The sequence below is a fragment of the Nocardiopsis sp. CC223A genome (genome assembly GCF_030766825.1).
Lineage (GTDB): Bacteria > Actinomycetota > Actinomycetes > Streptosporangiales > Streptosporangiaceae > Nocardiopsis.
The window spans coordinates 1-49,809 of record NZ_JASFDV010000051.1 but is presented as its reverse complement, the minus strand read 5'-3'; the positions used below and the strand labels follow the sequence as shown (position 1 = coordinate 49,809).

48 protein-coding genes, 2 tRNA genes and 1 riboswitch are annotated in these 49,809 nt (G+C 72.6%); of the genes, 29 read left to right on the top strand and 21 right to left on the bottom strand.

The features are described 5' to 3' along the window. Positions 1–49 precede the first annotated feature (49 nt). Complete coding sequence (locus tag QJS33_RS19775) at positions 50–574, bottom strand: hypothetical protein (protein ID WP_306369508.1); 525 nt, start codon at positions 572–574, stop codon at positions 50–52. 648 nt (positions 575–1,222) lie between these two features. Here QJS33_RS19775 and QJS33_RS31435 point away from each other — a divergent pair. After that, positions 1,223–2,011, top strand: coding sequence for a carboxymuconolactone decarboxylase family protein (locus QJS33_RS31435; RefSeq protein WP_372339687.1), 789 nt, complete (start codon positions 1,223–1,225; stop codon positions 2,009–2,011). A gap of 470 nt (positions 2,012–2,481) precedes the next feature. On the opposite strand, the gene QJS33_RS19770 is transcribed toward QJS33_RS31435, so the two are convergent. From QJS33_RS19770 to galU, 7 genes are all read right to left on the bottom strand, one after another. Beyond that, positions 2,482–2,555 (bottom strand) — tRNA-Ala (locus tag QJS33_RS19770). 69 nt (positions 2,556–2,624) lie between these two features. Then, positions 2,625–3,218, bottom strand: a complete 594-nt coding sequence (locus tag QJS33_RS19765; RefSeq protein WP_306369507.1) for a hypothetical protein — start codon at positions 3,216–3,218, stop codon at positions 2,625–2,627. 392 nt (positions 3,219–3,610) lie between these two features. After that, the gene (locus QJS33_RS19760; RefSeq protein ID WP_306369506.1) at positions 3,611–4,330 is read right to left on the bottom strand and encodes a GNAT family N-acetyltransferase; all 720 of its coding nucleotides are present in this window, start codon (positions 4,328–4,330) and stop codon (positions 3,611–3,613) included. A gap of 208 nt (positions 4,331–4,538) precedes the next feature. Continuing rightward, positions 4,539–5,051 (bottom strand): molybdenum cofactor biosynthesis protein B, encoded by a 513-nt coding sequence (locus QJS33_RS19755; protein WP_306369505.1) that lies wholly within the window; start codon positions 5,049–5,051, stop codon positions 4,539–4,541. After that, entirely contained in the window at positions 5,044–5,547 is a 504-nt protein-coding gene (moaC, locus tag QJS33_RS19750) for a cyclic pyranopterin monophosphate synthase MoaC (RefSeq protein WP_306369504.1), read from the bottom strand. The genes QJS33_RS19755 and moaC overlap by 8 nt, the downstream gene beginning before the upstream one ends. Positions 5,548–5,647: 100 nt before the next feature. After that, positions 5,648–6,874: a gephyrin-like molybdotransferase Glp gene (gene glp / locus QJS33_RS19745; RefSeq protein WP_306369503.1), complete on the bottom strand. Its 1,227-nt coding sequence runs from the start codon at positions 6,872–6,874 to the stop codon at positions 5,648–5,650. A gap of 123 nt (positions 6,875–6,997) precedes the next feature. After that, the gene (gene galU / locus QJS33_RS19740) at positions 6,998–7,951 is read right to left on the bottom strand and encodes a UTP--glucose-1-phosphate uridylyltransferase GalU (RefSeq protein ID WP_306369502.1); all 954 of its coding nucleotides are present in this window, start codon (positions 7,949–7,951) and stop codon (positions 6,998–7,000) included. Positions 7,952–8,089: 138 nt separating this feature from the next. On the opposite strand from galU, the gene QJS33_RS19735 reads away from it, so the two are divergent. The 4 genes from QJS33_RS19735 (at position 8,090) to QJS33_RS19720 (ending at position 10,659) form a co-directional block, all read left to right on the top strand. Beyond that, entirely contained in the window at positions 8,090–8,698 is a 609-nt protein-coding gene (locus QJS33_RS19735; RefSeq protein ID WP_306369501.1) for a 5-formyltetrahydrofolate cyclo-ligase, read from the top strand. Positions 8,699–8,891: 193 nt separating this feature from the next. Next, positions 8,892–9,236, top strand: coding sequence for an FmdB family zinc ribbon protein (locus QJS33_RS19730; protein ID WP_306369500.1), 345 nt, complete (start codon positions 8,892–8,894; stop codon positions 9,234–9,236). Between the two features lie 191 nt (positions 9,237–9,427). Next, positions 9,428–10,081 carry an SAF domain-containing protein gene (locus QJS33_RS19725; protein ID WP_306369499.1) on the top strand — a complete coding sequence of 218 codons (654 nt, stop codon included), beginning with the start codon at positions 9,428–9,430 and terminating at the stop codon, positions 10,079–10,081. Positions 10,082–10,251: 170 nt separating this feature from the next. Continuing rightward, on the top strand, positions 10,252–10,659 hold the full coding sequence (locus QJS33_RS19720) for an MscL family protein (RefSeq protein WP_306369498.1): 408 nt from the start codon (positions 10,252–10,254) through the stop codon (positions 10,657–10,659). A 72-nt stretch (positions 10,660–10,731) separates the two neighbouring features. Here the strand turns inward: QJS33_RS19720 and QJS33_RS19715 are convergent, their stop codons facing one another. After that, positions 10,732–11,844, bottom strand: coding sequence for a D-alanyl-D-alanine carboxypeptidase family protein (locus tag QJS33_RS19715; RefSeq protein ID WP_306369497.1), 1,113 nt, complete (start codon positions 11,842–11,844; stop codon positions 10,732–10,734). Positions 11,845–12,277: 433 nt separating this feature from the next. Between QJS33_RS19715 and QJS33_RS19710 the strand changes: the two genes are divergently transcribed. The 4 genes from QJS33_RS19710 (at position 12,278) to QJS33_RS19695 (ending at position 14,596) form a co-directional block, all read left to right on the top strand. Next, a tRNA-Arg gene (locus QJS33_RS19710) sits at positions 12,278–12,353 on the top strand. Positions 12,354–12,519: 166 nt separating this feature from the next. Further along, positions 12,520–13,074, top strand: a complete 555-nt coding sequence (locus QJS33_RS19705; protein ID WP_306369496.1) for a TetR/AcrR family transcriptional regulator — start codon at positions 12,520–12,522, stop codon at positions 13,072–13,074. Between the two features lie 78 nt (positions 13,075–13,152). Further along, on the top strand, positions 13,153–14,217 hold the full coding sequence (locus QJS33_RS19700; protein WP_306369495.1) for an SDR family oxidoreductase: 1,065 nt from the start codon (positions 13,153–13,155) through the stop codon (positions 14,215–14,217). Between the two features lie 148 nt (positions 14,218–14,365). Further along, complete coding sequence (locus QJS33_RS19695; protein WP_306369494.1) at positions 14,366–14,596, top strand: calcium-binding protein; 231 nt, start codon at positions 14,366–14,368, stop codon at positions 14,594–14,596. A 438-nt stretch (positions 14,597–15,034) separates the two neighbouring features. Here the strand turns inward: QJS33_RS19695 and QJS33_RS19690 are convergent, their stop codons facing one another. The 4 genes from QJS33_RS19690 to QJS33_RS19675 all read right to left on the bottom strand — a co-directional run bounded on the left by QJS33_RS19690 (position 15,035) and on the right by QJS33_RS19675 (position 18,692). After that, positions 15,035–15,802, bottom strand: a complete 768-nt coding sequence (locus tag QJS33_RS19690; RefSeq protein WP_306369493.1) for a class I SAM-dependent methyltransferase — start codon at positions 15,800–15,802, stop codon at positions 15,035–15,037. An 80-nt stretch (positions 15,803–15,882) separates the two neighbouring features. Then, the gene (locus tag QJS33_RS19685; RefSeq protein WP_306369492.1) at positions 15,883–17,118 is read right to left on the bottom strand and encodes a phosphatidylserine/phosphatidylglycerophosphate/cardiolipin synthase family protein; all 1,236 of its coding nucleotides are present in this window, start codon (positions 17,116–17,118) and stop codon (positions 15,883–15,885) included. 136 nt (positions 17,119–17,254) lie between these two features. Beyond that, positions 17,255–18,040, bottom strand: a complete 786-nt coding sequence (locus QJS33_RS19680) for a class I SAM-dependent methyltransferase (protein ID WP_306369491.1) — start codon at positions 18,038–18,040, stop codon at positions 17,255–17,257. Between the two features lie 64 nt (positions 18,041–18,104). Beyond that, complete coding sequence (locus QJS33_RS19675; RefSeq protein WP_306369490.1) at positions 18,105–18,692, bottom strand: class I SAM-dependent methyltransferase; 588 nt, start codon at positions 18,690–18,692, stop codon at positions 18,105–18,107. Positions 18,693–18,770: 78 nt separating this feature from the next. Here QJS33_RS19675 and QJS33_RS19670 point away from each other — a divergent pair, with 78 nt between their 5' ends. The 12 genes from QJS33_RS19670 (at position 18,771) to QJS33_RS19615 (ending at position 31,165) form a co-directional block, all read left to right on the top strand. Next, positions 18,771–19,283, top strand: a complete 513-nt coding sequence (locus tag QJS33_RS19670; RefSeq protein WP_306369489.1) for a MerR family transcriptional regulator — start codon at positions 18,771–18,773, stop codon at positions 19,281–19,283. 78 nt (positions 19,284–19,361) lie between these two features. Beyond that, on the top strand, positions 19,362–20,402 hold the full coding sequence (locus QJS33_RS19665) for an STM4015 family protein (protein ID WP_306369488.1): 1,041 nt from the start codon (positions 19,362–19,364) through the stop codon (positions 20,400–20,402). A 58-nt stretch (positions 20,403–20,460) separates the two neighbouring features. Further along, the gene (locus QJS33_RS19660; protein WP_306369487.1) at positions 20,461–21,483 is read left to right on the top strand and encodes an STM4015 family protein; all 1,023 of its coding nucleotides are present in this window, start codon (positions 20,461–20,463) and stop codon (positions 21,481–21,483) included. Between the two features lie 50 nt (positions 21,484–21,533). Continuing rightward, positions 21,534–22,526 carry an STM4015 family protein gene (locus tag QJS33_RS19655; protein WP_306369486.1) on the top strand — a complete coding sequence of 331 codons (993 nt, stop codon included), beginning with the start codon at positions 21,534–21,536 and terminating at the stop codon, positions 22,524–22,526. 164 nt (positions 22,527–22,690) lie between these two features. Beyond that, positions 22,691–23,809, top strand: a complete 1,119-nt coding sequence (locus tag QJS33_RS19650; protein ID WP_306369485.1) for a hypothetical protein — start codon at positions 22,691–22,693, stop codon at positions 23,807–23,809. 115 nt (positions 23,810–23,924) lie between these two features. Further along, on the top strand, positions 23,925–24,944 hold the full coding sequence (locus tag QJS33_RS19645; protein WP_306369484.1) for an STM4015 family protein: 1,020 nt from the start codon (positions 23,925–23,927) through the stop codon (positions 24,942–24,944). Between the two features lie 167 nt (positions 24,945–25,111). Further along, complete coding sequence (locus QJS33_RS19640) at positions 25,112–26,107, top strand: STM4015 family protein (RefSeq protein ID WP_306369483.1); 996 nt, start codon at positions 25,112–25,114, stop codon at positions 26,105–26,107. Continuing rightward, positions 26,104–27,225: an STM4014 family protein gene (locus QJS33_RS19635; RefSeq protein WP_306369482.1), complete on the top strand. Its 1,122-nt coding sequence runs from the start codon at positions 26,104–26,106 to the stop codon at positions 27,223–27,225. The genes QJS33_RS19640 and QJS33_RS19635 overlap by 4 nt, the downstream gene beginning before the upstream one ends. 8 nt (positions 27,226–27,233) lie before the next feature. After that, complete coding sequence (locus QJS33_RS19630) at positions 27,234–28,091, top strand: STM4013/SEN3800 family hydrolase (RefSeq protein WP_306369481.1); 858 nt, start codon at positions 27,234–27,236, stop codon at positions 28,089–28,091. Between the two features lie 5 nt (positions 28,092–28,096). After that, positions 28,097–29,422 (top strand): STM4012 family radical SAM protein, encoded by a 1,326-nt coding sequence (locus tag QJS33_RS19625; protein ID WP_306369511.1) that lies wholly within the window; start codon positions 28,097–28,099, stop codon positions 29,420–29,422. After that, the gene (locus QJS33_RS19620) at positions 29,422–30,318 is read left to right on the top strand and encodes an STM4011 family radical SAM protein (protein WP_306369480.1); all 897 of its coding nucleotides are present in this window, start codon (positions 29,422–29,424) and stop codon (positions 30,316–30,318) included. Before QJS33_RS19625 ends, QJS33_RS19620 begins: the two co-directional genes overlap by 1 nt. Positions 30,319–30,361: 43 nt before the next feature. Continuing rightward, complete coding sequence (locus QJS33_RS19615; RefSeq protein WP_306369479.1) at positions 30,362–31,165, top strand: HAD family hydrolase; 804 nt, start codon at positions 30,362–30,364, stop codon at positions 31,163–31,165. 1,898 nt (positions 31,166–33,063) lie between these two features. On the opposite strand, the gene QJS33_RS19610 is transcribed toward QJS33_RS19615, so the two are convergent. Further along, positions 33,064–33,378: a multidrug efflux SMR transporter gene (locus QJS33_RS19610; protein ID WP_306369478.1), complete on the bottom strand. Its 315-nt coding sequence runs from the start codon at positions 33,376–33,378 to the stop codon at positions 33,064–33,066. Positions 33,379–33,407: 29 nt separating this feature from the next. Continuing rightward, positions 33,408–33,470, bottom strand: a riboswitch (guanidine-III (ykkC-III) riboswitch). Between the two features lie 349 nt (positions 33,471–33,819). On the opposite strand from QJS33_RS19610, the gene QJS33_RS19605 reads away from it, so the two are divergent. The 7 genes from QJS33_RS19605 (at position 33,820) to QJS33_RS19575 (ending at position 41,052) form a co-directional block, all read left to right on the top strand. Further along, positions 33,820–34,203 (top strand): DUF485 domain-containing protein, encoded by a 384-nt coding sequence (locus tag QJS33_RS19605; RefSeq protein WP_306369477.1) that lies wholly within the window; start codon positions 33,820–33,822, stop codon positions 34,201–34,203. After that, on the top strand, positions 34,203–35,882 hold the full coding sequence (locus tag QJS33_RS19600; RefSeq protein ID WP_306369510.1) for a cation acetate symporter: 1,680 nt from the start codon (positions 34,203–34,205) through the stop codon (positions 35,880–35,882). Before QJS33_RS19605 ends, QJS33_RS19600 begins: the two co-directional genes overlap by 1 nt. A 417-nt stretch (positions 35,883–36,299) precedes the next feature. After that, positions 36,300–37,316 (top strand): sensor histidine kinase, encoded by a 1,017-nt coding sequence (locus tag QJS33_RS19595; RefSeq protein WP_306369476.1) that lies wholly within the window; start codon positions 36,300–36,302, stop codon positions 37,314–37,316. After that, complete coding sequence (locus QJS33_RS19590; RefSeq protein ID WP_306369475.1) at positions 37,313–38,134, top strand: LytTR family DNA-binding domain-containing protein; 822 nt, start codon at positions 37,313–37,315, stop codon at positions 38,132–38,134. Before QJS33_RS19595 ends, QJS33_RS19590 begins: the two co-directional genes overlap by 4 nt. Beyond that, entirely contained in the window at positions 38,131–38,547 is a 417-nt protein-coding gene (locus QJS33_RS19585) for a hypothetical protein (RefSeq protein ID WP_306369474.1), read from the top strand. The genes QJS33_RS19590 and QJS33_RS19585 overlap by 4 nt, the downstream gene beginning before the upstream one ends. Next, a complete protein-coding gene (locus QJS33_RS19580; protein WP_306369473.1) occupies positions 38,544–40,196 on the top strand; it encodes a cation acetate symporter in 1,653 nt (550 codons plus the stop codon). Before QJS33_RS19585 ends, QJS33_RS19580 begins: the two co-directional genes overlap by 4 nt. A gap of 124 nt (positions 40,197–40,320) precedes the next feature. Continuing rightward, entirely contained in the window at positions 40,321–41,052 is a 732-nt protein-coding gene (locus tag QJS33_RS19575; RefSeq protein ID WP_306369472.1) for a hypothetical protein, read from the top strand. 141 nt (positions 41,053–41,193) lie between these two features. Here QJS33_RS19575 and QJS33_RS19570 read toward each other — a convergent pair whose 3' ends face one another. The 3 genes from QJS33_RS19570 to QJS33_RS19560 form a co-directional block, all read right to left on the bottom strand. Beyond that, positions 41,194–41,979: a DUF4239 domain-containing protein gene (locus QJS33_RS19570; RefSeq protein WP_306369471.1), complete on the bottom strand. Its 786-nt coding sequence runs from the start codon at positions 41,977–41,979 to the stop codon at positions 41,194–41,196. Between the two features lie 186 nt (positions 41,980–42,165). Beyond that, positions 42,166–42,360, bottom strand: coding sequence for a ferredoxin (locus QJS33_RS19565; RefSeq protein WP_306369470.1), 195 nt, complete (start codon positions 42,358–42,360; stop codon positions 42,166–42,168). Positions 42,361–42,363: 3 nt separating this feature from the next. After that, positions 42,364–43,557 (bottom strand): cytochrome P450, encoded by a 1,194-nt coding sequence (locus QJS33_RS19560; protein ID WP_306369469.1) that lies wholly within the window; start codon positions 43,555–43,557, stop codon positions 42,364–42,366. Positions 43,558–43,806: 249 nt separating this feature from the next. On the opposite strand from QJS33_RS19560, the gene QJS33_RS19555 reads away from it, so the two are divergent. Next, entirely contained in the window at positions 43,807–44,610 is an 804-nt protein-coding gene (locus QJS33_RS19555) for a helix-turn-helix domain-containing protein (RefSeq protein ID WP_306369468.1), read from the top strand. Positions 44,611–44,885: 275 nt separating this feature from the next. On the opposite strand, the gene QJS33_RS19550 is transcribed toward QJS33_RS19555, so the two are convergent. From QJS33_RS19550 to QJS33_RS19535, 4 genes are all read right to left on the bottom strand, one after another. Then, complete coding sequence (locus tag QJS33_RS19550) at positions 44,886–46,682, bottom strand: phosphoenolpyruvate carboxykinase (GTP) (RefSeq protein WP_306369509.1); 1,797 nt, start codon at positions 46,680–46,682, stop codon at positions 44,886–44,888. A gap of 370 nt (positions 46,683–47,052) precedes the next feature. After that, positions 47,053–48,225 carry a DUF1996 domain-containing protein gene (locus QJS33_RS19545; RefSeq protein ID WP_306369467.1) on the bottom strand — a complete coding sequence of 391 codons (1,173 nt, stop codon included), beginning with the start codon at positions 48,223–48,225 and terminating at the stop codon, positions 47,053–47,055. Between the two features lie 67 nt (positions 48,226–48,292). Beyond that, entirely contained in the window at positions 48,293–48,925 is a 633-nt protein-coding gene (locus QJS33_RS19540; protein ID WP_306369466.1) for a DUF4142 domain-containing protein, read from the bottom strand. 44 nt (positions 48,926–48,969) lie between these two features. Then, positions 48,970–49,365, bottom strand: a complete 396-nt coding sequence (locus QJS33_RS19535) for a hypothetical protein (RefSeq protein ID WP_306369465.1) — start codon at positions 49,363–49,365, stop codon at positions 48,970–48,972. Positions 49,366–49,809: the final 444 nt, after the last annotated feature.

Sequence of the window (49,809 nt, the reverse complement as noted above, 5' to 3'; positions counted from 1 at the left end):
CAAGGACGCACCCGCGCGAAAGTCGCACCACTTCAGGGGACATGCCCCCTCAGCCGGCCAGCATCAGAACGAACAGCCCCAGCGCCAGCAGGATCAGCGAGCCCACGATGACGGCGGGCGAGCCGAAGGCCAGCACCAGCACTTCGGCAGCCAGTGCCCCGCCGATCGCGGCCGCCGCCCAGGGCCAGCGCGGTTCCGGTGACCAGCCGTTGCGGCGCTCGCGGGCGACGGTGACACCGAAGGCGAACGCGATGAGCGCCCAGAACAGCAGGTGGGCGACGGCCCGCACGGAGGGTTCGACGTAGTCGGCCATACCGCCGACGACCATCACGTACAGGACCGTCCCGGTGGCCAGGCGCCAGTACCCGCCGCCGCGTTCGGCGGGGATGTCGCGCAGCCGGGCCGGGGTGGTGCGGCGGAAGCGCTCGGCCGCCACGGGCCGCGGTTCGGGCTCGGGCGGCGGGGGCGGCTCGGGGCGGGGTCGGGGTGGTTCGGGCGGCGGCTCGTACCCTCCGACGGGCTCGGGGCCCTCCGGGTACTCGTGGCCACCGGGGTACTGGGGGGAGTCGGACACGGTCCGCCCCTTCAGGTCGGCGCTGTCCGGCCTGCGGCCGGGGAGTCTGGTCTCTCCCCTACCCGGAGCCCGCCGGTGTCAAATCCCCGCACATGAGAAGACCCGGCCGCCCGTGCGGGCCCCGCCGGGGGGACCACCGGGCGACCGGGTTCCGGGCTGATCGCACCTAGTTCCAGGACCAACCGCTGTCCTGGGTGTGCGAGGTCCGCTTGATCATGGCATGCACCTTTCGTGTGGTTTCAGCCCATCCCTGGACCACCTTGGCCCACCCGGCCGCCCCCGGCAAGACCCTCATCCGAACGTTCATCCTTTTATGACGCATTTGGACGCAAGGGGCATAAGGGTGACGAACCAACGAAGCGTGTACCACTGGAACCCCAGTTCAGCGGCACCGCGTTCGCGATCGCAGCTCACACCCTCGCCGACGACCTGCAAAAACGGGATCTGCCGCCGGCAAAATCACCGCATGCCACTGCACGGAGAGTAATCGAACGGGAATTGTTCCATTCCCATTCCGGGATACCGCCACGACCGCAACCCGGACACTTTTCCCTGAATGCCGGGCTCCTCCGATAAAGCCTTCGGGACACACCGACCTCACCAACAGGGAAGGTACACCGAACGCCACATACTCTCCGTGATCACCTTGTGGCAAAGGTTCTCGGACTCCAGGGGATCCCCCAGACTTCGGCCTCCCATTATGGACGCACTAAATCTCGGTATATCGCCTGTCACTTTCAGGGGAAAACCTCATGTCCCACCAACTCGGAAATCCCGCCCGAAGCAGGAGAGGCCCACCCGAATCCCCGGCGCACGGAGATCGAACGGGACACTGAGCCCCCGACCCCCCGCCTTGAGGGTTATCCTGGCTCCACACCGGCCCCCGCAGAGGGGATAGCCGCTTCGCCGGTGACACTCGGGGCTCCGGTCCGGAATCGACACCCCGCCCGAGGGGATATCCGACCCGCCCCACCGGGGGACCGTGCCGGGCACGGTCCCCCTTCGCACGCCCGGTCGGTCGGCGAACCGGGCCCGCGTATCCAGGCGCAGGGTTTCGACGAAGGCGGAGCCGCGTCCGAGAGCGTTTTCGCCGGGCGCACACCGGAGTCCGCCCGCGCGGCGGCCCGTCGGCCGCGGACTCGGGCGGTCGGGCCCCCTCGCCCAGACTGCTCTCTGAAGCCCAGCGGCCTCTTCGAGGCCACCACTCCGGCCCCGGTCACCCGGGAGGTCGTGATCATGGCCGTGGCGGCGCACCATGGATGCCACGTGTGCGTCGTGATGCACACCGCCGCCCTGGAGCGGACCGGTGCCGTCACAGCGTCCGTCGGCGGGCTGCGGGCGTTCACCCCGGCCGTGATCGCTTCCGCCGGGGCGGTGGACGACACCCGGCCTGCGGGACTTCCCGGACCGCGGGTACACCGCACAGAACGCGCTTGAGGTCGTCCTGGGCGTGGGCGTCGGCCTTCACCGACCGCCTCCCGCACCCCCCTGGGCCCAAGACGCCCTGGAACGCCCCCGAGCCGCAGGAGAGCCGGACGCCCCCACCACGACACAAGGGGACCACCCGCACACGGACCCGATGCATGCAGTCCTCACCGCAGGGGGTCACCCCGGAGGGTTCGGGGGGTCTCCCCCCGGCGGGCACGACAAAGACGACCCTGCGAGCGCGTCCAACGCGCGGGCAGGGTCGTCCTGGAGTCTTGTGGAGCTATGGGGATTTGAACCCCAGACCCCCTCGATGAACATCTACGCGGAGGTGTCCAGCAAGGAGAGCCGGGAAGCGCTCAAGCGCCTTGGGCGAACTCTCGGAGGAAAGGCCGGGGAAGACGCACCGTAGCTGTACTTCGCTGCTGTACGGCACGCAGAAGGCCCTGCTCCCGAATGGAAGCAGGGCCGCTGATCTGCTGTGGAGCTATGGGGATTTGAACCCCAGACCCCCTCGATGCGAACGAGGTGCGCTACCGGACTGCGCCATAGCCCCTTGAAGACGAGATAAGCCTAGCAGGGTTCCGGGGATGCTCCGAACCGGTTCCGGAGCACCCCCGGGCCGTCAGTCTCCGGCCGCCCGCAGGCGGGCGTCGGCGTACTGGTCGTAGACCTGGCTGCGGCGGTCGCGCAGGGCGATGATCTCGGCCTCGCGTTCGGCCTCGCGCTCCTGCTGCTCGGCCAGTCTGCGGGCACGCAGGGCCGCGCGGCGGCGGGCCCGGAGGACCGCGGCCCGGTGTTCGGCGTCGGCTTTGGCGGCCTCGCGCAGCAGCGCCAGGTGTCCTCCCAGCAGGAGCACCGGCGGCAGTGTCACCCACCAGGGCCCCAGCCCGAAGGCGACGGCGATCGCCGTGCCCGCGGTGAGCAGGACCAGCGCGGTGGTGCGCCGGCGCCGCCGGGCGATGACCCGGGAGCGGCGCTCGCGGGCCCGCACGGCGGGGACCGGCGCGGGCTCGGCGACGAATGTGTCCTCGTCGCCCCCCGTGTCCTCGTCGTCCTCGGCGTCGTGGATCTCGGCGTCCACCTCGGCCCCGGTGTCCTCGTCCTCACGCCGCTGCTCCTCGGGGACGGCGTCCACCGAGTCCTTCCGCAGCAGCATCGGGACGAGGACGATGAGCCATACGACCACGATGGCCAGGTACAGAGGAGAGCTGCTCATCACCCCTCCTCACGATGACGGCCATTGAACGTTGTCCGACACTTCGTCGACACCGCCCCGCGCGGTCCGTCCAGGGAAGGGTACGTCCGTCGCTGGGACGTGGTTCCCGACCCCGGACCTGTCCGGGAGGTCTCCCGGGCATATCCGCGCGCTGCCCGCATCGTCAATGCGTCTATGTTCCGCACGGTACGACCCCGTGTCCATAAATGCGCCACATTCTGACCGGAGTGTCGCAAGATTGTGGACCCTCAGTTTCGGTCGTCCGGGGCGGCTGAGCGTCGGTGCAGGTCAGAGGGTGATTGCACAGAGCAATGCCAATTCAACGCAAAGTAATTGATCAATGTCGCTAAAGAGAGGTTTAAGTTCCGGTCACATCCGTGATGGTGCCACGTTCAGTTCGGCCCGGGGCTCGGACTCGCCGGGTGACGGGGATCTCCGCCGCCGTTCGGGTCCTGTGGCCCCAATGGGGAACCGGGACCGGAATCGGACTCCGGCGGAGTCCCCGAGGCTCTGCCCAGGCGCCACCGGTGCAACAGCCCGTCCGGTACCTCCTCGGCCGTGAGCGCGTAGCAGATGTGGTCCCGCCAGGCCCCGTCGATGTGGAGCTGGCGTCTGCGCACGCCCTCGTCCCGGAAGCCGAGCTTGGTCGCGACGCGCCTGCTGGCCCGGTTCTCGGGGCGGATGTTGGCCTCGATCCGGTGCAGTCCGACCTTGAAGAAGGCGTGGTCGACGGCGAGCGCCACGGCCGTCGGGGTGATCCCGCGACCCGCGTGGGCGCTGTCGATCCAGTAGCCCACCTGCGCCGATCGCGCCGAACCCCAGACGATGCCGCCGACGGACAGCTGCCCGACGAAGCGGTTCTCGTAGTACACGGACCAGGGCATGGACAGGCCCTGGCGGGCCTCCCGCCGGATGGCCTGGATCATGGCGACGTAGGGGGACAGGCCGGTGCTGCGCAGCGGCATCTCCGGGTAGGTCGGCTCCCACGGCCGCAGCCATTCGGCGTTGCGGGCCCGGGTGTCACGCAGTGCGGTGGCGTCGCGGAGTCGGAGCGGCCGGAGTTCGACCGGCCCCTCCCCCAGGGTGACGGGCCACCCTTGTCTGCGATTCACGACCGTCCCTTCGCCGGCGCCCGCCGGGTTCCGGCTCCGACGGGGGACTCCAGTATTCCACTCCTCGGGCATGACGTGTCGGGGGTCACCCTGCACCCGAAAACGGATGGGCCCTAATGACGTTGGTTCCGCACCGGAAAGGGGTGCCAAGGTCAAGGAATTCTCTGTGGACGGAATGCCCGAGATGTGATTCCCGTCATTGTCCGGTTCATTCGGAGCGCGGGTGATCCGCGCCACGCAACTGGTCGAGGGCGTGGCCCAGGACCGGCTCCAGGACGTCCATTCCGTCGCTCGCCCCGCCCCGCGAGCCGGGCAGGTTCACCACCAGTACCCGCCGGTCACGGCGCACGATCACCCCGGCCAGGCCGCGCGAGAGGATCGCGGTGGGCACCCCCTTCTCCCGCCCCGCGGACCGGATCGCCTCGGCGATCCCGGGCACCTCGTAGGCGAGCAGGGAGCGGGTCACCTCGGGGGTGAGGTCCTGCGGGGTCACGCCGGTGCCGCCGGTGGTCAACACCGCGTCGGCCCCCTCGGCCACCGCGCGCTCCAGCGCCGCCGCGACCGGCGCGCCGTCCGGCACCACCCAGGGGCCCAGCGGCTCGAAGCCCAGGGCCCGCAACCGGTCGACGATCACCGGGCCGGAACGGTCGGGGTACACCCCCGCCGCCGCCCGGTTGGACGCCGTCACCACGGCCACGCGCCGCGCGGGGGTGTCACTCACCACGCCTCCAGTGGCCCTTCTTGCCGCCGGTCTTCTCCTCCACCCGGACCCGGGTGATCTCGGCCTCCGGGTCGACGGCCTTGACCATGTCCACCAGGCCCAGGGCGGCGGTCATGACGCTGGTCAGCGCCTCCATCTCCACCCCGGTGCGGTCGGCGGTGCGCACCGTCGCCCGGATGTCGACGCCCTCGTCGACGACGGCCAGTTCCACGTCCACGCCGTGCACGGCGATGGGGTGGCACAGCGGGACCAGGTCGGGGGTGCGCTTGGCGCCCTGGATCCCGGCGATCCGCGCCACCGCCAGGGCGTCGCCCTTGGGCACCCCGCCCCCGCGCAGCGCGGCGACGGCCTCGGCGCTGAGCAGCACGCGGCCGGTGGCGGTGGCGGTGCGGGCGCTCACGTCCTTGGCGGAGACGTCGACCATGCGCGCCGCCCCCGACGCGTCCAGGTGGGTGAGCCCGCCGGGGTTCCCGTCCGCCCGTGGGGTGTCGCTCATCGTCCGTCGGTCCTTCCGTGTCCGTGACCTGCCGGGCCCGTCGGACCCTCCACGAAGGTACGGCACACGGGCCCCGCCCGTCCCACGGACCCCGCCGGGGTCAGGCCGGGGCGGGCAGGACCAGGGTCTCGACCGACGCCCCCCGCGGCAGCTCCGTGACGTCCTCGGGCACGACGATCAGGGCGTTGGTGGTGGTGAGCGCGGTCAGCTGGTGCGACTCCTGCCGGGTCAGCGGCGCCACCGCGGCCTCCCGTCCCGGACCGGCGGGCGACAGCACGCCGCGCAGGTAGGAGCGGCGCCCGGGCGGCGAGGCGACCGGCGCGCTCAGCCTGGCGCCGACGCCCTCCAGCGAGGTCGGCGGCAGGCCGCGCAGGCGGCGCAGCACCGGCAGGACCAGCACCTGGAAGGAGACGAACGCGCTCACCGGGTTGCCCGGCAGAGTGATGATCGGGGTGCGGTCCGGGCCGATGACGCCGAACCCCTGGGGCTTGCCCGGCTGCATCGCCACCTGGGTGAACTCGACGGTGCCCTGGGCGCTGAGCACCTCCTTGACCACGTCGTAGGCGCCCATGCTCACCCCTCCGGTGGTGATGACCAGGTCGGCGCGGACCAGCAGCCCCTCCAGGGTGTCCAGGACCTCGGCCGGGTCGTCGCCGACGAACCCGTGGCGGTACACCTCGCAGCCCGCGTCCCGGGCGGCGGCCGCCACCATGAAGCTGTTGGACTCCCATATCTGGCCGGGGCCCAGCGGGCGGCCGGGCTCCACCAGTTCCTCACCGGTGGAGAGCACCACCACGCGCGGGCGGGGGAAGACCGGGACGGTGCGGCGGCCCACGGCGGCCAGCACTCCCATCTCCCCGGCGCCGATACGCGCACCGGGCTCCAGGACCACCGTTCCGGCCTCGATGTCGCCGCCCGCCCGGCGGATCGCGTTGCCCTCCCGGACCGGCCGGGAGAAGGCGGCCCGGGCGGCGTCGCCGTCGGTCCACTCCACCGGGACGACCGCGTCGGCCCCGACCGGCAGGGGCGCACCGGTCATGATGCGGGCGCACATGCCGGGGCGGATGGCCGCGGGCGACGGATCGCCCGCGGCGATGTCGGCGACCACCGGGAGCCGGACCGGGGTCTGGGGCGAGGCGTCCGCCAGGTCGGCGGCCTGCACGGCGTACCCGTCCATGGAGGAGTTGTCGAAGCCGGGCAGGGAGACCGGGGAGGCGACCGTCCCGGCCAGGACGGTGCCGTGCGCCTGGAACAGGTCGACCTCGACCGGCCGGGGGTCGTCCACCACGGCCAGCATGTCGGCGATGTGCTGTTCGACGCTCTTCACGGGGGCTCCTCCGATTCGCGGCCAGGGCGTGGGCGCCCGCGGGCGCCCACGCCCCATTGTGGCCGGGCACGGGTCGGCCGGCGGGCACCCGCCCCCGACCCGTGCGTCACGCCGCCGGGGCGCTCACTCCCCGGAGCCGCCCCCCGGCCCGCCCGTCGGGGCGTTCCGGTCGACGAACTCCCGCAGCCACGGCAGCAGCTCGTCGGCCAGATCCGGGCGGCGGCAGGCGAAGTCCACGACGGTGCGGATGTAGTCGGCCTTGTTGCCGGTGTCGTAGCGGTGGCCGCGGAACAGGACGCCGTGGACCGTGCCGCCCTCCTCGGGCTTGCGGCGGGCCAGCTCGCGCAGGGCGTCGGTGAGCTGGATCTCGCCGCCCCGGCCGGGCGGGGTCTCGTGCAGCACCGGGAAGACCGCCGGGTCGCAGATGTAGCGGCCGATGATCGCCCAGCGGCTGGGCGCCTGCTCCGGGGAGGGCTTCTCCACCAGGTCGGTCACCACGACGACGTCGTCCTCGTCGGTGGGCTCGATGCCCGCGCAACCGTAGAGGGAGACCTGCTCGGGCTCGACCTCCATGAGCGCGACCACGCTGCCGCCGCGCTTGTGGCGGACCTCGATCATGCGGCGCAGCAGGTCGGCGGACTCGATGAGGTCGTCGCCGAGCAGGACCGCGAACGGGCTGTCGCCCACGTGCGCCTCCGCGCACAGCACCGCGTGCCCCAGGCCGCGCGGCTCCCCCTGCCGGACGTAGTGGACCTGCGCCAGGTTGCTGGGCTCGCGGACCGAGCTCAGCCGTTCGACGTCGCCCTTGGACTCCAGCGCCTCTTCGAGCTCGTAGGCCCGGTCGAAGTGGTCCTCGATGGAGCGCTTGTTGCGGCCCGTGATCATCAGGACGTCGCGCAGGTCGGCGGCGACGGCCTCCTCCAGGACGTACTGGATCGCGGGCTTGTCCACGATCGGGAGCATTTCCTTGGGGGTGGCCTTGGTGGCCGGCAGGAAGCGGGTCCCGAGGCCGGCCGCGGGTACGACCGCCTTGGTCACGGGGGCGAGAGCGGGGTCTGGCTGGTCGCTGGCGTTCATGTCGGCACTCTAGGACAGTCTCCGACCGCCCACGATTCACCTTGGTGTTCCGGGTGTCGAGAAGTTCCGGTGGTTTCGGGTCCGAGTAGGACGAAAGCCATCCTCCGTTCACCGGGAGCGCACTGGCACACTGGCGGCATGAGCGAGACGACGCGGTCGGAGAAGCGGCGCATACGGCGGGACGTCCTGGCGGCGCGTCGGACGATGGACCCCGGGGAGCGCGAACGCGCCGGGTCGGCCGTGCGCGACACCCTCACCGCACTGCCGTGGCTGGCCATGAGCGGGACCGTGGCCTGCTACTACTCGGTGGGCACCGAGCCGGACACCCGCAAGCTCGTCGCGGCGCTGTGGAAGCGGGGCACGTACGTGCTGCTGCCGGTCTTCCTGCCCGACGGGAACCTGGACTGGGCGGCCTACGACGGCCCCCAGAGCCTGGAGCCCGCCGGGCACGGGCTGCTGGAGCCCACCGGCCGCCGCTACGGGGTCGGCGCCCTGGCCACCGCGGACGCCGTGGTGTGCCCCGCGCTGGCCGTGGACCGCTCCGGCGGTCGGCTGGGCCGGGGAGCCGGGTGCTACGACCGGGCGCTGGCACTGCGGGGGCCGAACTGTCCGGCGATCGCCGTGGTGTACGACGACGAGTTCGTGGACGCGGTGCCCGGCGAGGAGCACGACCTGCGGGTGGACGCGGTGGTGACCCCCGGCGGCCTGCACGTGTTCGGGTCCGGTGTGTGGCCGGACCGCGGGTAGCCGGACCGGGTGCCCGGCCGGGGTGCCGGAGCGGCGGGATTAAGCGGGCGCCGGAGGGCGTTGACAGGGAGGATCGCGCTCCGGTTCGACGACGACGCCCCCGACCGGTGTCCCCACTGTCACGGCCCCGGTCGTCGAGCGCGTACTATTTAGCAGTCAACGGGCGAGAGTGCCAGCAAGGAGGACCCGAACAGTGCCTACGTACCAGTACGCGTGCACCGAGTGCGGCGCCCAGATGGAGGTCGTGCAGAGCTTCAGTGACGACGCCCTGACCGTTTGCCCCGAGTGCGAGGGCCGACTGCGCAAGGTCTACTCGGCCGTGGGCATCGTCTTCAAGGGCTCCGGCTTCTACCGCACCGACAGCGGCAAGACCTCCAACAGCTCTTCCCTGACCGGCTCCGGCGCCACCACCGCCCCCGCCGCCACGGGCAAGACCGAGTCCACGGGCTCGGAGGCCACCTCGTCCTCCTCGTCCTCCTCCGCCAAGAGCGAGAGCACGAGCGGCACCGCCACCGCCACCGCCGCGACCGGCGGCTGAGGCCGCCGGCCGTTGACCGACTCCTCCGCGCCGCCGAGTCATCGGCGGCGCGCGGTGCGTCCGGGGTCCGGGGCCGCTCCGAGCCGCCCCGGCCGCCCCTGACCGGGGCCGCTGCGGGAAATCCCCGACGACCCGGAGGAGGGCCTGTGGACAACCCGTCCGGGCGGGGTCGGCGGCCTTAATTTGGGGGCATGACCGAGACCCCCCGTCCGCCCTACCGGCATCGCGGCGCGCTCACCCGCTTCGTGGACCGGCATCGCCGGACCCTCGCCGCCCTGCTGACCGCCGCCGCGCTGATCGCCGCCGTCCTGGCGGTGCGCCCGCCGCCGCCCGCCACCGTGGAGGTCCTGATCGCCGCCCGGGATCTGGACGCCTCCGAACCGCTGGCCGCCGGCGACCTCGCGCCCGCCTCCCTGCCCGCCGCCCTCGCCCCGCGGGGCGCCCTGGGCCCGGGCGCCGCGACCGCGGGCCGCTCCCTCAACGCCCCCGTCCGCCGCGGGGAGGTCATCACCGACGCCCGGTTGGCGGATCCGCCCGCCCTGCCCTACGGCGACGACCTGGTCGCCGTGCCGGTGCGGGTGGCCGACCCGGGGGCGGTGGCGCTGCTCTCCCCCGGCGACCGGGTGGACGTGCTGGCGGCGCAGGGCCGCGACGAGTTCGCGCCCGCCCGCGCCGGACCGGCCGCGGAAGTGGTCGGGGACCGTCCGGTGCTGGCCGTGCCGCCCGAGGCCGGCCACGGCGGCGAGGGCGGTGCGCTGATCCTCATCGCCGCCAGCCCGCAGGAGGCGCGGGAACTGGCCGGGCACGCCGTCGGCTCCCGGCTGTCCATCACCATTCGCGGTTGACCGCTGACCTTGCGTCCATCACCATCCGCAGTTGACCGCTGACCTTTTGTGGTGAAAGCTGGCCAGGCGCCCCACCCGCCTCGCCCCGTGCCCCCGGCACACGCGGGTACGGAACCCCCGGCGGGGGCGCGTTCCGCACAGCAAGACACGAGACACGTAGGGCTTTTGCCATGGATGGATTCAAGAAGTTCCTGCTCCAGGGGAACCTGGTGCAGCTCGCGGTGGCGGTCGTGATCGGCACGGTCTTCGCCAACCTGGTCACCGCGTTCACGGAAGGGTTCATCACCCCCCTGATCGGCATCTTCGGCGGCATCCCCACCTTCAGTGACCTCTACTTCGAGATCAACGGCAGCCGCTTCCTGTACGGCGCCTTCATCGACGCGGCGATCTCGTTCCTGCTCACCGCGTCGATCGTCTACTTCTTCGTGGTGCTGCCGGTCGCCAAGCTGATGGAGCGCTACGTCAAGGCGGAGGAGGCCACCATGCACGAGTGCCCGTACTGCTTCTCCCAGATCAACAAGAAGGCCGAGCGCTGCCCGGCCTGCACCAGCCAGGTCGTCCCGGAGACCGCCTCCTGACGCGCCTCGGGGGCGGCCCTGCGGGTCGCCCCCGAGGTACCCCGCCCGCCTCGAAGGCCCGCCGGGCGGGTTCTACCGGGTGTACTCCCAGTGCCAGGGCTCGAACGGGCTCGACTTGGCCCAGGCCGGGTGGATCCAGCCGTGGTCGGCGCCGTTGGTCTCCATCCAGTTCCATCTCTCCGAGCGGAAGTTCTGGATGCCGCAGCCCAGGTCGATGGCCTGGCCCAGGCCGTGGTTGCTGGTGCCCGGGACCGCGGCGAAGCCCGGGGGCTGCTCGGCGTAGACGCGGTGCTGGTTGGGCAGGTCGCGGTAGGCGCTGTTGATGCACATGTTCTCGCCGAAGCGCTCGATGTACTTCACGTTGAGTTCGAGGAAGTCCACGGCGGCGTCGGCGCGCAGGAACTTGTCGTCGTAGAGCTCGCACAGGGCCTCCGACGGCAGCAGGCCGTTGGGGTAGCCGTTGGCCAGCTCGGCCCTGCTCGGGTCGCAGTTGGCGGCGGCCATGTAGGAGTCGGGGTCGATGCCGCGCGCCTCCAGCTCATCGGTGAGCGCCTGGGTGCTCTCCTCCGAGCGCGTGCGCAGCCGCTCCACCTCGGCTCCCAGCGCGGCCTGCTCCAGCTGGGTGGTGGTCTGGAGCTCCTGGGCCTGCCCGGCCAGCTCCACCTGCTCGTCGCGCAGCTCGGTGGCGTCCTGGATGACCACCTCGTTGTTCTCCGAGAGCTTGGACGCGTAGGACTGGGTCTGTAGGTCCTCGTCGAGGTCCCCGGCGACCAGGATGCCCAGCGGGCCGGCGCTGGGCTGCTGGTAGAGGGTGCTGGCCAGCTGCGCCAGCGGCTCGCGCATCTCGCCCAGCTCCAGCTCGGTCTGTTGCAGCTCGTGGATGGTACCCACGAGTTCGCCCTGGGCCTCTTCCAGCGCCTCCTGCCGCTCGGTGTACTCGGCGGTGGCCTCCTCCAGCTCCTGGGCGGCCTGCTCGGCCTGCTCGCGCAGTTCTTCCAGGCTGGCGGCGGCCGGCGCGATCGCCACCGGCGGCGGCGGGACCACGATCAGCCCGGTGACCAGCAGCAGGGTGAGGGCCCGGGCGAGCCCGGCGTGCCGGACGCGGTGGGAGACCGCGAACGGCGCACCATCCGCCGGTTCCGATACGCGGGGTCCCCGCCGCGCCGAATCAGAGGTGAACGGCACGAATGCTCCTCCGGCTGCTTCTAATCCTCGAACGCCTACCCGTGGCCGCAAGGCAACGTACTACATGTCCACTTGCGGTCACACGGGAACGGCCGGCCGGTCCGCGTGAAATCCGGGAGGACACCACATCCCGTTCTCCGCGCACCACTCGGCCATCGATGTCGTCGCTGGTCATCGCAGTGCCACAGGTCACACGACCCGCCCGCGCCACGGTGCGCGGAGACGGATTCGGACTAAACCCGACAGTCCTCGTGAAAAACATCACACCGCCACCAGGACAACCAATCGTAGGTCAGAGTACTCCGCCATGCACGCAGAGTCCCCCACTCGGAGGGCCGTGACACTCTTCAACACCCCGAGCACGCCCATCCTGGGTTAGGCTTGGCCCGGTGGCGGGGCAACGCATACCTGCGTTCGCCGTCGGCCGACCCATGGCTCCATAGCTCAGGGGATAGAGCACCGCTCTCCTAAAGCGGGTGTCGCAGGTTCGAATCCTGCTGGGGCCGCCACCGCGACCTGCGGCTTCTCCTCCGGGAGGGGCCGCAGTCGGTTTTTTCGGCACCTTCACCGACACCTCTCCCGCCACGATCACGGCCCGCACCCCCTTGCCAAGAATATGACGATCGGTCTATTTTTTTGTCCGTGGGCATCAAAGGTGAAGAGACACGCGCTCGCATGGTCGCCGCCACGCGGGCCCTCATCGAGGCGCAGGGCTACTTCGGCACCGGGGTGAACCGCGTCCTGGCCGACAGCGGGGCGCCGCGGGGCTCCCTGTACTTCCACTTCCCCGAGGGCAAGGACCGGTTGGTCGCCGACGCACTGGAGGAGGGCGGCCGCGAGGTGGCCGGCCTGCTCGCCACCGCGGAGGCCGAGGGCCTGGACGCCGCCGCGATCATCCGGCGGCTGCTCGACACCCTGGCCGCCCGCATGGAGGCGTCCTCCTACGACAAGGGCTGCCCGGTGGCGACGGTGGCACTGGAGGTCTCCGGCACGCGGGAGCACGGCGGCAACGAGCGGCTGCGCGAGGTCTGCGAGCGGATCTACGCGGGGTGGGAACGGGCCCTGGCGGACCGGCTGGTGGTCGAGGGCCGGTCCCGCCCGGACGCGGAGGACACGGCCGAGGCGGTGCTCGCCCAGGTCGAGGGGGCCCTGCTGCTGGCCCGGGTGCGGCACGACCGCGCGCCGCTCGACCGGGCGGCGCGGACCGTCGCACTCCTCCTCGCCCGCTGAGCGGAGCCCGCACGGGAAGACCCGGGCGCGTCTTCGTCGCCCAAAAATATGCAGACCGGTCTACAAAAAGGAGAATCGATGACCGAGAACACGACACCCCGGAGCCTGGTCGTGGGCGCGACCGGGTTCGTCGGCCGCTGGCTGGTCCGCGCACTGCTCGACCGGGGCACCCCGGTCGCGGCGACCGCGCGCGGCGGACGCGGCGGGGAACTGCGGAGCTGGCTGCGCGCCCGGGGGACGGACGACACCGCGCTGTCCACGGTGGACGCCGACATCACCCGCCCCGGCCTGGGGCTCTCCCCCGAGGACCGGGGCGCGCTCGCCGGGGTCCGGGACGTGTTCAACGCGGCGGCGCTGTACCGGTTCGGCGCCTCGGTGCGGGAGGCCCGGGCGGTCAACACGACAGGGGCCGTGAACGTGCTCGACCTGGCGGGCTCCCTGTCCGGGCTGCGCCGCCTCGTGCACCTGTCCGGGTACCGCGTGGCCGGGCACCCCCTGCCGGAGTTCCCACTGCCCGCCGCGACCGCGCGGGACCTCTACCGCGGCCTCGGGGCCTATGAGGCCTCCAAGGTGGAGGGCGACACCGCGGTCCGCCTGCTCGCGGCCGAACGCGGGGTGCCGCTGACCACGGTGTGCCCGGGGACGGTGATCGGGCATTCGGAGACGGGCGAGGCCGGGCAGTACATCGGGCTGTCGGAGCTGGTGGAGCGGCTGTGGCGGGGGCGGCTGGCCGCGGTGCCGGGCAACCGGCGCACGTTCCTGCCGGTGGTGACCGTCGACCACCTGGCGGCGTTCACCGCCGCGGTCCCCGGGCACGACGACGGGCCGTTCCGGTCGCACACGGTCCTGGACGCCCGGACGCCCCCGCTGCCGGAGATGCTGGCGCTGGTCGCCGACCACCTGGGGGTGGCGCGCCCGCGCCTGACCGTCCCGGTGGCCCTGGTGCGCCGCCTGCCGCGGGCCCTGACCGGGGTCGACCCCGAGGGGCTGTCGTTCTTCTCCGAGGACCGCTACGACACCGCCTCCGCCGACCGCCTGGCGCGGGCGGCCGGCCTGGCGCACCCGCCGGTGGCGGACGCCCTGCGACGCTGGGCCGACCGACTCGTGGAGGAGGACTTCGGCCGGGCCGCCGCCCGGGCCTGACCCGCCGCGGCCCAGCCCCCGGCCCCGGTCCGCGGTTCACCAGGTGCCGACCCGGACTTCTCCCTGCAACGCCGTGTCGTGATGACAACACAGAGTGACCATCCGATGATGGCTGCGGCAGCAGCAACACCATCCGGGGAGCCACGGAATGAAGGATGCGGGCGGAGCGCGCCGCGACGACCACGACGACGAGCCGGGTTCGCAGACCCGGTCCCGGCAGCGCGGCGGCTCGCCCGCGGCCATCGCCGGGGCCCTGAACCGCACTCCGCACCCGGGTCCGCAGCACTGGGGCGGCCCGCGCCCGCGCAAGGCCGACCCGGACCCGTTCTTCTCCGGCAAGCTGGTCCCGCCCCCGGGCGAGCGCCGGCGCCGCCGCTGAGCGTCCGCACGGGCCCGGCGGCCGGGGCGCCGCGCAGGAGGCGATGGTGTCCCGCCGGGTGGTGTGACTCTTCCGGCCTCGTTCCCACGGATGCGCGCGTCGGCGCAGGCCGGATCGGTGCGCCGCCGCCTCCGGCGACGCTCCGGGCCACCGTGCCGACAGGGCGCGATGCCCCGCAAGGACGCACCCGCGCGAAAGCCACACCACTTCAGGGGACACGGCCCAGGAGGCCCCCGCAGCCGGCGCCCGGACCGTGTGCCGAACATCCGCACCGGCGGCCCCGCCCGCCCACGCCACCACCCGTGCACAACGGCCCCACCACACCGAACCGCGACAAACGAAAGACCGCACCGAACATCCGCACCGGCGACCCCGCCCGCCCACACCGCCACCCGTGCACAACGGCCCCACCACACCGGACCGCACCGAACGTCCGGGTCAGCGGCGGGGGCGCAGCACGTAGCCGACGTAGCCGTACTCGTCGCCGTGCGCCCGGTACAGCTCCGCCTCGCGGCGCACGTCCTCGGCGGCCGCGGCCGCGTGCGGATCGCCGGGGTCGGTCTGCGCGGCGCGGGCCTCCAACGGCGCGTAGTAGGCCTCCAGCCAGTCGGAGTCCGGCAGCAGGTAGGTCGCCCTCACCGTGTACCCGGCCTCCGTCGCCGCCGCCACGTTCTGCGCGGTGGTGCGCAGCGGGTACGCGGCGTCCCAGTACGCCCGGGTCTCGGCGGCGGGCTCGTCGGTGATCCACCCGCACTCGGTGACCACCAGGGCGCCTTCGGGTGAGAGCAGCCGCCGCCAGGAGCGCAGCGCCTCACCGAACCCGATGTTGTAGGCGGCGCCCTCGCTCCACACCAGGTCCACCGACCCGTCCGGCAGGTCGTCCAGCGACTCCATGGACCCCTCGCGGGTGGTGATCCGGTCGGCGGTGCCCGCCGCCGCGGCCGCCTCCTCCAGCCGTCGCAGGAACGGCGGGTAGATGTCCACCGCCGTGACCCGCGCCCCGGGCAGGCGCTCGGCGAGCACCAGGGAGGCCGCCCCCGTCCCGCAGCCCAGGTCCAGCACCCGCGGCCGCTCCGGGAGCGGGCCCGCCAGCGACAGCAGCAGCTCGGTGGTGGCCCGCGACCCGGGGCCCTGGCGCTCCTGGATCCCGTGCAGGGCCAGCGCGGCCTTCAGGGACGGGTCGTCGAAGTCGATCTCGAACGCCATGCTCGCGGGGCCCTTCCAGCCGGGTGCCGACGGGACCGAACCTACCAGCGCGAACACCCCCGAACGGTGCGGCCGGGGTCTCAGAGGAGGGGCCGCCAGGGGGCGAGGATGACCTCGCTGAACTTCGCGGCGATCGGCCGGCACCGCCATTCCTCCTCGGTGAGCTCCCGGGCGTTGGTGAGGTCGTTGGAGAAGACCTCCTCCAGGTGCCGGGCCACCCCCTCGTCGAAGATCTCGGCGTTGATCTCGTAGTTGCCGGTCAGGCTCAGCCGGTCGACGTTGGCGGTGCCGATGGTGCTCCACCGCCCGTCCACCGTCGCCGTCTTGGCGTGCACCATGGCGTCCTGGTACAGCCACAGCCGTACCCCGCCGCGCAGCAGCACGGAGTACTGGCCGCGGGCCATCCAGTCGGCCAGGACGTGGTTGGAGTTCTCCGGGATGAGGATGTTGACGTCGACGCCCCGCCCGGCCGCCTCCACCAGCGCCCGTTGCAGCTCCCGGTCCGGGATGAAGTAGGCCTGGGTGATGAGGATGCGGTCCTTGGCGCGGTCGATGGCCTCCAGGAACATCGCCCGGATCGGGTAGATGAGCTGCTCGGGCACGTTGCGGTGGACCCGGAACCGGGCGTCCCACTGCGGGTCGCCGAGCATCCCCAACTCGGGCAGGCGCGGCCCCCGGTTCGCGTTCCAGAAGTCGACGAACGCGTTCTCCAACTCCCACACCGCGGGGCCGTCCACCCGCAGGTGGGTGTCGCGCCACTCGGTGGCGTACAGGGAGCCCACGTTGTAGCCGCCGACGAATCCGACCTCCCCGTCGACGGTGAGGATCTTGCGGTGGTCGCGGCCGGACTTGCGGATGTTGAGCAGCAGCACCCCGGGCCGGAACGCCGGGTAGCGCAGCACGTGGACCTCGGGCGGGAAGGCGAAGAACGACCGGGGCACCACCAGGTTCGCGAACCCGTCGTAGATGACGTACACCTCGACGCCGCGCGCCGAGGCCTCGATGAGCGCCCGCTTGAAGTCGTTCCCGGCCCGGTCGTCCTTGACGATGTAGGACTCGAAGAGGATGCGGCGCCGGGCCCCCCGGATCGCCGCGAGCATGTCCTCGTACAGGTCCTCGCCGTAGGTGTACACCGTGGCGGTGGTGTCGCCGACGGGGAGCGCCTCCGGGGCGGTGCGCGGGAAGAACGCCCGGTGCGGGCGCACCTTCCGCCGCCAGTGGTTGATGCCCATGAGTGTCGCCGCCACCGCGATCTGGGCCGTCAGGAGGCCGAGCAGCCCCCATTTGACCGCGGACTTGATGGTGGAGCGTCGCACAGTCGCCTCCTGAGCAGGACGTCCGCCGTGTCGGGCGTCCGGTCCTCATGACCGCCGTTTCCGGCACAAGGTGGACCACCACCGTAACCCGCGTTCACCCGACCGGGGCGGCACACCCCGTCGTGTCCGGCGCGTGTCAGCCGCGCCGGCGGCAGATCAGCAGCTCGGTGGTGGGGCTCTCCCTGCGTCCGCGCACCAGGCGGCGCTCCAACGGGTAGAGGGCGGCCCCGGCCAGCCAGCCGGTGGGGGCGGTGAGGGTGGCGGCGCGCAGCGCCCCGCCCCATGCCTTGCGCCAGGGTGCGGCCGCGTCCACCTGGGCGTTCATGAGCACCAGCATGGGCACCCGCAGGCGCAGGTCGAACCCGGCCTTGTCGAGGGTCCCGGCGATCCACTCCAGGGTGCGGTTGACCTGGTGCTCCCCGCGCTGCTCGGGACGCTGGAGGCAGTTCTCGGAGATGACGAGCGTCCCGCCGGGGCGCAGCACCCGGGCGAACTCGCCGACCGCCGACGTGTAGCGGTCGTCGTCGGTGATGTGGAACAGGACGTCCATGCAGGACAGGGCGTCGAAGGAGGCGTCCTCGAACGCGTCGAGGTCGGCGGCGTCCTGGCGGACGAACCGGTGGTCGGGAAAGCGCCCGCGCAGCCGCGCCACGGCGGCGTCGGTCATGTCGCAGCCGGTGACGTCGGCGGCGCCCAGCCGGTCCCAGAGCCGGACGTAGAAGCCGGTGCCGCTGCCCACGTCCAGGACACTCGGGTCGGTGAGCCCCAGGCGCCCCACCCGGCGCAGGAACACCTCCTCGCGGACCTTGTACATCCAGGTGTTGAAGGGGCGTCCCAGGGCTCGGTAGCCCACACCGCTCTCGGTCCAGTCGCCTTCGAGGCGGCGCTCCCAGAAATCGCGCAGTTCACTGTGTGTGGCCATGCCACCACTCTCACACCGGGGAGGCGCGGATGTCCCGCCACGCGACCGCGTGTCCCGGACCCGGTCAGGGGCGGCGGGCGACGACCGTCTCCAGGAAGCCCAACGCGGTCCGTTCGTGGTGGTCGACCGCGAACCCGACCTCCCGGGCCACCGCCCGGGGCAGCCTGCGGGGCGATTCCCTGCGTTCCTCCCTCCAGCGCCAGGGCGCCTTGGTGTACTCGATGTGGTCCACGAGCAGCAGCAGCCCGCCGGGGCGCAGCACCCGGTGCATCTCCTCCAGCGCCCGCCGCTGGTCGGGGATGGCGCACAGGGCCAGCGCGCACAGGACGGTGTCGAAGCCCCCGTCGTCGAACGGCATGTCCTGGGCGTCGCCCTCCACCAGGGTGACCGGGCGGCCGAGCGCGGAGGCTCGGCGGCGGGCGGCCGCCAGCATCCGCGGGCTCAGGTCCAGGCCGGTGAGCTCGACCCCGTCGGGGTAGTACGGCAGGTCGTGGCCGGTGCCGACGGCCACCTCCAGGGTCCGGTCGCGGGCCCGGCCGCACAGTCGCGCGCGGACACCGCCCAGCACGAGCCGCTGGAGGCGCTCGCCCCGGTCGTACCCGGCGGCCATCCGGTTCCAGTCCTCCCGGGTGCGTTCGGTACGTTCGTCCATCGTCGTTCTCCCTCGTTCCGGGGTCTCCCCCGCCCGCGCCCCTTGACACGGGCTCACAGTGTGGAACTTCATGTCCACATGAGGTCAAGCGCAGGGGAACTGTCCATCGGGGATCTCGCCGCGGAGTTCGGGCTGGGTCCGCACGTGCTGCGGCACTGGGAGGAGAAGGGGGTGCTGGAACCGGCCCGCCGGGTGGGCGGGCAGCGCCGGTACGCCCCGGAGCAGCGGCTGCACGTGGCGTTGGTCCTGAGCGCACAGGACGCCGGGATGAGCCTGGACCGCATCCGGGAGCTGGGCGCGGTGAGCGCCGAACGGCGCGGGGAGGCGCTGGCCGAGCACCTGGCCGAACTGGACGAGCGCCTGGAGCGGTTGCGGACCGCCCGGGAGATGGTGGCGCACGCGGTGGCGTGCGAGTCCGGGGACGTGCTGACGTGCCCGAACCTGCGGCGGATGCTGGAGGAGGCCGTGGAGTCGGGCTGCCACGCGCGGGCGGTACGGGCCGGAGGACGCGCGGCGCGGACCGAGCACATGGCGGAGCACACCGGCGGACCACCCGGGGGTGCCGGGCGTCCGGCGCCGCCGCGCGGCTGACCGGCCCGTCCGCGTTCGTCACCCGGTTCTGCTATTCCTGGGTTCTCCCCACCGAGCCGCGGCCTGCGAGGACCCCCCATGTTCACCACCCACCTGACCGAGTACGCGGGGCTGCCCGTGTTCGAGTACCACACGCAGGACACGGCCGACGACCCGCTGGCGGTGCTCGCCGCCCTGCGCACCCCGCAGTCCTTCGCCTGGCGGCTCGGCGACGACGACGGCTCCGAGACGTCCGAGGACCGGGGCGGCGTCGACGGGTACTTCGGCCGGTTCGCCGCCGAGGCGGCGGCGCCGGCGGTGACGGCCCTGGTCGTCGGCAGTATCTGGGAGACGATCAACGTGAGCCGCTCCGCGCCGGTCCGCGACGCCCTGGTGGCGCACGCGCCCCGGCTCACCGGGCTGCGCTCCCTGTTCTTCGCCGACCTCACCTACGAGGACAGCGAGGTGTCCTGGATGAACCACGGCGACCTCGGTCCGGTCCTGGCGGCCCTGCCCGGCCTGGAGCGGTTCGCCGTGCGCGGCACCGGCGGGTTGGGACTGAACGTGGACGGGCATCCGGCACTGCGCTCCCTCACCCTCCAGGGCGGCGGCCTCCCGGCAAAGCTCGTCCGCCAGGTGCTGGCCTCCCGCTACCCGGCCCTGGAGCACCTGGAGCTGTGGATCGGCGTGCCGAACTACGGCGGCACCACCACGCCCGCGGACCTCGCACCACTGCTCAACGGCGAGGTCCACACCGGGATCCGGTCATTGGGGCTGCGCAACGCGCTGCGGACCGACCACTGGGTCCGGGCCGTGGCCGACGCCCCGGTCCTGGGACGCCTGGAGGAGCTGGACTTCTCCGAGGGCACCCTCACCGACGAGGGCGCGCAGATCCTGCTGGACACCCCCGGCTTCCGGGAACTGGAGAGCCTGGACCTGCATCACCACTACATGTCCGAGGAGACGCAGGCCCGCGTCGCCGACTCCTTCACCGCCGCAGGAGTCCGGATCGACGTGTCCGGACGTCTGGAACCCCGCGGCGAGGCGGGGGAGGACGAGGAGTGGGAGGACGAGGAGGAGGCCGCGGAATGGGCGGAGGAGCAGTGGCGGGACCGCTACTACCCGTCCGTCACCGAGTGATCCCGACCACCCGGCACGCGGCCCCGTGCCGGACCGACGCCCCTGAGAGGGACCGACCTTGACGTTCGACACCCACACGACCGAGCTCGGCGGACTGCCGGTGTTCGAGTACCGCTCCCCCGAGGGAATGGCCGCGCAGCGCACCTGGACCGAGAAGCACCCCCGGGGGCACCGCGAGACGACGGACCCGCTGTCCCTGCTCGCCGCCCTGCGCACCCCGGAGGCGTACGCCTGGCGGCTGCGCGACTCCGAGGGCTGGGAGCCCCGGGAGGGCGACTTCGTGCTCCGGTACTACGAGCGGTTCTGCTCCGAGGTCCCTCCGGAGACGGTGTCGGCCCTGGTGGTCGGCAACTACGAGGAGACCATGGACCTGGGTGAGCCCGAGCCGATCCGGGACGCCCTGCTGGCCTGCGCGCCCCGCTGGACCGGCCTGCGCTCCCTGTTCTACGCCGACCTCACCTTCCGCGAGTACGAGGCCTCCTGGTTCACCCACGGCGACCTGTCCGCCGTCCCGGCGGCCTTCCCGCGGTTGGAGCGCCTGACCGTCCGCGGGACCGGCGAACTCTCCCTGCCGGTGGCGGAGCACCGCTCCCTGCGCTCCCTCAGCCTCCAGGGCGGCGGCCTCCCGGCGGAGCTGGCTCGCCAGGTGATGGCCTCCCGCTACCCGGCCCTGGAACACCTCGACCTGTGGCTGGGGATCGGGAACTACGGCGGCACCACCACGCCCGCGGACCTCGCACCGCTGCTCAACGGCGAGGTCCACACCGGGGTGCGTTCCCTGGGGCTGCGCAACGCCGAACACACGGACCTGTGGGTGGAGGCGGTGGCCGGGTCCCCCGCCCTGGACCGGCTGGAGGAACTGGACCTCTCGGAGGGCACCCTCACCGACGGGGGCGCGCAGGTCCTTCTCGACACCCCCGGTTTCCGCGGGCTGCGCCGCCTCGACCTGCACCACCACTTCATGTCCGAGGAGATGGAGGACCGGGTCCGCGAGGCGTTCGGCACCGCCGGGGTCGACGTCGACGTGTCCGAACGCCTCAAGGTGAGCGAGGACGACCTCTACCCGTCCGTCACCGAGTGACGGCCCCCTCCTGCCCCTCCTCATTCCCGCTCCCCTGAAAGGCGTCGACCTTGACGTTCACGAACCACTTGACCGAGTACGCCGGGCTCCCCGTACTGGAGTACCGTTCCCGGGAGGCCATGGCCGCCGGGGACGGCGGGGCGGCGGACCCGTTGGCGATGCTCACGGCCGCGCGGGACCCGGGCGCGTACGCCTGGCGGCTGGCCGACACCGACGGCCGAGAGCCCGCGGAGGGCGACTTCGTGCTCCGGTACTACGAGCGGTTCTGCTCCGACGTGGACCCGACGGCCGTGACGGCCCTGGTCATCGGCAACCTGAGCGACACCATGGACGTCGCCGAACCGGAGCCGGTCCGGGACGCCGTGCTGGCCTGCGCGCCCCGCTGGACCGCTCTGCGCTCCCTGTTCTACGCCGACCTCACCTCCGAGGAGTACGAGGTCTCCTGGCTGGCGCACGGCGACCTGTCCGGCATCCTGGACGCCGTCCCGAGCCTGGAGCGGTTGGACATCCGCGGGACCGGCGAACTCTCCCTGCCGGTGGCGGAGCACCTCTCCCTGCGCTCGCTGACCCTCCAGGGCGGCGGGCTCCCGGCGGAGCCGGCCCGCCAGGTGATGGCCTCCCGCTACCCGGCCCTGGAACACCTGGAGCTGTGGCTGGGCATGGAGAACTACGGGGGCGGCGCCGCCCCGGAGGACCTCTCCCCGCTGCTCGACGGCCGGGTCCACACCGGGGTCCGCTCCCTGGGCCTGCGCAACGCCGAGTACACCGACCCCTGGGTGCGGGCGCTCGCCGACTCCCCGGTCCTGGACCGGTTGGAGGTCCTGGACCTGTCCCTGGGCACCCTCACCGACGAGGGGGCGCAGGTCCTGTTGGACACCCCCGGCTTCCGGGGACTGAAGCGCCTGAACCTGGAGCACCACTTCATGACCAAGGAGATGACAGGCCGGGTGCGCGAGGCGTTCTGCGCCGCCGGAGTCGACATCGACGTGTCCGGGCGCGTGGACGCCCGCCGCGGCTACCCCTACCCGGCTGTCGGCGAGTAGCCCCACCCTCCGCCCCGTACCGGCCCTCCCGCGCACGTGTCCCCCGCACGTGTCCCCCGTGCGGGGGAGAGGCGTCCACCCCACGGGGGAGGTGCGCCCACCGTCGGGTGCCGAGACTGGTTTCGCGTCCGGATCAGGAGATCCGAAACCAAGGAGGCCGCCCCATGTGCCCACATTCGTCCGTCGGAGCAGAGAACACCGGCAAGGCAGCGCGGTGGCCCGGTCTCGGGGCCACCGCAGCAGCCGCGGCATGGTCGCTGGTGTACGCGCTGCTGGGCCTGTACTGGAGTCTGGGCGGCGACGGATTCCCCTTCGGTGAGGGCGATCCGGAGCCGATCCTGTCCTGGTTCGGGTCCGCCACAGCCGCCGTGGGAGGGCCGGTCATCGCGGCGGCCTCGGGTGCGGGGGTCCTCGTCGCGGCCGCCATGGCCCTTCCGGTGCGCTCGGCCGCGGGGGGTCGGGCCCTGGCCGTGGCGGGCTGGGCGGCGGCGGCCCTGCTGCTGGTGTTCGTGCCCGACTACCGGGTGCTGATGGGGTTGGCCTACGCCCCCGTGCTGTCGGCGGGGTGGCTGCTGGGGATGGTCCCGGGCTCCTCGGTGGTGGAGGTGTTCTCCTGGCCGGTGCTCAACCAGCTGTGGTGCATGTCGGGCGGGTTCGCCTGGGCGCTGGCCGCGCTCGGACAGTGGCGGCGTTCGGCCGGGGCCTGCCGGTCCTGCGGGCGCACGGAGGACGAGCGCGGGTGGACCTCGCGGGCCTCGGCCGCCCGTTGGGGTCGAACCGCGGTGTACGTCTCGGTGGTCATGCCGGTGGCCTACTGCCTGACGCGGTGGGCGTGGGCCCTGGGCCTTTCGCTCGGTGTCTCGGATGAGCTGACCTCGACGATGCCCCTGTACGTCCGGGCGGCCGCCGCGATGCTCGCGACGATGGGATTGGGCGGTGCGGCGCTGACCTTCGGGTTGATCCGCCCCTGGGGAGAGGTCTTCCCCCGCTGGATGATCGGGCTCGCGGGCAGGCGGGTGCCGATCCGGCTCGCCGTGATCCCGGCGGCGCTGGTGTCGGTCCTGTTCGTCAACGCCGGGCTGATGTACATCCGGATCTTCCTGCCGCAGTTGATCGCCGACCCCTCCGACTGGGGCGCGTCGGCTCCGGAGTTCCTGTTCCCGCTGTGGGGTGCGGCCCTGGCGGTGGCCACGCTCGGCTACCACCTGCGCAGACGCGGACAGTGCCGTGACTGCGGCCGGGGCGGTGCGCGGACGGAGCCGACCGGTGCGACGGCCGAATGACGGACGGGGCGCCATGGCTGCTCTGCTCGGCCGCCTCCGAACGGCCGAGCACCGGTCCGTCCCCACGGAGTGCTAGACATGACCCGTCCGCCCCACCCGCACCAGGAGAGCATCCATGATCGGCGACCACCTCAGCGAATTCGGCGGACTGCCGGTGTTCGAGTACGTATCCCCCGCGGGGATGGCCTCGCCGACGGAGCGGTACGACCGCCGTCCGGCCCCCGACGCCCTGGCGCAGCTCGCCGCGCTGCGCACCGTGCGCGACTACGCCTGGCGGCTGGGGGTCGACAGCTACGAGCCGGAGGAGGACTTCCGGGAGTACTTCGCCTCCTTCGTGGAGGCGGCGGAGACCACCGAGGTCCGGGCCATGGTGATCGGCCCCGCGGACTCCTCGGAGGCACAGGAGCCCGGCACGCCGGCCCGCGACGCCCTCGTGGAGCACGCCGCGGCGTTCACCGGCCTGAAGTCCCTGTTCATCGGGGACATCATCGCCGAGGAACAGGAGATCTCCTGGATCCACCAGCCCGACCTGGCCCCGGTGCTGGCCGCCCTGCCGGGGCTCACCGAGTTCGCGGTGCGCGGCACCGGCGACCCCTACATGCACGAGAAGAGCCGGCTGGGCCTGGACATCGGGCGGCACGACGCGCTGCGCTCCCTCACCGTGGAGAGCGGCGGTCTGCCCGCCGGGATCGCCCGGGGCATCGACGCCGCCGAGTTGCCCGCGCTGGAGGAGCTGGAGCTGTGGCTGGGCGTCGACGACTACCGCGGCGACACCGCCCCGGCCGACCTGGCCCGCACCCTGTCGGGCGAGGCGTTCCCGAAGCTGAACCGGCTGGGCCTGCGCAACGCCGAGGACACCGACCTGTGGGTGCGCGCCCTGGCCGACGCCCCCGTGGTGCGGCGGATCCGCACCCTGGACCTGTCGATGGGCACCCTCACCGACGAAGGGGCGCAGGTCCTTCTCGACGCCCCCGGTTTCCGCGGGCTGCGCCGCCTCGACCTGCACCACCACTTCATGTCCGAGGAGATGGAGGACCGGGTCCGCGGCGCCTTCGCCGAGGCGGGCGTGGAGATCGGCGTCGGCGACCGGCAGAAGCAGGACGGGGAGTGGCGCTACCCGGCGGTGACGGAGTGACCGGGGTCGCACCTGAACCGGGTCACCGGGTTCGGCGGCCCGCCCGTCGTGGAGTTCGCGGACCCGCGTTCGACGCCGGACCTGTCCGGTCGGCGCGAGCCCGCGCGGTGGGGGGCACCCCCCAGCGGTACACGGCCGTCCTCGAATAGGAAGGAGTGCGCACCCCCATGTGCGATCCCCTACCGCCGAACGAAGCACTGCTGACCGGGTTCGGCGGCCTGCCCGTCGTGGAGTTCCCCCGCGCCGAACTGGAGCCCCCGGACCGCCTGCCCGCTCCGGGCGCGGTGGCCTGGAGACTGCGCGCGAACGTCGACCGGGGCCTGCCCTGGGAGGGCGTCGTCTCCTATGTCGGGCGGTTCTGCTCGGAGGTGGACCCGGCCGCGGTGTCCGCGCTGGTCGTCGGGAACTTCCCCGGCGAGGACGGGGGCCTCGACTGGCCGGTCGAGGACCTGGTGTTCACCCTGGCCGAGGCCGCACACCGGTGGTCGGGGCTGCGGTCCCTGTTCTTCGGGGACATCCTCCGGAGCGAGAACGAGATGTCCTGGATCGTCTGGGAGGACCTGGGGCCGCTGGTGGCCGCGCTCCCGGAGCTGCGGCAACTGACGGTGCGCGGTGGGAGCACCACCGGCGGACTGTGCATCCGCGAGCACACGAGGTTGGCGGAGCTGACCGTGCAGAGCGCGGGGCTGACGGCGGAGGTCGCCGAAGAGGTGTGCGCCTCCGGCCTGCCCGCGCTGCGGCGGCTGGAGCTGTGGACGGGCTCCACGGAGTACGGCGGGGTGACTCCGAAGGCCCTGGAACCCCTGCTCACCGGGGAGGCGTTCCCCGATCTGGAGCACCTGGGCCTGCGCAACTCCCAAGGCCTGGACGCATGGATCCCGGTGCTGGCGGAGGCCCCGGTCGTCGCCGGGGCGGGTTCCCTGGACCTGTCGCTGGGCGACCTGACGGACCGGGGCGGGCGCGCCGTCATCCGGCACGCCTCCGCGTTCGCGCACCTGGAGCGGCTCGACCTGCACCACCACTTCCTCTCCGAGGAGGTGCAGGCGGGCATCCGCGCCGCCCTCCCCCGGGTGGACGTCGACCTGTCCGCGCCCCAGGAGCCCGAGGTGGACGACCACGACGACCCGACCGAGTTCTACTACTACACGGCGGTGGCCGAATGATCCGGGCCCGGCCCCTCGTGGTGGTCGGCGTCCCCGGGAACCGGCGCCTGGAGCTGTTCCGGGCCGCCGCCGCGGCCTCCGGGTGGCCCGAGCCCACCGTCCTGCCCTGGCACGACCTGGCGTCGGGGCCCGTGGAGGTCCCGGCCGGCGCCCTGGTCCGGGTGGACTCCCCCGGCGGCGACGTCCCCACCGAACGCCTGCTGCGCGGCTGGGACCGCGACCCCGACCTCTACCGGGCCGAGGGCACCGGCGACCACCACGCCGGGTTCCGCGCCGCCCTGGCCCGCCTCGCCGACGCGGTCGCCGCGGCCCCCGGCGCGTACCTGCTCCAGGACGTGGACGACCTGGTCGTCATGTGCGACAAGCGCCGCTGCCACGCCCGTCTGGAGGCCGCCGGGGTCCCGGTGCCGCCCGCCCCGAAGACCCCGGTCCGGGGCTACCGGGAGCTGCGCGCCGCCATGGAGCGGCACCGCTGGTACCGGGTGTTCGTCAAGCCCGCGCACGGCTCCTCGGCCTCCGGGGTGATCGCCCTGGCCACCGCCCCGGGGGGCCGCATCCGCGCCGTCACCTCCGCGCACCTGACCCGGGGCGGGGACGGCCGTCCCGCCCTGTTCAACAGCCTGAAACCGTGCACCTACACCCGGGAGGAGGACGTCGCCGCCGTGGTGGACGCCCTGGCCCCGGACGGCCTGCACGTGGAGCGCTGGGTGCCCAAGGCCGGGTTCGCCGGGAAGACCATCGACCTGCGGGTCGTGGTCACCGCCGGGAAGGCGCACCACGTGGTGGTGCGCTCCTCCGCCTCGCCCATGACCAACCTGCACCTGGGCAACGCCCGCGGCGACCTGGAGGCGCTGAAGGCCGAGGTCGGCCCGGCCGCCTGGGACGCGGCGATGGCCGTGGCCGAGGCCGCCGCCGGGTGCTTCGACACCCTGCACGCCGGGGTGGACCTGATGGCCGCCCCCGGCTGGCGGTCGTTCGCGGTGTGCGAGGTCAACGCGTTCGGCGACCTCATCCCCGGGGTGCTGCACGAGGGCCGCGACACCTACGCCGAACAGCTGCACGCCCTGGACACCGGCCGCCACCCCGTCCCGTCCGCTCCGGTCGGCCGGGCATCCTGAAGGACACCATGGACACCACCCTTCCCGACATGAACACCGTGGTGGGCACGCACGACATCCTGCTGCTCACCCTGGACACCCTGCGCTACGACGTCGCCGCCGAGCTGGCCGCGGCCGGGCGCACCCCCAACCTGGCCCGGCTGCTGCCGGGCGGGCGCTGGGAGGAGCGGCACGCCCCGGGCAGCTTCACCTACGCCTCGCACCTGGCGATGCTCGCCGGGTTCCTGCCGACTCCCGCCGCGCCGGGACCCCACCCGCGGCTGTTCGCCGCCGCGTTCCCCGGGAGCGTGTCCACCGCCCCGCGCACGTGGACGTTCGACACCCCCGACCTGGCCTCCGGGCTGGCGGCCGCCGGGTACCGCACGGCCTGTGTGGGCGGCACCGGGTTCTTCAACCGCAGGTCGGCGGTGGGCTCGGTCATCCCGGACATGTTCCAGGAGAGCCACTGGGAGGAGTCGTTCGGCGTCGCCGACCCGCACTCCTTCGAGAACCAGGCGGCGCGGGCCGTCGAGATCGCCCGCTCCACCGAGCAGCCGCTGTTCCTGCTGCTCAACGCGGCCGCCCTGCACCAGCCCAACTGGTTCCACCTGCCCGGGGCGACCCGGGAGTCCGGGGACACCCGGGAGAGCCACGCCGCCGCCCTGGAGTACGTCGACCGGCACCTGCCGCCGCTGCTGGAGGCGATGGCCGCGCACCGGCCCTGCTTCGCGATCGTGTGCTCCGACCACGGCACCGCCTACGGCGAGGACGGCCACGTCGGGCACCGGATCGGCCACGAGGTCGTGTGGACGGTGCCCTACGCCCACTTCTTCCTGCCGCGCGGATACACCGCACCCACCACCGAACCCGAGGAGGCGACCGCGTGACGGCCCTGCCCCTGGTCCCGGCCACCGAACCCGTGGCCGCCGACTCCCCGTACCGCTCCTACGTGTACGCCTACCCGCACAAGAGCGCCTACCGCCCGTTCGCCGAGCGCCCCCTGCTGGCCGACCTGTGGCGGGACGAGGACGTGCGGGCGCTCTCTCTGTACCTGCACATCCCGTTCTGCGAGATGCGCTGCGGGTTCTGCAACCTGTTCACCCGCTCCACCCCGCCCGCCGAGCAGGTCGCCGCCTACCTCGACGCGTTCGAGCGCCAGGCCCGGACGGTGGCCGCCACCCTGCCCGACGGCACCGGGTTCGCCCGCGCCGCCCTGGGCGGGGGCACCCCCACCTACCTGGAGGCCGACGAGCTGGCCCGGGTGTACGACGTGCTGGAGTCGGCCTTCGGGGTGGACCTCACGGCCGTCCCGATGTCGGTGGAGACCTCCCCCGCCACCGCCACCGCCGACCGCCTCGCGGTGCTCCGGGAACGCGGGGTCACCCGGATCAGCATGGGCGTGCAGAGCTTCATCGACTCCGAGGCGCACGCCGCCGGACGGCCGCAGAAGCGCGCCGAGGTCGACCGGGCGCTGGAGCTGATCCGCGCGCACACCACCGCCGACCTCAACGTGGACCTCATCTACGGGATCGACCGCCAGGACGAGCGCACCTGGGCCTACTCCCTGGACACGGCACTGGAGCACGCACCGGAGGAGGTCTACCTGTACCCGCTGTACGTGCGCCCGCTCACCGGGCTGGGCCGCCGCGGCCGCTCCTGGGACGACCACCGGCTGGGCCTGTACCGGCAGGGCCGCGACCACCTGCGCGAACGCGGCTACGAACAGGTATCGATGCGCATGTTCAGACGCGCCGACGCCCCCGAGGCCCAGGGCCCCGAATACTGCTGCCAGACCGACGGCATGGTGGGCCTGGGCTGCGGCGCCCGTTCCTACACCACCACCGCGCACTACTCCTTCGACTACGCCGTGGGGGTGGGACGGGTGCGGTCGATCATCGCCGACTACATCGACCGCGACGCCGCCGACTTCGCCCACGCCGAGGTGGGCTTCCTGCTGGACGACGACGAGCGGCGCCGCCGCCACCTGCTCCAGTCCCTGCTGCGCGCCGAGGGCATGGACGCCGCCGACTACGCCTCCCGGTTCGGCTCCCACCCGCGGGAGGACTTCCCGGACCTGTTCGCCGCCCTGGACCGGCGCGGCTGGCTCGCCGAGGACACGGTGCTCACCGAGGAGGGCCTCGCGCACTCCGACGCCGTCGGGCCGCTGTTCTTCTCCGACCGGGTGAACGCGCTCATGGCCGAGTACGAGGCCCGCTGATGGCGGCGCCCGCGCGGCCGCTGCCGCCGCACCTGACCCTGCTGTACCGGGGGCCGCTCGCCAGCTGCGACTACGACTGCCCGTACTGCCCGTTCGCCAAGCGCCGCGACACCCCGGAGACGCTGCGCGCCGACCGGGCCGCCCTGGAGCGGTTCGAGGACTGGGTGGACCGCACCGACACCCGGGTCTCGGTGCTGTTCACCCCGTGGGGCGAGGGGCTGGTGCGGTCCTGGTACCGCCGGGCGCTGGTCCGGCTGAGCGCCCTGGAGCACGTGGAACGGGTGGCCATCCAGACCAACCTGAGCGGTCGGCTCGAATGGCTGGCCGACTGCGACCTCTCCTCGGTGGCCTTGTGGACCACCTACCACCCGGGCCAGGTCTCCCACGAACGCTTCGCGGCCAAGGCCCGGCGCCTGGTGGAGCTGGGGGTGCGGTTCAGTGTGGGCGTCGTAGGCGAGCCCGAGCACCTCACAGCGGCTCGGCGCATGCGCGCCGACCTGCCCGAGGACGTGTACCTGTGGGTGAACGCCGCCGAGGGGCGGACCTACACCGACGCCGAGGCCGCCGACTGGCAGGCGCTCGACCCGCACTTCCACTACAGCCGCCATCCGCACGCCAGCCGGGGCCTGCCCTGCCGGACGGGTGACAGCGTGCTGTCCGTGGACGGCGACGGGAACGTGCGGCGCTGCCACTTCGTGGACACCCCGATGGGCAACCTCTACGACGGGTCGTTCCGGGAGCGGCTGGGCCGCAGCGGCTGCCCGCTCACCAGTTGCGACTGCCACATCGGGTACGTGCACCTGGAGTCGCTCGACCTCTACGACGTGTTCCGCGGCGGCGTGGTGGAGCGCATCCCGGCGGTGCGGCCGCACCTGACGCTCACCGTCCGGACGTGAATCCGCTTTCGGAGCGCCACCGAAGGCCGACATAATCCGATACATGGTCTTTCCCCGGGTCATCGCGACCGATCTCGACGGCACCCTCCTCGGTCTCGACGGCCGTGTCTCCGAACGCAACCGCCGGGCCCTGACCGCGGCCGTGGCCGCCGGCGTGAAGCTGGTCCTGTCCACCGCGCGCCCGCCGCGCACCACCCACCACATCGCCTCCCTGTTCACCTGCTCGGCGGTGCTGTGCGGCAACGGCGCGGTGGCCCAGCTGCCCGGGGCCGACCCCTTCATCCGGGCGCTGGACACCGCCACCGCCGGAACGGTCATCGGCGAGCTGCGCGGTGCCCTGCCCGGGGTGGGTTTCGGTGTGGAGACGGGAACGGACTTCTACCACGACGCCGACTACGACCTGGAGCCCTGGGTGCCGCGCGACTGGGTGCGCGAGGTGGTCGGATCCACCGACACCCTGCTGGAACGGGCCCGGCCCATCACCAAACTGCTGGTGCGGTCCCAGGGGGTCCCGGTGCACCTCCTGCACGAGACCGCCGCGCAGGCCGTGGGCACCATGGTGGAGGTCACCTACTCGGGCGGCTACGGACTGCTGGAGATGAGCGCCTCGGGTGTGGACAAGGGCAGCACCCTGGCGATGGTGTGCGAACGCTGGGGCGTATCCGCGGAGGAGGTCGTGGCCTTCGGGGACATGCCCAACGACCTGCCCGCGCTGTCCTGGGCGGGTGCCGGGTACGCGATGGCGAGCGGGCACCCGGCCCTGCTGGACCCGGCGCTGGGCCTGCGCACGGCGCCGCCCGCCCACGAGGACGGCGTCGGCCGGATCGTGGAGGAACTGCTCGCCTGAACCCCACCCGGCCCGAGTTCCCGATCACAACCAGAAGGCGAACCGGGGCCTCCGCCCCAGGGGGGTTACCCACCCGCCCGGGACGCCCGGCCACAGCCGGGAGGAGAACCGGGACCCTGGCCCCGGGGGGTGTTCACCCGCCCGGGGCGCCCGGCCACAGCCGGGAGGAGAACCAGGACCTCCTCCCCAGGGGGTTACCCACCCGACCGGAAACCCCGGCCACAGCCGGAAGGAGAACCGGGACCTCCGCCCCAGGGGGTTACCCACCCGACCGGAAACCCCGGCCACAGCCGGAAGGAGAACCGGGGCCTCCGCCCCAGGGAGTTACCCACCCGACCGGAAACCCCGGCCACAGCCGGGAGGAGAACCGGGGCCTCCGCCCCAGGGAGTTACCCACCCGACCGGAAACCCCGGCCACAGCCGGAAGGAGAACCGGGGCCTCCGCCGCAGGGGGTTGCCCACCCGACCGGTGCCTCAGCCCGAGCCGTGTCACGCCAGTGGGGTGCCCGGCCCCAGGGGGGGTTCGCGACAGAGGTGAAGGTTTCCAAAAGCTCAGCCGCTTGGAAACGGACGGGGCGCTACGCGTGGGCCCGGCCCCGGCCGCAGTCGGCGCCCGGCAGAGTGTGGAGAGCATCGTTGGGCGCACGTCCCGGGTGGTGGGGGTGTGATCGCCGGAGCCGGGTGCACGTGGAGCGTGCACACCCGCACCGCCCGGAAAGGGAGGCAATGGTCCGCCTGCAAACAGAGGAGCGCTCCACGCTCGCTTGAAAGCCCGACCACAGACGGGGTGACCCCGGCGGTGCCCGCCCTCCGTCACCACAGGGGGGGTTGAGGGAGGAAGAACCGCGGCCTCCGCCGCAGGGGGGGTGAACCGGAGTGTTCCCGCGGCCTGCGCCCCGGGCCGGAGGAAGGACCGCTCACCCCGGCCCCGGTGGCGAAGACCATTTTTTCGGACGCCCCCCGAGCGGCCAGGGCCGGAAGTCGGGTACGGGTCGTGTCCCTTTCGGGTGGTGGAGGCCGGCGGTTCTTCCCCCCGCCCCCCGCCCCCGGCGGCCGGGCGGGACGGGTACGCGCGGCCTTCACCCCCTGCGGCGCAGGCCGCGGGGACACCTCACCCGACCCCCTTTGAGGTGCAGGTCGCGGTCCACCTTCCGGTCCGGGGCCGGGGTCGCGGGTGCGTGCGGCTCTCACCCCTTGGGGCGGAGGCCGCGGTTCTTCCTCCCTCACCCCCCTGTGGTGACGGAGGGCGGGCACCGCCGGGGTCACCCCACCTGTGGTCGGGCTTTCAAACGAGCGTGGAGCATCCCGCCGTTTGCAGGCGGACCATTGCCTCCCGCCCCGAGCGGTGCGAGTGTGCACGCTCCACGTGCACCCGGCTCCGGCGATCACACCCCCACCACCCGGGACGTGCGCCCAACGATTCCCTCCACACTCTGCCGGGCGCCGACTGCGGCCGGGGCCGGGCCCACGCGTAGCGCCCCGTCCGTTTCCAAGCGGTGGCCCTTTTGGAAACCTTCACCTCTGTCGCGAACCCCCCCTGGGGCCGGGCACCCCACTGGCGTGACACGGCTCGGGCTGAGCATTCCGGTCGGGTGGGCAACCCCCTGCGGCGGAGGCCCCGGTTCTCCTTCCGGCTGTGGCCGGGGTTTCCGGTCGGGTGGGTAACCCCCTGGGGCGGAGGTCCCGGTTCGCCCTCCGGCTGTGGCCGGGCGCCCCGGGCGGGTGGACAACCCCCGGCAGCGGAAGCCCCGGTTCTCCTCCCGGCTGTGGCCGGGCGCCCCGGGCGAGTGGACAACCCCCGGCAGCGGAAGCCCCGGTTCGCCCTCCGGCTATGGCCGGGGTTTCCGGGCGAGTGGGCAACCCCCTGCGGCGGAGGCAGCCCCACCCCGCCAACCGGCTCAGTGGGCCAGCTTGAGGCCGACCACACCGGCGACGATGAGCAGCAGGCACAGCGCCCTGGTCACGCTGAACCCCTCGCCCAGGACGAACATGCCCACCAATGCGGTGCCGACTGCGCCGATGGCGACCCACACCGCGTACCCTGTGCCCACGGGGATGCTCCGCAGGGCGTAGGCCAGCCCCGCCATGCTGCCGACCAGGGTGGCCCCGAAGATCACGGTCGGCCACAGCCGGGTGAAACCCTTGGACGCGCTCAACGCGGTCGCCCACGCGGTCTCCAGCAGTCCGGACAGGACGAGCACGAGCCAGGCCATCGGTACACCTCCACGACGAGAACGGATGTTCCACGCCGTCTTGTCCTGACCGGGTACGGCGCACCTCGTCCGGGGTCCCGAAGAACCTGGCCCGCGCGCTGCGCGGGCGGTGTCGATGTGAACGGTACAACGCCCCCGGGGCCGGGCTGTTCCTCCCCCGACGGAGATCCCCCTCACCGCGCCGACCGCTCGCCGACCGTTCGTCCCGTACCACGACCGCTCACCGCACGGTCGGCGACCGCTCGCCGCGCCGCTCCCGCGTTCGGCGCGTGCGTCCACGCGCCCCCTCCTGGCCGGACAGTGCAGCTGCTTACAGTGCCGAGTAATACAGGTCACATCCGAGAAATCGGATGGCAACACCAGACCACTCCACAGCACCACTACTCCTCAGCACTTCAGCACCACCGCACCGTCCCGCCCATCCCCCGGAGGTTCCAAGCCATGACGATCGAGCGGTCCCCGAAGGACCCCTCACCGCCGCCGAACGGCGACGGCTCCGCACTGAGCGCGGAGGCCGCCGTCGCCATGCACTCCGACCCGCGCTTCCAGCTGCTCAAGCAGCGCCTGTACCGCTTCATCTTCCCGGCGAGCGCGGCGTTCCTCGCCTGGTACCTCCTGTACGTCCTGATGTCGGCCTTCGGCCGGGACGTCATGGGCACGGTGCTCTTCGGAAACGTGAACGTGGCCCTGGTCTTCGGCGTGCTCCAGTTCGCGTCGACCTTCGGCATCGCCGTCTGGTACACGCTGTACGCCCGGCGCAACCTGGACCCCGCCGCCGCCGACGTGCGTGAGGCCCTTCAGCAGAACCGGGAGGACGCCTCGTGATCGAGCTCGCGCAGGAAGCGACGACGAACGAGAGCTCCCGTCTCGTCACCGTCGTCCTCTTCTCCCTCATGGTCGCCGCCACCCTCGGAATCACGGTGTGGGCGGGCCGCCAGACCAAGTCCGCCACCGACTTCCACTCCGGCGGCCGGAGCTTCTCCCCGCTCCAGAACGGCCTGGCCATCGGCAGCGACTACATGTCCGCCGCGTCGTTCCTCGGTATCGCGGGCATGATCGCCCTGTTCGGCTACGACGGCTTCCTGTACTCCATCGGCTTCCTCGTCGCCTGGCTCGTGGCCCTGCTGCTCGTCGCCGAGCTGCTGCGCAACTCCGGCCGCTACACCATGGGCGACGTCCTCTCCTTCCGGATGCAGCAGCGCCCGGTGCGCACCGCGGCCTCGGTCTCCACCCTGGTGGTGTCGATCTTCTACCTGCTGGCCCAGATGGTCGGCGCCGGCGCCCTCATCGCCCTGCTGCTGGGCATCCAGGAGGGCCAGACCTTCCTCGGGATGGACGCCGCCACCGCCAAGATCGTCGGCATCGTGGTCGTCGGCCTGCTGATGACCGTCTACGTCACCTTCGGCGGCATGAAGGGCACCACCTGGGTGCAGATCGTCAAGGCCGTCATCCTCATGTCGGGTGCCGCCCTGCTGACGGTGCTCACCCTGAGCCTGTACGGCTTCAACCTGGGTGCGCTCATGGGCGACGCCGCGCAGGCCAGCGGCCAGTCCGGCTTCCTGGAGCCGGGTCTGCGCTACGGCGTCGAGGTAGAGGGCGACGCGATCCAGACCATGTGGAACAAGCTCGACCTGATCAGCCTGGGCCTGGCCCTGGTGCTGGGCACGGCGGGGCTGCCGCACATCCTCATCCGCTTCTACACGGTCCCGGACTCCCAGAGCGCCCGCAAGTCGGTGAACTGGGGCATCGGCCTCATCGGCACCTTCTACCTGATGACCCTGGTGCTGGGCTTCGGCGCGGCCGCCCTGGTCGGGCACGAGGCGATCCGCGCACAGGACGCGGCGGGCAACACGGCCGCACCGCAGCTGGCGCAGACGGTCGGCGAGACCATCGGCGGGGAAATGGCCGGGGCGGTGCTGCTGGCGATCATCGCCTCCGCTGCCTTCGCCGCGATCCTGTCGACGGTGGCCGGCCTGGTCATCGCCTCCTCCTCCTCGCTGGCGCACGACTTCTACAACTCGGTGATCCGCCGGGGGAAGGCGACCGGCTCCGAAGAGGTGAAGGTCGCCAAGATCGCCGCCCTCGCCGTCGGTGTGGTGGCCATCGTGCTCGCGATCTTCGCCCAGGGCCTCAACGTGGCCTTCCTGGTGGCGCTGGCGTTCGCCATCGCCGCCTCGGCCAACCTGCCGACGATCCTGCTCAGCCTGTTCTGGAAGCGCTTCAACACGCGCGGCGCCCTGGCCGGCATCTACGGCGGCCTCATCAGCGCCGTCGGCCTGGTCTTCTTCTCCCCGGTCGTCTCCGGGTCGGAGACCGCGCTCATCTCGGGCGCCGACTTCGCCTGGTTCCCGCTGCCCAACCCGGCCCTGGTGTCGGTGCCGATCAGCATCCTGTGCGCGGTCGTCGGCACGCTCACCTCCAAGGAGCAGGACTTCGAGAAGTTCGCCCTGCTCCAGGTCCGCGCCCTGTCCGGCGCGGGTGCCGAGAAGGCCTCGGAACACTAGAGCCCGCCCAGGGCCGGAACCCCCGTAAAAGGGTTCCGGCCCCACCCTTCAAGCCCCGCCCGGAGCCGGAGCCCTCGCAAGAGGGTTCCGGTCCCACGGACCACAGAGGATCCGGGGCGGCCATCGGTGGCCGCACTCCCGACCGGAGGTACACCCTGTCTCCGGATTACCGGCCACCGCCCCGGCTCCCCTTCCCACCGGGCCCGTCACCCCTCGCGGGTGACGGGCCCGCTTCGCGCCCGAACCGCATCCCCGTGCAAAGATCACCACGTAAGCCGAAAGGGACCCGGACAACGTGAGCGCCGACACACTTTGCTGGGATATCGTCATCATGTGTCGTACCGGTGGCCGTCGTGGTTGTCCCCCTCCCGACGTCGCAGTCCCGAGTCGTCGGAGCCGTCGGCGAGAGTCGAATTGATGCGCCAGGTCCACGCTCTGGGCGTCGACCTCCGGGACGGGCTGCACGGCAGGAGCGTGCCCGCCGCCGCCAAGCGACTGCGGCGGCTCCTCGGCGCCGAGGGCGTCGTCCTGGCCGACCTGGACGGCCCGGTGGCCGGCCACGGGAGGCACCTGGAGCCGGAGGAGGTGGATTCCCTGCTCTCCCAGGTCTTCGAATACGGCAGCAACGTCCGGACCCGGCTCAGGGACGGGACCACGGTGTGCGCCGTCCCTCTGAACGTCGCCGAGGAGATCTCCGGCGCCCTGCTGGCCTGCGGCGACCCGGTCGAGGCCGACGTGGAGGCGGCGGCCGCGCTGGTCGCGGACTCGCTGGACCACGCGGCACTGCGCCGGGCCCGCGCCCGGATCGCCGCCGCCGACCTGCGCACGCTGCGCGCCCAGATCTCCCCGCACTTCGTGCACAACGCGCTGGCCGTCATCGCTGCGCTGGTGCGCACCGACCCGGACCGGGCCCGGCACCTGCTGTCGGACTTCGCCGACTACCTGCGGTACGGCTTCTCCGAGAAGGGCGACTACGCCACGGTCGCCGACGAGCTGGAGGCGGTGCAGACCTACCTCGAACTCCAGCGGGCCCGGTTCCACGACCGGCTGGACATCACCGTGCGGATGGCCCCGGAGGTGCTGCCGGTGGCTATCCCCTTCCTGGTGGTGCAGCCGATCGTGGAGAACGCGATCCGGCACGGCCTGGAACGCAAGGAGGGGCGCGGGCACATCAGCGTCTCGGGGTTCGGCGAGGGCCCGCTGTGCGTCATCGAGATCGAGGACGACGGCGTGGGCATGCACCCCGACCTGGCCCGCTCCCTGCTGGCGGGAACCGGACCGGAGTCGCGCAGCATCGGCCTGGCCAACGTGGACCAGCGGCTGCGTGCGGTCTACGGACCCGAGTACGGTCTGGTGATCGAGACCGCGTTGGGGGAAGGGACCAAGGTGACCGTGCGCGTTCCGAGGTTCACCAGGGGGGTGGTGGCGCAGTGAAGCCCGCGCTCCGCGTTCTGGTGGTGGAGGACGAGGCGTCCACCCGCCAGGAGATGGCGGCGCTGCTCGGCGACATGCCCGAGGTGGCGCAGGTCCTGGTGGCCGAGAACGGTGCGGCGGCCGTGCGCCTGCTCGGGGTGGAGAGCATCGACGCGGCGTTCCTGGACATCCTCATGCCGGGGCTGGACGGCATGGACGTGGCCCGGGTGCTGAGCGTCATGTCCGAGCCGCCGTCGATCGTGTTCGTGACGGCGTCGGAGGCGCACGCCGTGGAGGCGTTCGGCATCGGTGCCGTGGACTACCTGCTCAAGCCGATCCGGCCGGAGCGGCTGGCCGAGGCGGTGGGGCGGATCGCGCAGCTGCGCCGTCCCGAGGAGGCCGCCACCCCGGCGGAGGACCTGCACGTGGTGCAGATCGACACGGGCCGCCGGACGGTGTTCGTCAAGCGCGACGACGTGCAGTTCGTCGAGGCGCAGGGCGACTACGTGCGCCTGCACACCGCCGAGGGCGGCCACCTGATCCGGCTGTCGCTGTCCTACCTGGAGGAGGTGTGGGCGTCGGCCGGGTTCGTCCGGGTGCACCGGGGGTTCCTCATCGCCATCCCGTGGGTGCGCGACCTGCGGGTGACGTCCTCCTCGGGCCTGGTGGCGGGCACCCCGGCCGGGGACGTGCCGGTGAGCCGCAGGCACGGGCGGCACCTGCGCGCCCGGCTGCTGGAGGCGGCCCGCCGGGACCAGCTGGGGCGCGCGGCCAACGCCCAGGGCACTCCCCGGCCCCGGGACGGTGAACCCGACGGCTCCCCCCGGCGGGCGCCATGAGCCCGCGGCGGGAGAAGCTGACCAGCCCGCAGACCCGGATCGCGCTGGCCCGGGGCAATCGCCCGGCCCAGCACCTGCTGCCGATTCCCGAACCGGTGGACACCGAGGCGGCGCGGCGGCTGTTCCACCGCCAGCGCCGGACGGCGGCACGAACGGTGGGGCTGCTGTCGCTGCTGCTGTTCGGGATGAGCGGGGCGTTCGCGCTGTGGCCGCAGCTGACGCAGGCGCGGTTGGCGGGGGTCCCGCTGTCGTGGGCGCTGCTCGTGGCCGCGGTGTACCCGCTGTTGTTCCTGTTGGCGCTGTGGCACGTGCGGTCGGCCGAACGGGCCGAGGAGCAGGCCGCGCGGCAGGCCGCCGAAGACACGACCGCCGAACACACGACCGCCGACGGAAGGGACTCCGCCGAGCCGTGATCTCCGTCCTGGCCATCGGCCTGGTGCTGGCCACCAGCCTCGTCATCGGCATCTACGGGGTCCGCGCGGCCCGCTCCACCTCCGACTTCCTGGTGGCCTCGCGCCGGGTGTCGCCGAACTGGAACGCGCTCGCGATCGCCGGGGAGTACCTGTCGGCCGCCTCGGTGCTGGGCCTGTCCGGGCTGCTGCTCAAGAACGGCCTGGGCACCATGTGGTACGCGGTCGGGTTCTGCGCGGGCTACGTGGCGGTGGTGGCGCTGGTGGCCGGGCCGATGCGCCGGTCGGGCGCGTTCACGGTGCCGGACTTCGCCGAGTACCGGTTGGGCGCGCCCCGGCTGCGCAAGCTGTGCGGCTGCATCGTGCTGGTGATCATGCTGCTGTACCTGGTGCCGCAGTTCAAGGGCGCCGGAGTGGTACTGGCGCTGGTCAGCGGCACCCCGTACTGGGTGGGCGTGGTGCTGGCCGGGATGGTGGTGAGCGGGTCGATCGCGGCCGGGGGGATGCGCTCGGCGACGTACGTGCAGGCGTTCCACTACATGGTCAAACTGCTGTTCATCGCGATCCCGGCGGTGTACCTGGTGGCGCACGCCGGTGCGGACCTGCGGGCGCAGGCGCTGCACCCGGAGTGGGGGACGCACTTCGCGCAGACGACGCCGGTGGAGTTCACGGTGGACACCACGTTCGGCCTGGACGATCCGGTGACGGTGACCGCTCCGGACGGCGGGCGTGTGGACCTGGCGGCGGGCGACCACACGGTGTCCGAGGGCACCCGGTACGTGTTCCCGGCGGGGGCGGCGGTGCCGCATCCGGAGGGTCTGCCGGACCTGGGCGGGGAGCGGTGGAGCACGCCGCTGCTGAACTCGGGCGGGTACCCGCTGTTCGAGACGTGGTCGACGATACTGGCGATCACGCTGGGCTGCATGGGGCTGCCGCACGTCATCATGCGCTTCCACACCAGTCCGTCGGCGCGAATCGCCCGCCGGGTGGCGGTGGGGGTGATCGCCCTGCTGGGCCTGTTCTACCTGTTCCCGGTGGTGTACGGGCTGCTGGGCCGGGTGCTGACCCCGCAGTTGGTGCTGTTGCAGGGCACGGACACGGTGGCGGTGGTGCTGCCCGCGCAGGCGGTGCCGGGGGCGGCGGGGACGATCCTGACGGCGCTGGTGGCGGCGGGCGCGTTCGGGGCGTTCCTGTCCACGTCGTCGGGTCTGCTGCTGGCGTTGGCGGGCGGGCTGTCGCACGACCTGTTCCAGGGGAGCGTGCCGCGGCTGCGGCTGGCGGTGGCGGTGGGCGCGTGCGTGGCGGTGCTGCTGGCCCTGCCCGCCGAGAAGGTCGACATCAACGTGCTGGTGGTGTGGGCGTTCACGGTGGCGGCGTCGACGTTCTGCCCGCTGCTGGTGCTGGGGATCTGGTGGCGCGGGCTCACCCTGCCGGGCGCGGCGGCGGGGCTGACCGTGGGCGCGGTGACGGCGACCGGAGCGGTGGGCTGGTCGCTCCTGCTGCCGACCCCGCAGGGGTGGACGACGGTGCTGCTGGCCCAGCCGGCGGCGTGGACCATCCCATTGGCGTTCGCGACGATGGCGGCGGTGTCCTGGCTGACCCGGCCGCCGGACTGGGCCGAGCACGCGGTGCTGCGGCTGCACTCTCCCTGACCCCGGCCGCTTCCCCCGCTTCCCACCCGGTTTTCCCTCGGTCCCGGCCGCGGTGTTCCGGACCCGCGGGCCGCCCCGAACCCGTACGATCTCCGAGTGTCATACAACGAGCACGAGGAGTGATATGAGGTCCCCCCGCCGCACCCTGGCCGTCCTGGTGACGGGCCTGCTGCTGATCGGCGGCGCACCGGCGGCCCGGGCCGCCGCCCCCGATCCCGTGGTCTCCGAGGGTCCCGTGTCGGTCACCACCGGGGAAGACGGGGTCCGGGTGGACGCCCCGGGCGTGAACGTGGTGAGCGGCCCCGACCGGGTCGAGGTGGAGGTCGGCCGGACGCCCGTGTCCCATGTCCTGGTCTGCGCCGACGGGACCCGGGTGGTGGTCCACTCGGGCCGGGCCCCGGACTGCCCGCCGCAGGAGCCGCGTCCCGAACCCCCCGCCCCCGAGCCGCCCGCGCCTGAGCCGCCCGCACCCGAACCGCCGTCCCCCGGTGAGCCGCCCGCGGAGGAGTCCCCTGATGTCCCGGAACCGCGGCCCCGCCTGCCGCGCACTCCCGAGGACCCCCGGGCACGGCCCGTGCCGCCGCAGGAGACGCCCGCTCTCGGCACGGACCCCGCCGCCTCCCCGAGCCCCGATGCCGCCGCCCCGGCCTCCCCCACGGAGGAGCCTCCGGCGGCCGCCCGGCGTGAGGAGCCCGTGGCGGAGGCCGCGGCCCTGCCGATGGCGGACATGACCGGGGGCGGGTCGACCGTCTCGCCGACCTTCGGCACGATGCGCACGTCGGCGGTGCTGGTGGTCATCGTGGCCGTGGCCGCGTCCGCGTCCGCGGGGGCCGCCGCCCGCGCGAACCGGCAATAGTCCGGAGACGGGTCGACCGCCTCCCCGACCTTCGGCACGATACGCACATCAGCGGTACTGGTGGCCCCCGTGGACGCGACCGCAGCCGCGTCCACAGGGGCCGCCGCCCGCACGAACCGACAACAGTCCGAAGGCGGGCGGTCAGTATGAGGACATCGGGGCGGCCAGTGCCCGGTCGATGTCGTCGAGCCCGGCCAGGGCGTCCTCGATCCCTCCCGCGTCGTGGGCGAGGACGCCGCTGAACGGGTGGCCCATGTAGAACAGCAGCACGACCGTGGCGAACACGAACGCCAGGTTGGCCGCGGCCCAGAAGTAGGCGATGCGGGAACCGCGCCGGAGCATGGCGAAGGGCAGCACCCCGACGGCGATCGCCGAGAGCGCGGCGATACCGGTGAGCACCGGCGGCATGCCCTCGGTGGCGGCGTCGGCGCGCTCCAGGCGGGCCTCGCCCAGCGCGTTCAGCTCCTGGCGGGCGGTGAGGCGGTCCAGTCCGTCGCCGGTGTCGGAGACCGACAGCGACCGCACCGAGGCGGCCAGATCGGCGTAGGCGGCGTCGGCCTCCGGGCTGAGGCCTTCGGCGGCCTCCATGAGGGGCCAGTCGTCCTCGACCACGGCGGCCAGGTAGACGCGCAGCCGGTCGCGGACCTCCTCGGACTCGTGTTCGGGCAGGGCGACGGTGCTCCAGTACAGGGACTGGGCCGATCCGGCCTCGGCCATCACCCCGTCCTCGGCGGCCTTGTAGCCCTCCCAGCCGATCACCACGCCCATGGCGGCCGAGCCGAGGTAGAGGGCCAGGACGCAGGGGGCCACGACGATGCCGACGGCGCCGCCGGATTCCCCGTCGTCGACCCGGAAGCGGCCGGCGGCCAGTACGGCCCCCGCCACCATGGCGGCCAGTACGGCGAGGATGAGGAACAGGGTGAACATAGGGATTCCCGAGGGCAGATTACGTCACTGTCGGTCACATCATTAGCACGGACCGGAATTGCCCGGGGGGAGTTCGCGGAAACACCCGTAAATGTGCGGTCGGCGTGACCGTCCGGGTGCCCGGACGGGCGGACGGGCGGGCCCGGGCCCCGGGGCGGCGGGTGGCGCCCTGCCACCCCAGGGGGCTCAGGGCGCGAGGGTGATCGCCCCGGACGGGCACGTGTCCACCGCCCGGCGGACCGCCGGGTCCCCGGGGTCGGGGGCGGCCCCGCCCACCGGCGTCACCGTCCCCTCATCGGGGTCCTGGTCGAACACCCCGGGCGCGCTGAGGGCGCACATCCCGGCGCCGACGCAGAGCGAGCGGTCGATGACGATCCCCACCGGTCACTCCCCGTCCCAGGTGACGGGGAGGCTGTGTACCCCGTGGATGTCGGCGTGCCGCCGCACGGGCACCTCGTCGGCCGGGACCGCCAGGCGCAGGGTCGGGAACCTTGCGAAGAGCCCCGCCAGGGCCACCCGCAGCTCCACCCGGGCCAGCTGCTGCCCCAGGCACTGGTGGGGGCCGTGGCCGAAGGAGAGGTGCCCCGCCGAGTCCCGGCGCAGATCCAGGGTGTCGGGGTCGGCGAACTTCTCCGGGTCGCGGTTGGCGGCCTGGGCCGCGATGGTGACGCTCTCCCCCGCGCGGATCACCTGCCCGGCCAGTTCGACGTCCTCAAGTGCGACGCGCACCCCGGTGTGCGCGATGGTCAGGTACCGCAGCAGTTCCTCGACCGCCTTCTCGACCGCCTCGGGGCCCTCGCGCATCACCGGGATCTGGTCGGGGTGGGTGAGCAGCGCGAACACGCCCAGTCCGAGCATGTTCGCGGTGGTGTCCAGGCCCGCGCCCAACAGCAGGGTCCCGACGGTGACCAGCTCCTCGAAGGAGAGGTCGCCCGTGGTCAGGTCGGACAGCAGGTCGTCGGTCGGAGTCTCGGCCTTCTCCCGGACCAGGCCCGCGATGTACCCGCCCAGTTCCTCCATCGCCGCCTGCGTCTCCTCCAGGCCGGCGTCGAGGTCGTTCGCCGCCTCCGCCAGGCGCTGGAAGCGTTCGCGGTCGTCGGTGGGCACCCCCAGCAGCTCGCAGATCACCAGCGCGGGCACGGCCTGGGCGAACACGGGCACGAGGTCGAGCCCGGGGCCGTGCGCGGCCATGGCGTCGAGGCACTCGGCGGTGATCTCCCCGACCCGTTCGGCGAGGGTGTTCATCCGCCTGACGGTGAACTTTCCGGCGAGCAGGCGGCGGTAGCGGGTGTGCTCGGGGGCGTCGAGCCCGATGAACATGCCCGGGGTCGCGGGCGGCAGCGGCCCGGTGAAACCGGCCCTGGCCACCGGCAGCCGCATGAGCTCGTGGCGCGAGCTGAACCGGCGGTCGGCCGCCACGGAGCGGGCCAGGGCATGGCCGGTGACCAGCCAGCCGACGTGGCCGTCGGCGTAGACCATCCGGCTCAGGCGCGGCCGGTCGCGCAGCCCGGACGGGGGATCGAAGGGGCATCCGCGGGGGCGTTCGGTGGGCAGCGGCTCGGGAGTGACCGTGGTCATGGCGCATCCTCGGGGAGGGCGGGGCACCCGGTGGCGCACCCCGCGTGCGGATCGTTCAATGCGAGTAAAACGCTACGTTGCATTCAATGACCGATCAATACATAATCGACAAGGGAACACCGTGAAGGCAGGTCAAAATAGCCAAAGATTGCAACCGGCCTGGATGCGAAAGCAACAATTCCGACGGCATTCGTTGCAACAATCTGAAGCTGAACGCACCACCGCACCTCGACACGAACGGAGGGGCCCGTGCCCGGAGGACGACTCACCCACCAGGAGCGCCGCCACATCGCCCGCGGCCTGGCCGACGGGCTCGGCTACGCCGAGATCGCCCGGCGCCTGGAGCGACCCACCTCGACCGTCAGCCGCGAGGTGTCCCGCAACGGCGGCCGGAGCGGTTACCGGGCCGACCCGGCCCAGCGGGAGGCGGACCGGCGCGCCCGGCGCGGCGGGAACGCGCCGCCCCGGCCCCCGGCGGACACCCGGGAGCGGCCCGGAGCGCGGGTCCGGGAACCGGACGCCCCTGCGGTCCGGGCCTTCGAGGAGGAGTTCGTCGGGGCGCTGACCGCCTCTGGGATGACCCGGATGACGGCCCGGGTGCTCGCCCGCCTGTGCGCCGCCGACGGCCCCGGGCTGACCGCGGCCGACCTGGTCCGCATGCTCGGGGTCAGCCCGGCCTCGGTGTCGCTGGCCGTCGGGTTCTTGGAGGAGCAGGGCCTGCTCCAGCGCATACGCGGCGGTCGCGGGCGGCGGGACCTCTACACCGTCGACCAGGACATCTGGTTCCGGTCCGTGACGGCCTCGGTCCAGGCGAACACCGCGATCGCCGAGGCGGCCCGGCGGGGTGTGTCGGCGCTGGGCTCGGACACGGTCGCCGGGGCGCGGCTCTCCTCCACCGCGGATTTCCTGGACCGGATCGGCGAGGCGCTGACCCGCGCCGCCGAGGAACTGCGCCCCCTGCTGGCGCACGGTCCCGCCGGGACCCCGGAGGGCGCGAACAACGGGGCCCCGAGTGAAACATGCCGGAGCGCGGGCGGCGGCACCCCCGCGTAAAACGCGCCGAGGCGCGAACAACGGCGCCCCCGCATGAAACACACCAGGGCACGAACAGCGGCGCCCCGAGTGAAACACGCCGGAGCGCGGGCAGCGGCACCCCCGCGTAAAACGCGCCGAGGCGCGAACAACGGCGCCCCCGCATGAAACACACCAGGGCACGAGCGGCGAGGCCCCCGCATGAAACACGCCGGGGCGCGGGCACCGTACCGGTGCCCGCGCCCCGTGTCGCCGCTGGCCCCTTGCGCGGAAGAGGTGGGGCCGGCGGGATGCCGCTACTGGCCGAGCCGGTCCAGCAGAGCGTGGTACTCGTCCCAGAGCTCGCCCGGGAGGTGGTCGCCGAAGGTCTTGAAGAACTCGGGGACCAGTGCGGCCTCCTGCTTCCAGATCTCGGGGTCGACCGAGAGCAGGAACTCCAGGTCCTCGGCGGACAGGTCCAGGCCCTCGGTGTCGATGCCGTCCTCGGTCGGCAGCAGGCCGATCGGGGTCTCGACGGCGTCGGCGGTGCCCTCCAGGCGCTCGACGATCCACTTGATGACGCGGCTGTTCTCACCGAAGCCGGGCCACACGAAGCGGCCCTCGGCGTCCTTGCGGAACCAGTTCACGTAGAAGATCCTGGGCAGCTTCTCCTGGTCGGCGTCGGCGCCCACCTTGACCCAGTGGGCGAAGTAGTCGCCCATGTTGTAGCCGCAGAAGGGCAGCATCGCGAACGGGTCGCGGCGCAGCTCGCCCACGGTGCCCTCGGCGGCGGCGGTCTTCTCGGAGGAGACGTTGGCGCCCAGGTAGACGCCGTGCTGCCAGCTGAGGGACTCGGTGACCAGCGGGACCGCGGTGGCGCGGCGGCCGCCGAAGAGGATGGCGGAGATCGGTACGCCCGCCGGGTCCTCCCACTCGTCGGCGATGGTCGGGGCCTGCCCGGCCGGGGTGGTGAAGCGGGAGTTGGGGTGCGCCGCGGGCTCGGCGGACTCCGGGGTCCAGGGGCGGCCCTTCCAGTCGGTCAGGTGCGCCGGGGGCTCCTCGGTGAGGCCCTCCCACCACACGTCGCCGTCCTCGGTGAGGGCGACGTTGGTGAAGATGCTGTTGCCCCACAGGGTGTCGATGGCGTTGGCGTTGGTCTTCTCGCCGGTGCCCGGGGCGACGCCGAAGAACCCGGCCTCCGGGTTGATGGCGCGCAGCCGGCCCTGCGCGTCGAAGCGCATCCAGGCGATGTCGTCGCCGACGGTCTCGACCTTCCAGCCCGGGATGGTCGGCTGGAGCATGGCGAGGTTGGTCTTGCCGCAGGCGCTCGGGAAGGCGGCCGCGATGTAGTGCGTCCTGCCCTCGGGCGAGGTGACCTTGAGGATCAGCATGTGCTCGGCGAGCCAGCCCTCGTCGCGGGCCATCACCGAGGCGATGCGCAGCGCGTAGCACTTCTTGCCCAGCAGGGCGTTGCCGCCGTAGCCGGAGCCGTAGGACCAGATCTCACGGGTCTCGGGGAAGTGCGAGATGTACTTGGTGGAGTTGCAGGGCCAGGCCACGTCCTCCTGGCCGGGCTCCAGCGGGGCGCCGACGGAGTGGACGGCCTTGACGAAGTCGCCGCGCTCCTCGATCAGGCGCAGGGCGGCGTCGCCCATGCGGGCCATGATGCGCATGGAGACGACGACGTACGGGGAGTCGGTGATCTCGACGCCGAGCTGGGAGATCTCACCGCCCAGCGGGCCCATGCAGAAGGGCACGACGTACATGGTGCGGCCGCGCATGGAGCCCCGGAAGACCTCGCCGAAGGTGGCGCGCATCTCGTCGGGGGCGATCCAGTTGTTGGTGGGGCCGGCGTCCTCTTCACGCTCGGAGCAGATGAAGGTGCGGTCCTCGACGCGGGCCACGTCCGTGGGGTCGGAGGTGCAGTAGAAGCTGTTGGGGCGCTTCTCCGGATTGAGGCGTTTGAAGGTGCCCTGCTCGACGAGCAGGTCGGTGAGGCGGGTCCACTCCTCGTCGGAGCCGTCGCACCAGATGACGTTGTCGGGCTGGGTCAGTTCCGCGACCTCGCGAACCCAGGACACCAGTTCTTCGTGGGAGGTCGGGGCGACGCCCAGATCAATACCGACGGTCACAGCGGCTCCTTTGTGAATCGAGATCCCTCGCATCATGAACGACGCTCCCCCACGGTGACCAATTGGTATAGGCCAATGGTCTAAAGCTGTGGGGTCCGAGGACCGGATTCCGCTGTGCCGCAAGGGTTTCCGTGACCGCACTTCTGTGCCGTAAGGGGCCGTGGTGACGGGTGTTCCACTCCCAGTGGAACCCGATTCCTCCGAAGGGGCGGGGAAGAGCCGCTTCGACGGCGACACGGGGTGTGGTTCGTCACACACGGCCCCGGTCCACCCGCGGGACGCCGGGTGGACCATCATCCGGGGTTCCGGGCTCCGGCCTGCGGATGTCCCGGAACCCCGGGGTAGGGCGGCGTCAGGGCCGTCGGCAGTCGAGGCCGCCGTTGATGCACTCGACCACCTCGGCCATCAGCTCGTCGGGCATGACGTTGATGTGGTCGGAGTGGTCGGTGATGGGGTGGCGCCCCTGGTCGGGGAACCCGTCGAGGGCGAACTCGGGCCCCTCGGGCACCTCGTAGACCAGGGTGTGGCGCAGCCGCGGCACGGCCGTGAAGCCGTCCGGGCAGGAGCCGTCCTCCTGGGCGAACACGATGTGCGAGCGCTTGTCCTCGCTCGTGGCGTCGGTGCCGTTCCAGCAGCCGGGGAACTCCAGCACGCGCACGACGTCGGAGCCCTCCGGGCACAGCGGGTAGCGGTCCGGGAAGGCCCGGTCCTCGAACCCGGTGCAGGTCCACCGGGCGTTGGCGTTGACCCCCTCGGCCGTGACGGCCCGGGCGTTGCCGGTGATGATCTGGAGGAACTCCGGCATGGCGGTCACCGGACCGCGCGCGTTGCCGAGGAACTCGATGGTCACCGCGGACGGGACGATGATCCGGCCGACGTTGCCGTCCAGGCCGCCGCCCGACAGGTCGGCGTCCTCGCCCTCGCCGGTGAGGTCGCGCAGCACCGGCCAGTAGTGCATGGACCGGTCGCCGTCCGGGCAGGTGGTGTCCCCGGCCGCGAGGATCGCGTTGTTGGCGTCGACGTCCTCAGTGAACCGCTGGACGTCGGTGTTGCCGACGTAGTCGTGGGTGTGCTGGGCGCCGTGGGCGACGCCCGGCGCGACGATGACGTTCTCGGAGTTGCGCACCCCGATGTCGTTGACGCCGCAGTCGGTGGTGAAGGTGCCGGTGGAGGCGTTCCCGTCGGGCCCGGGCCCGGCGGGGAGCGGGGGTGCCTCCTCGATGGGGGCGAACAGGGAGGGGTCGGGGCCGGTGACGGGGTCGTCACCGTGCCCCCCGTGGTCCCCGTGGCCGCCGTCCCCACCGTTGTCCGGGTCGGTGGGCTCGGTGGTCGGCCGGCCGCCGCGGTGGTGACCGCCGTGGCCGCCGTCGTCCCTTCCCCACCACCAGGAGGAACCCACCAGGGTGCCCTCCTGCGGCGGACCCGCCGCCGTGGCGGTGAGGGCCAGGCCGCCCAGGACCAGGACCGCCGTGGCCACCAGGGCGGGCAGGCGTACTCGTATGCGTTTTCGGGGTCGTTCTTCCATGGGTGATGCACTCCTCTCGTGCGGGCGCGCAGGCCTGCGGCGACACGCGCGGGGCGGGCGCTCCGGTTCAGGGCTCCGGGCGCCGTTCGGGGGGACGGGGCTCGGGAAGCGCCCCGTAGTCGACCAGCCCGGTGCTCTCCAGCAGCGTGATGTGGCGCAGGACCATGAGGATCGCGTGCTGGCAGAAGGAGCGGACCAGGTCGTTGCGGGTCCCGGCGCGCACCTCGGCCAGGACCGTCAGGACGTTGCCGTGGGCGGCCCGCAGGCGGTCGGCGAACACCCGGTCCCAACCGGCGCCGGACAGGCCGGAGAGTTCGTCCATCCAGCGCTGCTGGTCGTCGCTGGGGGCGCTGGGCAATCGGACGTCCAGGCGGGCGGCCACCTCGCGGACCTGCTCGTCCATGAGGATGTGGTCGTCGGCGAGAGTCGCCCCCACCTCGCGGACCCGGGGGCTCTGGGCCCGGTCGGCGGCCTGCTGGCCCACGGGGATCTCCCACAGCCCGGCCTGGCGCACCTTGATCAGCACGTCCACGTCGGCCGGGCCCAGCGGGCCGTACTCGGTGGCGGTCCAGTCGCTCCAGAAGACCCCGGCGACGCTGGTGGTCCCGTTGGGCAGGACCATGACGACCGTCAGTGTCGTGACCAGCAGGAACCCGACGACACCCGCCAGCTCGACGGTTCGGGGCGCGTTGCGGCGCATCCGACGGACGGTCGGAGCGCGGTCACGGGCGGCGGCCACCGGGCTCAGTCCCCGGGGCGGCGGATGTAGTCCCCGCCGTCGTCGGAGCCGCCACCGCCGGAGCCGCCGGTGGCACCGGCCGGGCCCCCGTCCGCGGCGACCGCGTACCAGGTGTCGCCGACGGCCTGGCCGTTGACGTCGCCCGGGGCGGCGTCGCCGGTGTAGGTGTACAGCGGCCGGCCGTCATAGGTGACCTGGGGGGCGCCGTCGTCGCGGGGGACCGAGCCGACGAGGTCGGCCGACAGGCCCCCGCCGACCCGGGCGGCGTCGGTACCGTCCGCGGTGCGCAGCGGCGGCCAATTCTCGGCGCACTCGCCGGCACAGGCCGAGGATTGGTCCGTGTCCTCCGTGAACAGGTACAGCGTGTAGCCGTTTCCGTCCGTGATGAGGGGACCGAGCACATCGTTCTCCGCGGTCCCGAGTTCCGGAACGTTTTCGGTGCCCGATTCGTGTTCTCCGTGGGTTCCATCTGCCTGTCCGGTGTCGTCGGAGCCGTATCCGCCCCCCGGGACCGGTTCGTCCGGAGCGTCTTCGGCACCCGTGGCGCATCCGGTCAGGGCGAGCAAAACCGCAGTTCCAAGGCCGATGAGAGGGCTCGTGCAGCGGGTCATGGGCATCGTCGTCCTACGATCGGTTACCTAACCTTTTTGCGAGCGTGACCGCTCGGTGATGGGCAAGTATGGACCCTCGACAAGCACCATCGCAGGAAAACGACGACCGATCACGACCGCATAACGCACCTGAACAGCCATTTTCCTGGGGAAAAAAATTTCCGGCACCCGGAACCTTTCCCGTCGTAAGTAAAGAAATCCGGAGATCCCCTCCACTCACGGCCGTTCCGGTGC

What these genes read in the sequence shown, in the direction of transcription:
- QJS33_RS19765 (WP_306369507.1), bottom strand. Translation starts at nt 3,218, where the DNA reads ATGAGCAGCTCTCCTCTGTACCTGGCCATCGTGGTCGTATGGCTCATC.
- moaC (WP_306369504.1), bottom strand. Translation starts at nt 5,547, where the DNA reads ATGAGCGACACCCCACGGGCGGACGGGAACCCCGGCGGGCTCACCCAC.
- galU (WP_306369502.1), bottom strand. Translation starts at nt 7,951, where the DNA reads ATGAACGCCAGCGACCAGCCAGACCCCGCTCTCGCCCCCGTGACCAAG.
- QJS33_RS19735 (WP_306369501.1), top strand. Translation starts at nt 8,090, where the DNA reads ATGAGCGAGACGACGCGGTCGGAGAAGCGGCGCATACGGCGGGACGTC.
- QJS33_RS19725 (WP_306369499.1), top strand. Translation starts at nt 9,428, where the DNA reads ATGACCGAGACCCCCCGTCCGCCCTACCGGCATCGCGGCGCGCTCACC.
- QJS33_RS19720 (WP_306369498.1), top strand. Translation starts at nt 10,252, where the DNA reads ATGGATGGATTCAAGAAGTTCCTGCTCCAGGGGAACCTGGTGCAGCTC.
- QJS33_RS19705 (WP_306369496.1), top strand. Translation starts at nt 12,520, where the DNA reads ATGGTCGCCGCCACGCGGGCCCTCATCGAGGCGCAGGGCTACTTCGGC.
- QJS33_RS19700 (WP_306369495.1), top strand. Translation starts at nt 13,153, where the DNA reads ATGACCGAGAACACGACACCCCGGAGCCTGGTCGTGGGCGCGACCGGG.
- QJS33_RS19695 (WP_306369494.1), top strand. Translation starts at nt 14,366, where the DNA reads ATGAAGGATGCGGGCGGAGCGCGCCGCGACGACCACGACGACGAGCCG.
- QJS33_RS19690 (WP_306369493.1), bottom strand. Translation starts at nt 15,802, where the DNA reads ATGGCGTTCGAGATCGACTTCGACGACCCGTCCCTGAAGGCCGCGCTG.
- QJS33_RS19680 (WP_306369491.1), bottom strand. Translation starts at nt 18,040, where the DNA reads ATGGCCACACACAGTGAACTGCGCGATTTCTGGGAGCGCCGCCTCGAA.
- QJS33_RS19675 (WP_306369490.1), bottom strand. Translation starts at nt 18,692, where the DNA reads ATGGACGAACGTACCGAACGCACCCGGGAGGACTGGAACCGGATGGCC.
- QJS33_RS19670 (WP_306369489.1), top strand. Translation starts at nt 18,771, where the DNA reads ATGAGGTCAAGCGCAGGGGAACTGTCCATCGGGGATCTCGCCGCGGAG.
- QJS33_RS19665 (WP_306369488.1), top strand. Translation starts at nt 19,362, where the DNA reads ATGTTCACCACCCACCTGACCGAGTACGCGGGGCTGCCCGTGTTCGAG.
- QJS33_RS19650 (WP_306369485.1), top strand. Translation starts at nt 22,691, where the DNA reads ATGTGCCCACATTCGTCCGTCGGAGCAGAGAACACCGGCAAGGCAGCG.
- QJS33_RS19645 (WP_306369484.1), top strand. Translation starts at nt 23,925, where the DNA reads ATGATCGGCGACCACCTCAGCGAATTCGGCGGACTGCCGGTGTTCGAG.
- QJS33_RS19640 (WP_306369483.1), top strand. Translation starts at nt 25,112, where the DNA reads ATGTGCGATCCCCTACCGCCGAACGAAGCACTGCTGACCGGGTTCGGC.
- QJS33_RS19635 (WP_306369482.1), top strand. Translation starts at nt 26,104, where the DNA reads ATGATCCGGGCCCGGCCCCTCGTGGTGGTCGGCGTCCCCGGGAACCGG.
- QJS33_RS19630 (WP_306369481.1), top strand. Translation starts at nt 27,234, where the DNA reads ATGGACACCACCCTTCCCGACATGAACACCGTGGTGGGCACGCACGAC.
- QJS33_RS19620 (WP_306369480.1), top strand. Translation starts at nt 29,422, where the DNA reads ATGGCGGCGCCCGCGCGGCCGCTGCCGCCGCACCTGACCCTGCTGTAC.
- QJS33_RS19615 (WP_306369479.1), top strand. Translation starts at nt 30,362, where the DNA reads ATGGTCTTTCCCCGGGTCATCGCGACCGATCTCGACGGCACCCTCCTC.
- QJS33_RS19610 (WP_306369478.1), bottom strand. Translation starts at nt 33,378, where the DNA reads ATGGCCTGGCTCGTGCTCGTCCTGTCCGGACTGCTGGAGACCGCGTGG.
- QJS33_RS19605 (WP_306369477.1), top strand. Translation starts at nt 33,820, where the DNA reads ATGACGATCGAGCGGTCCCCGAAGGACCCCTCACCGCCGCCGAACGGC.
- QJS33_RS19595 (WP_306369476.1), top strand. Translation starts at nt 36,300, where the DNA reads ATGCGCCAGGTCCACGCTCTGGGCGTCGACCTCCGGGACGGGCTGCAC.
- QJS33_RS19585 (WP_306369474.1), top strand. Translation starts at nt 38,131, where the DNA reads ATGAGCCCGCGGCGGGAGAAGCTGACCAGCCCGCAGACCCGGATCGCG.
- QJS33_RS19575 (WP_306369472.1), top strand. Translation starts at nt 40,321, where the DNA reads ATGAGGTCCCCCCGCCGCACCCTGGCCGTCCTGGTGACGGGCCTGCTG.
- QJS33_RS19570 (WP_306369471.1), bottom strand. Translation starts at nt 41,979, where the DNA reads ATGTTCACCCTGTTCCTCATCCTCGCCGTACTGGCCGCCATGGTGGCG.
- QJS33_RS19560 (WP_306369469.1), bottom strand. Translation starts at nt 43,557, where the DNA reads ATGACCACGGTCACTCCCGAGCCGCTGCCCACCGAACGCCCCCGCGGA.
- QJS33_RS19545 (WP_306369467.1), bottom strand. Translation starts at nt 48,225, where the DNA reads ATGGAAGAACGACCCCGAAAACGCATACGAGTACGCCTGCCCGCCCTG.
- QJS33_RS19540 (WP_306369466.1), bottom strand. Translation starts at nt 48,925, where the DNA reads ATGCGCCGCAACGCGCCCCGAACCGTCGAGCTGGCGGGTGTCGTCGGG.